The 57671-nt window shown below is 43.2% G+C and carries 56 protein-coding genes and 2 tRNA genes (1 of these 58 only partly in view); 47 read left to right on the top strand and 11 right to left on the bottom strand.

Annotated elements, in window-relative coordinates; translation table 11 throughout:
- From tsf to kdsA, 23 genes are all read left to right on the top strand, one after another.
- On the top strand, positions 1-625 hold the 3' portion of the coding sequence (tsf, locus tag HII16_RS10735) for a translation elongation factor Ts (RefSeq protein WP_135439808.1). Its footprint begins 227 nt before the window's first position; 625 of the gene's 852 nt are visible here — the last part of the coding sequence; the start codon falls outside the window, past its left edge; the stop codon is at positions 623-625.
- Positions 626-796: 171 nt separating this feature from the next.
- Positions 797-1186: a hypothetical protein gene (locus HII16_RS10730; protein ID WP_169130027.1), complete on the top strand. Its 390-nt coding sequence runs from the start codon at positions 797-799 to the stop codon at positions 1184-1186.
- Positions 1187-1334: 148 nt separating this feature from the next.
- A complete protein-coding gene (pyrH, locus tag HII16_RS10725) occupies positions 1335-2078 on the top strand; it encodes a UMP kinase (protein WP_169130026.1) in 744 nt (247 codons plus the stop codon).
- A gap of 51 nt (positions 2079-2129) precedes the next feature.
- The gene (gene frr / locus HII16_RS10720) at positions 2130-2687 is read left to right on the top strand and encodes a ribosome recycling factor (RefSeq protein WP_169130025.1); all 558 of its coding nucleotides are present in this window, start codon (positions 2130-2132) and stop codon (positions 2685-2687) included.
- Positions 2688-2771: 84 nt separating this feature from the next.
- Complete coding sequence (locus HII16_RS10715) at positions 2772-3539, top strand: isoprenyl transferase (RefSeq protein WP_169130024.1); 768 nt, start codon at positions 2772-2774, stop codon at positions 3537-3539.
- A gap of 3 nt (positions 3540-3542) precedes the next feature.
- Positions 3543-4409, top strand: a complete 867-nt coding sequence (locus HII16_RS10710; protein ID WP_169130023.1) for a CDP-archaeol synthase — start codon at positions 3543-3545, stop codon at positions 4407-4409.
- Between the two features lie 7 nt (positions 4410-4416).
- Positions 4417-5622 (top strand): 1-deoxy-D-xylulose-5-phosphate reductoisomerase, encoded by a 1206-nt coding sequence (gene ispC / locus HII16_RS10705; RefSeq protein ID WP_169130022.1) that lies wholly within the window; start codon positions 4417-4419, stop codon positions 5620-5622.
- Positions 5622-6980 carry a sigma E protease regulator RseP gene (gene rseP, locus HII16_RS10700; RefSeq protein WP_169130021.1) on the top strand — a complete coding sequence of 453 codons (1359 nt, stop codon included), beginning with the start codon at positions 5622-5624 and terminating at the stop codon, positions 6978-6980. The genes ispC and rseP overlap by 1 nt, the downstream gene beginning before the upstream one ends.
- A gap of 44 nt (positions 6981-7024) precedes the next feature.
- Positions 7025-9490 carry an outer membrane protein assembly factor BamA gene (bamA, locus tag HII16_RS10695; RefSeq protein ID WP_135439816.1) on the top strand — a complete coding sequence of 822 codons (2466 nt, stop codon included), beginning with the start codon at positions 7025-7027 and terminating at the stop codon, positions 9488-9490.
- A 75-nt stretch (positions 9491-9565) separates the two neighbouring features.
- Complete coding sequence (locus tag HII16_RS10690; RefSeq protein ID WP_348981412.1) at positions 9566-10087, top strand: OmpH family outer membrane protein; 522 nt, start codon at positions 9566-9568, stop codon at positions 10085-10087.
- 8 nt (positions 10088-10095) lie between these two features.
- Entirely contained in the window at positions 10096-11127 is a 1032-nt protein-coding gene (gene lpxD, locus HII16_RS10685) for a UDP-3-O-(3-hydroxymyristoyl)glucosamine N-acyltransferase (protein WP_169130019.1), read from the top strand.
- A gap of 39 nt (positions 11128-11166) precedes the next feature.
- Positions 11167-11616, top strand: a complete 450-nt coding sequence (gene fabZ, locus HII16_RS10680; RefSeq protein WP_135439818.1) for a 3-hydroxyacyl-ACP dehydratase FabZ — start codon at positions 11167-11169, stop codon at positions 11614-11616.
- 4 nt (positions 11617-11620) lie between these two features.
- Positions 11621-12391 (top strand): acyl-ACP--UDP-N-acetylglucosamine O-acyltransferase, encoded by a 771-nt coding sequence (gene lpxA, locus HII16_RS10675; protein WP_169130017.1) that lies wholly within the window; start codon positions 11621-11623, stop codon positions 12389-12391.
- 23 nt (positions 12392-12414) lie between these two features.
- Entirely contained in the window at positions 12415-13560 is a 1146-nt protein-coding gene (lpxB, locus tag HII16_RS10670) for a lipid-A-disaccharide synthase (protein WP_169130015.1), read from the top strand.
- A gap of 60 nt (positions 13561-13620) precedes the next feature.
- Positions 13621-14232 carry a ribonuclease HII gene (rnhB, locus tag HII16_RS10665; protein WP_169130013.1) on the top strand — a complete coding sequence of 204 codons (612 nt, stop codon included), beginning with the start codon at positions 13621-13623 and terminating at the stop codon, positions 14230-14232.
- Positions 14232-17711, top strand: coding sequence for a DNA polymerase III subunit alpha (gene dnaE, locus HII16_RS10660; RefSeq protein ID WP_169130011.1), 3480 nt, complete (start codon positions 14232-14234; stop codon positions 17709-17711). The genes rnhB and dnaE overlap by 1 nt, the downstream gene beginning before the upstream one ends.
- A gap of 109 nt (positions 17712-17820) precedes the next feature.
- Positions 17821-18777: an acetyl-CoA carboxylase carboxyl transferase subunit alpha gene (accA, locus tag HII16_RS10655; protein ID WP_169130009.1), complete on the top strand. Its 957-nt coding sequence runs from the start codon at positions 17821-17823 to the stop codon at positions 18775-18777.
- Positions 18778-18866: 89 nt separating this feature from the next.
- Entirely contained in the window at positions 18867-20261 is a 1395-nt protein-coding gene (tilS, locus tag HII16_RS10650; RefSeq protein ID WP_169130007.1) for a tRNA lysidine(34) synthetase TilS, read from the top strand.
- A 17-nt stretch (positions 20262-20278) separates the two neighbouring features.
- Positions 20279-21490, top strand: coding sequence for a serine/threonine transporter SstT (gene sstT, locus HII16_RS10645; RefSeq protein WP_169130005.1), 1212 nt, complete (start codon positions 20279-20281; stop codon positions 21488-21490).
- Between the two features lie 395 nt (positions 21491-21885).
- Positions 21886-22248, top strand: a complete 363-nt coding sequence (locus HII16_RS10640) for a SirB2 family protein (protein ID WP_169130003.1) — start codon at positions 21886-21888, stop codon at positions 22246-22248.
- Between the two features lie 61 nt (positions 22249-22309).
- A complete protein-coding gene (locus HII16_RS10635) occupies positions 22310-23122 on the top strand; it encodes a tetratricopeptide repeat protein (protein ID WP_135439827.1) in 813 nt (270 codons plus the stop codon).
- Positions 23123-23210: 88 nt separating this feature from the next.
- On the top strand, positions 23211-24455 hold the full coding sequence (locus HII16_RS10630) for a DUF819 family protein (protein WP_169130001.1): 1245 nt from the start codon (positions 23211-23213) through the stop codon (positions 24453-24455).
- 15 nt (positions 24456-24470) lie between these two features.
- On the top strand, positions 24471-25313 hold the full coding sequence (gene kdsA / locus HII16_RS10625) for a 3-deoxy-8-phosphooctulonate synthase (RefSeq protein ID WP_135439829.1): 843 nt from the start codon (positions 24471-24473) through the stop codon (positions 25311-25313).
- An 84-nt stretch (positions 25314-25397) separates the two neighbouring features.
- On the opposite strand, the gene HII16_RS10620 is transcribed toward kdsA, so the two are convergent.
- The 3 genes from HII16_RS10620 to HII16_RS10610 all read right to left on the bottom strand — a co-directional run bounded on the left by HII16_RS10620 (position 25398) and on the right by HII16_RS10610 (position 27001).
- Positions 25398-25655: a hypothetical protein gene (locus HII16_RS10620; protein ID WP_135439830.1), complete on the bottom strand. Its 258-nt coding sequence runs from the start codon at positions 25653-25655 to the stop codon at positions 25398-25400.
- An 18-nt stretch (positions 25656-25673) separates the two neighbouring features.
- Positions 25674-26129, bottom strand: a complete 456-nt coding sequence (locus tag HII16_RS10615) for a methylglyoxal synthase (RefSeq protein ID WP_169129999.1) — start codon at positions 26127-26129, stop codon at positions 25674-25676.
- A 77-nt stretch (positions 26130-26206) separates the two neighbouring features.
- A complete protein-coding gene (locus HII16_RS10610; protein ID WP_169129997.1) occupies positions 26207-27001 on the bottom strand; it encodes a hypothetical protein in 795 nt (264 codons plus the stop codon).
- A gap of 243 nt (positions 27002-27244) precedes the next feature.
- Here HII16_RS10610 and HII16_RS10605 point away from each other — a divergent pair, with 243 nt between their 5' ends.
- Both HII16_RS10605 and HII16_RS10600 read left to right on the top strand, forming a co-directional pair.
- A complete protein-coding gene (locus HII16_RS10605) occupies positions 27245-28426 on the top strand; it encodes an exonuclease SbcCD subunit D (RefSeq protein WP_169129995.1) in 1182 nt (393 codons plus the stop codon).
- Positions 28426-31497 (top strand): SMC family ATPase, encoded by a 3072-nt coding sequence (locus HII16_RS10600; RefSeq protein ID WP_169129993.1) that lies wholly within the window; start codon positions 28426-28428, stop codon positions 31495-31497. The genes HII16_RS10605 and HII16_RS10600 overlap by 1 nt, the downstream gene beginning before the upstream one ends.
- 70 nt (positions 31498-31567) lie before the next feature.
- Here HII16_RS10600 and dsbB read toward each other — a convergent pair whose 3' ends face one another.
- The gene (dsbB, locus tag HII16_RS10595) at positions 31568-32089 is read right to left on the bottom strand and encodes a disulfide bond formation protein DsbB (RefSeq protein WP_169129991.1); all 522 of its coding nucleotides are present in this window, start codon (positions 32087-32089) and stop codon (positions 31568-31570) included.
- A 151-nt stretch (positions 32090-32240) separates the two neighbouring features.
- On the bottom strand, positions 32241-33827 hold the full coding sequence (gene nhaB / locus HII16_RS10590; RefSeq protein ID WP_169129989.1) for a sodium/proton antiporter NhaB: 1587 nt from the start codon (positions 33825-33827) through the stop codon (positions 32241-32243).
- A 307-nt stretch (positions 33828-34134) separates the two neighbouring features.
- Between nhaB and fadR the strand changes: the two genes are divergently transcribed.
- The 4 genes from fadR to HII16_RS10570 all read left to right on the top strand — a co-directional run bounded on the left by fadR (position 34135) and on the right by HII16_RS10570 (position 36626).
- Entirely contained in the window at positions 34135-34845 is a 711-nt protein-coding gene (gene fadR, locus HII16_RS10585) for a fatty acid metabolism transcriptional regulator FadR (protein WP_135439837.1), read from the top strand.
- A gap of 157 nt (positions 34846-35002) precedes the next feature.
- A complete protein-coding gene (locus HII16_RS10580; RefSeq protein WP_135439838.1) occupies positions 35003-35335 on the top strand; it encodes a Grx4 family monothiol glutaredoxin in 333 nt (110 codons plus the stop codon).
- 131 nt (positions 35336-35466) lie between these two features.
- The gene (locus HII16_RS10575) at positions 35467-36072 is read left to right on the top strand and encodes a peroxiredoxin C (protein WP_169129987.1); all 606 of its coding nucleotides are present in this window, start codon (positions 35467-35469) and stop codon (positions 36070-36072) included.
- Positions 36073-36236: 164 nt separating this feature from the next.
- On the top strand, positions 36237-36626 hold the full coding sequence (locus HII16_RS10570; RefSeq protein WP_169129985.1) for a hypothetical protein: 390 nt from the start codon (positions 36237-36239) through the stop codon (positions 36624-36626).
- Positions 36627-36763: 137 nt separating this feature from the next.
- Here HII16_RS10570 and rnt read toward each other — a convergent pair whose 3' ends face one another.
- Positions 36764-37447, bottom strand: a complete 684-nt coding sequence (rnt, locus tag HII16_RS10565) for a ribonuclease T (RefSeq protein ID WP_169129983.1) — start codon at positions 37445-37447, stop codon at positions 36764-36766.
- Between the two features lie 217 nt (positions 37448-37664).
- Between rnt and HII16_RS10560 the strand changes: the two genes are divergently transcribed.
- Positions 37665-39515, top strand: a complete 1851-nt coding sequence (locus HII16_RS10560) for a M1 family metallopeptidase (protein ID WP_169130150.1) — start codon at positions 37665-37667, stop codon at positions 39513-39515.
- A gap of 274 nt (positions 39516-39789) precedes the next feature.
- Positions 39790-40326, top strand: coding sequence for a redoxin domain-containing protein (locus HII16_RS10555; protein WP_248289593.1), 537 nt, complete (start codon positions 39790-39792; stop codon positions 40324-40326).
- Positions 40327-40401: 75 nt separating this feature from the next.
- Here the strand turns inward: HII16_RS10555 and HII16_RS10550 are convergent, their stop codons facing one another.
- Positions 40402-40791: a hypothetical protein gene (locus HII16_RS10550; RefSeq protein ID WP_169129979.1), complete on the bottom strand. Its 390-nt coding sequence runs from the start codon at positions 40789-40791 to the stop codon at positions 40402-40404.
- 154 nt (positions 40792-40945) lie between these two features.
- On the opposite strand from HII16_RS10550, the gene HII16_RS10545 reads away from it, so the two are divergent.
- From HII16_RS10545 to HII16_RS10535, 3 genes are all read left to right on the top strand, one after another.
- A complete protein-coding gene (locus HII16_RS10545; protein WP_169129977.1) occupies positions 40946-41833 on the top strand; it encodes a hypothetical protein in 888 nt (295 codons plus the stop codon).
- Positions 41834-41961: 128 nt separating this feature from the next.
- Positions 41962-42759: an enhanced serine sensitivity protein SseB C-terminal domain-containing protein gene (locus tag HII16_RS10540; protein WP_169129975.1), complete on the top strand. Its 798-nt coding sequence runs from the start codon at positions 41962-41964 to the stop codon at positions 42757-42759.
- Between the two features lie 53 nt (positions 42760-42812).
- Positions 42813-43259: a hypothetical protein gene (locus tag HII16_RS10535; RefSeq protein WP_169129973.1), complete on the top strand. Its 447-nt coding sequence runs from the start codon at positions 42813-42815 to the stop codon at positions 43257-43259.
- A 140-nt stretch (positions 43260-43399) separates the two neighbouring features.
- On the opposite strand, the gene cmoB is transcribed toward HII16_RS10535, so the two are convergent.
- On the bottom strand, positions 43400-44368 hold the full coding sequence (gene cmoB, locus HII16_RS10530) for a tRNA 5-methoxyuridine(34)/uridine 5-oxyacetic acid(34) synthase CmoB (protein WP_169129971.1): 969 nt from the start codon (positions 44366-44368) through the stop codon (positions 43400-43402).
- Positions 44368-45102, bottom strand: coding sequence for a carboxy-S-adenosyl-L-methionine synthase CmoA (gene cmoA / locus HII16_RS10525; RefSeq protein ID WP_135439847.1), 735 nt, complete (start codon positions 45100-45102; stop codon positions 44368-44370). The genes cmoB and cmoA overlap by 1 nt, the downstream gene beginning before the upstream one ends.
- Before the next feature lie 416 nt (positions 45103-45518).
- Between cmoA and aspS the strand changes: the two genes are divergently transcribed.
- The 4 genes from aspS to ruvB all read left to right on the top strand — a co-directional run bounded on the left by aspS (position 45519) and on the right by ruvB (position 49753).
- Positions 45519-47291 (top strand): aspartate--tRNA ligase, encoded by a 1773-nt coding sequence (aspS, locus tag HII16_RS10520; protein WP_169129969.1) that lies wholly within the window; start codon positions 45519-45521, stop codon positions 47289-47291.
- A 174-nt stretch (positions 47292-47465) separates the two neighbouring features.
- Positions 47466-47993 carry a crossover junction endodeoxyribonuclease RuvC gene (ruvC, locus tag HII16_RS10515; RefSeq protein WP_135439849.1) on the top strand — a complete coding sequence of 176 codons (528 nt, stop codon included), beginning with the start codon at positions 47466-47468 and terminating at the stop codon, positions 47991-47993.
- Positions 47994-48107: 114 nt separating this feature from the next.
- The gene (gene ruvA, locus HII16_RS10510) at positions 48108-48734 is read left to right on the top strand and encodes a Holliday junction branch migration protein RuvA (RefSeq protein ID WP_169129967.1); all 627 of its coding nucleotides are present in this window, start codon (positions 48108-48110) and stop codon (positions 48732-48734) included.
- Between the two features lie 11 nt (positions 48735-48745).
- A complete protein-coding gene (gene ruvB, locus HII16_RS10505; protein ID WP_135439851.1) occupies positions 48746-49753 on the top strand; it encodes a Holliday junction branch migration DNA helicase RuvB in 1008 nt (335 codons plus the stop codon).
- Between the two features lie 63 nt (positions 49754-49816).
- Here the strand turns inward: ruvB and HII16_RS10500 are convergent, their stop codons facing one another.
- Complete coding sequence (locus tag HII16_RS10500) at positions 49817-50398, bottom strand: nucleotidyltransferase family protein (protein WP_169129965.1); 582 nt, start codon at positions 50396-50398, stop codon at positions 49817-49819.
- Positions 50395-51390: an XdhC family protein gene (locus tag HII16_RS10495; RefSeq protein ID WP_248289592.1), complete on the bottom strand. Its 996-nt coding sequence runs from the start codon at positions 51388-51390 to the stop codon at positions 50395-50397. The genes HII16_RS10500 and HII16_RS10495 overlap by 4 nt, the downstream gene beginning before the upstream one ends.
- Before the next feature lie 511 nt (positions 51391-51901).
- Between HII16_RS10495 and ybgC the strand changes: the two genes are divergently transcribed.
- The 9 genes from ybgC (at position 51902) to HII16_RS10450 (ending at position 57658) form a co-directional block, all read left to right on the top strand.
- Complete coding sequence (gene ybgC / locus HII16_RS10490) at positions 51902-52315, top strand: tol-pal system-associated acyl-CoA thioesterase (protein WP_135439854.1); 414 nt, start codon at positions 51902-51904, stop codon at positions 52313-52315.
- Positions 52305-53006, top strand: coding sequence for a protein TolQ (gene tolQ / locus HII16_RS10485; protein ID WP_169129963.1), 702 nt, complete (start codon positions 52305-52307; stop codon positions 53004-53006). Before ybgC ends, tolQ begins: the two co-directional genes overlap by 11 nt.
- 15 nt (positions 53007-53021) lie before the next feature.
- The gene (gene tolR / locus HII16_RS10480; protein ID WP_169129961.1) at positions 53022-53444 is read left to right on the top strand and encodes a protein TolR; all 423 of its coding nucleotides are present in this window, start codon (positions 53022-53024) and stop codon (positions 53442-53444) included.
- A 4-nt stretch (positions 53445-53448) separates the two neighbouring features.
- Positions 53449-54441, top strand: coding sequence for a cell envelope integrity protein TolA (gene tolA / locus HII16_RS10475; RefSeq protein WP_169129959.1), 993 nt, complete (start codon positions 53449-53451; stop codon positions 54439-54441).
- 8 nt (positions 54442-54449) lie between these two features.
- Complete coding sequence (gene tolB, locus HII16_RS10470; RefSeq protein ID WP_169129957.1) at positions 54450-55805, top strand: Tol-Pal system beta propeller repeat protein TolB; 1356 nt, start codon at positions 54450-54452, stop codon at positions 55803-55805.
- 48 nt (positions 55806-55853) lie between these two features.
- Positions 55854-56396, top strand: coding sequence for a peptidoglycan-associated lipoprotein Pal (gene pal, locus HII16_RS10465; RefSeq protein WP_135439859.1), 543 nt, complete (start codon positions 55854-55856; stop codon positions 56394-56396).
- A gap of 17 nt (positions 56397-56413) precedes the next feature.
- Positions 56414-57178, top strand: a complete 765-nt coding sequence (ybgF, locus tag HII16_RS10460) for a tol-pal system protein YbgF (RefSeq protein WP_169129955.1) — start codon at positions 56414-56416, stop codon at positions 57176-57178.
- Between the two features lie 254 nt (positions 57179-57432).
- Positions 57433-57508, top strand: a tRNA-Lys gene (locus tag HII16_RS10455).
- Between the two features lie 74 nt (positions 57509-57582).
- Positions 57583-57658 (top strand) — tRNA-Lys (locus HII16_RS10450).
- The last annotated feature ends 13 nt before the right edge of the window (positions 57659-57671 follow it).

The following is a 57671-nucleotide window of genomic DNA, read 5'->3' as shown; positions in this document are numbered from 1 at the left end:
CTGTCAAACTGACTTCGTTGCTAAAGATTCTAACTTCCTTGGTTTTGCTAACGAAGTTGCTGATTACGCGATCGCTAACAAGCCATCTATCGATGCGCTTAAAGCACACTTTGAAGAAACTCGTGTTGCTCTAGTTGCTAAAATCGGTGAAAACATGAACGTTCGTCGTGTTGAGTACATCGAAGGTGCAGCTCTAGCGTCTTACATCCACGGTGGCACTATCGGTGTTGTTGTGTCTGGTGAAGGTGACGCAGAAAGCTTGAAGCACGTTGCAATGCACGTTGCTGCTTCAAAGCCTGAGTACGTTAACCCTGAAGACGTTCCAGCTGACGTAGTTGAAAAAGAGAAATCTATCCAAATCGACATCGCGATGAACGAAGGCAAGCCTGCTGAAATCGCTGAGAAGATGGTTACTGGCCGTATGAAGAAATTCACTGGCGAGATCTCTTTGACTGGTCAAGCATTCATCATGGAACCTAAGCGCACTGTTGGTGACGTTCTTAAAGAGAAAGGTGTTTCTGTTTCGAATTTCGTTCGCCTAGAAGTTGGTGAAGGTATCGAGAAGAAAGAAGAAGATTTCGCAGCTGAAGTAGAAGCGCAAATCGCTGCTGCTAAAGGTGAGTAATTTTATTGGTTGATTACAACCGATAACGTCATCTTCTGACTTTTTAAAACCCCGCTAAAGCGGGGTTTTTTATTGCCTGAAATTGTTGTCAGATTGCGCATTGATGATGCCTGTCAGCGCTGTTATGATGGCTCTATAAATGAATATAATAGCAATGCATATGGAACGAATGTGTTTACTGGCAAGTATTTACGAGAAATAATATCGCTAGGTTTTGGTGGTATCATCACCGGTTTTTTTTATTTTCTTGTCGAATATCAACCGTTTTTGTACGTCCCTGAGTATGTCGGTTTTGATCAAGCGCTGAGTTATGATGAGTATTCCATTTCTTTGATTGTCGCGATCAGTATTACTGTGACGGTATTTTTTCTTGGCCTTGGGCGTTATCTTTATGATGTTAAGGGCGTCAAGTACCTGTTGATGGTGATGGCACCGACTCTGATCCACGTCACCATCCGTATAGACCTATATACCTTTCAAGTACCTCTTACCGCAGCGGTAGCCATCCCTGCGCTGCTGGTGGCCTGTATTATCATGCTCCCTAAGAGCCGCATGCCATAAAGCAGTGGATAATTGTGATAATAGGTATTAAAATAGCGCAGATTTAATTATGCAATTGAATTGTGTATAAATTTTATACTAATCATGCTGGTTTGGGGCATTTACCCATAGCAAACCGCCAGACACCATAGAAATAGGATTAGCAAGTATGAGCCTAACACCAAAACCAACGTATCGTCGTATTTTACTTAAACTTAGTGGTGAAGCCTTAATGGGTGATGAAGGCTTTGGAATCGATCCAAAGATTCTAGATCGCATGGCACAAGAAATTAAAGAATTAGTCGAAATGGGCGTGCAAGTTGGTCTTGTCATCGGTGGCGGTAATCTATTCCGCGGTGCTGGATTGGCGGCGGCAGGTATGAACCGAGTTGTTGGCGACCAAATGGGTATGCTAGCAACGGTAATGAATGGTTTAGCCATGCGCGATGCACTGCACCGTGCGTTTGTTAACGCACGTTTGATGTCAGCCATTGACTTAAAAGGTGTATGTGATGGATACAACTGGGCAGAAGCCATCAGTTTGTTAAAATCAGGCCGAGTGGTGATTTTCTCTGCAGGTACAGGTAATCCATTTTTTACGACAGACTCAGCAGCGTGTTTGCGCGGTATCGAAATTGAAGCCGATGCGGTATTTAAAGGTACCAAAGTAGACGGTATTTACTCTGCAGACCCTGTAACCAATCCTGACGCTGAACTATACTCTCAGCTAACCTATAACGAAGTTTTAGATCAAGAATTAAAAGTCATGGATTTAGCAGCCTTTACCTTGGCTCGTGACCACTCCATGCCAGTTCGTGTATTTAACATGAACAAACAAGGTGCTTTAAAATCCATTATCTTGGGTAGCGAAGAAGGCACTTTGATCGATCACGCTGAAAATATTAATAAATAATACTTTGTAAGTATTAGCAAAACCAAAGTTTAAAGAGAAAAGGAAACTGTTTTGATTAACGATATTAAACAAGATGCTCGTAGCCGTATGGGCAAAAGCATTGACGCGTTAAAAGTAAACCTTAACAAAATTCGTACTGGCCGTGCTCACGCATCTTTGCTAGATAACATCAGCCTTGAGTACTATGGTGTGGATACGCCATTGAATCAGGTTGGCTCTATTTCTACGCCTGATGCACGTACTATCGCTATTACAGTATTTGATAAGTCAATGATCAGTGCTGTTGAAAAAGCTATCATGGCGTCAGATTTGGGATTAAACCCATCGTCTCAGGGCACCTTGATTCGCATCCCATTGCCACCGTTAACAGAAGAGCGTCGTCGCGATTTGGTTAAAGTTGTTGGTGGTGAAATCGAGAATGGTAAAATTGCCATTCGTAATATTCGCCGTGATGCTAACTCAGACATCAAGTCATTAAATAAAGATAAAGACATCAGTGATGATGAAGCGCGTCAAGCTGAAGATGAAATTCAAAAGATTACCGATGAATTCGTTAAGCAAGCAGACGAACTTGCAGCAGCAAAAGAAAAAGAACTGATGGAAATCTAATCCTTCATGTTCAAGTAAAAGCCGTAAACTTAGCGTCTGTATGACAGATAATGAGTTTGCGGCATTTTGTTAAATGGATGAGATGTGACAATAAGTAACAATAACAATATTGAGCATGCGTCACTGCCACAACATGTGGCTATTATCATGGATGGTAATGGTCGTTGGGCACAGCAGCAGGGTAAGGTTCGTGTCGCAGGCCATAAGGCTGGCGTAGAATCGGTACGTGCCTGTGTAACAAAGGCAAGAAAAATGGGAGTTAAAGCACTTACCTTGTTCGCCTTCAGTTCTGAAAACTGGATGCGACCAAAAGATGAAGTAAGTGTATTAATGGATTTGTTTATGTTTGTGTTGACCAGAGAAGTCAAACGATTACATAACAACAATATTCGTTTCCAATTGATAGGCGATAAACGTCGTTTCTCAGAAAAATTACAAAAAAAGATCGTTGATGCTGAGCAGCTAACGAAAAATAATGATGCAATGGTGTTGTCCATCGCGGCCAATTATGGCGGGCGTTGGGACATAGCCAAGGCAACGCAAAAAATTGCTCAACATGCTCTGGCGGGAGACATCGACGTAAACGACATTGATGAGCATTTGCTTAATCAGTACATTAATTTAGCGGATTTACCTGAACTCGATATGTTGATCAGGACTGGGGGAGACTATCGCATAAGCAACTTCTTGCTTTGGCAAGCGGCCTATGCGGAGTTTTATTTTACCGAAACATTATGGCCCGACTTCAAGGAACAAGCGTTTGAAACAGCGCTGCTATCATATTCCGATCGGGAGCGACGCTTCGGTAAAACCGGTGATCAGGTAAAGGCCGAGAAAACTGAAAAGGATTAACGTTTGTTAAAGCAACGTATTATTACAGCTGCAGTATTGGCGCCTCTGGCGATAGCGGCTATTTTCTTCTTATCTTTGCAAAACCTTGCCGCCATTCTCATGGCCGTATTGGCAATTGGTGCATGGGAGTGGGGGCCATTAATGGGCTTCGATACCAAGCCACGTCGCATTGGTTTTGTCAGTGCTTTGATTATCAGTATCTTAGCGATGTGGTACATTATACCACCGCAAGACGTGTGGAGCTTGGTTGGCAATATTAACCCTTGGGTTGTGTTTGTTTTATCAATCTCTTGTTGTTGGTGGGCGATTAGCGCCATCATGATTTTTAAATACCCAAGACATTCTGATTTTTGGAGCAGCCATCGCAGTGTGCGTGGTGTGTTTGGTATGCTCACCCTAGCGCCAACCTGGTTAGCGTTTTTAACATTGCGCGCCAACAACTACACATTGGATGAATATCACGGTACCTATTTAATATTGTTATTGTTTGCCATGGTGTGGAGTGCGGACATCGGTGCTTATTTTGCCGGCAAGCGATTTGGTAAAAATAAACTTATGCCAAATGTTAGCCCAGGTAAAACCATTGAAGGTTTTATCGGTGGTGTGTTAAGTGCAGCACTGGTCGCGATTATAGCTGGTCTAGTGTTTGGTTGGAGCGGTATACAAATCGCTAAAGTCGTCGCATTGGCCTTACTTATTAGTACGGTGTCCGTGGTTGGCGATCTTACCGAAAGCATGCTTAAGCGCCAAGCGGGCGTAAAAGACAGTGGCAGCATATTGCCAGGTCATGGCGGTGTGCTCGACCGTATCGATAGTCTAACGGCAACAGCGCCAGTCTTTGCACTTTGCTTGATTTTATTTGGTTGGTAGTCGGTTAATGCAAGGCTTATCCGTCCTTGGAGCCACCGGCTCCATTGGTTTCAATACTCTTGATATTGTGCGTCGTCACCCCGACAAGTACCGCGTGATCAGTCTGAGTGCTAATCAACGCGTCGCACAAATGCATCAATTGTGTCTTGAGTTTAAGCCACAAACCGTGGTCATGGTCGATTCGCAAGCGGCTGAGCAATTAAAGCTTAAGTTAATGGAAAGTGGCGACCACCAGATTCAAGTGTTACAAGGTCAACAGGCACTAATTGCCTTGGTTAGAGAGCCGCAGGTCGATATCGTAATGGCCGCCATTGTCGGTGCGAGTGGTTTATTGCCGACTCTTGAAGCGGTTAAAGCCGATAAAAAAGTGTTACTGGCTAACAAAGAAGCCTTGGTCACATCAGGGCAGATTTTTATCGATGCTCTGCATGATTCTAATGCCACGCTATTACCGATTGATAGCGAGCATAACGCCATATTTCAGTGTCTACCAAAGCCAATGCAAAAAGGCATAGGCAGTGCACATATCAAAGATAACGGCATCAGTAAGGTCTTATTGACCGGCTCTGGTGGTCCATTTAGAACATTGCCGTTAGAACAGTTTAATGCCATAACCCCTGCTCAGGCTTGCGCTCACCCTAACTGGGATATGGGCCGAAAAATATCTGTCGACTCTGCGACCATGATGAACAAAGGTTTAGAGTTCATTGAAGCAAAATGGCTATTTAATCTGAGTCCCGATGATATTCAAGTCGTATTGCACCCACAATCGACGATTCATTCGATGGTGCAATACAAAGATGGCTCAGTAATCGCGCAAATGGGTAACCCTGATATGCGCACACCGATTGCTCATGCCATGGCTTATCCACAACGTATTGACGCTGGCGTCGAACCTTTTGACTTTTTCCGTTGTCAAAACTTTGAATTCGGTGAAGCCGATTTTGAGCGCTACCCGAATTTAAAATTGGCCATAGAAGCCTGTCGCGCCGGTCAGGGCGCGTGTACCGCCTTGAATGCTGCGAATGAAGTTGCGGTAGAGGCTTTTTTACAAGAACAAATAAAATTTACTGATATCGCTTGTATTAACGCTGACGTAATGCAGCAATTTAAGGATACCGATATCGATTGTATTGATGGTGTGCTGCAATTGGACAGTCAGGCAAGACATGCGGCAGTGGTATTAGTTGAGACCATAAAGGAACGTATTTGATGTTTGAATTTCTCTGGAACCTCGGTTCATTTGTTGTTGCTTTAGGTCTATTAGTGACCGTGCATGAATATGGCCATTTTTGGGTTGCACGAAAATGTGGTGTTCGAGTAGAGAGATTTTCCGTTGGTTTTGGTAAAACCTTGTGGCGTCGTTTCGACAAGCAGGGGACCGAATATGTTGTCGCCTTAATTCCCCTAGGTGGCTATGTCAAAATGCTTGACGGTCGTGTTGATGATGTTAGCGAGGCAGATAAGCCTTACGCATTTGATGGTAAATCAGTCTATCAACGTATCGCTATTGTCGCCGCCGGACCAATTGCAAACTTCTTATTTGCTATCGTGGCGTTCTATATAATGTTTTTGATTGGCATGACCAATCTTAAACCTATCGTTGGTGAGGTCGAAGCGAATTCAATCGCAGCTCAAGCTGGCATTACCTCAGAAAGTGAAATCATCAGCATCGCCGATAAACGCACATTAGATTGGCAAGCGGTGAATATGGGCTTAGTTGGTCATATCGGCGATCCTAAGATAGAAATAGAGACCCGTGCAAGCGATACAACTTACGTGCAAAAACATACGCTTGACACCCGAGATTGGCAGTTTGAACCGAGCGAAACCACCGCTATGCAGAGCCTTGGTTTTAGCCCTTTTATGCCAGAAATAATGCCGATTGTTGCGCGTGTTGTTGAAAATCAAGCAGCCGCAAATGCTGGAATTTTACTCGAAGATGAAATAATCGCAGTCAATGGTCAGAAAATAGATGGTAATTGGCAGCGATTTGTGGATACTATTGTGCAAAATCCAAATCGTTCAGTGGCAATTACTGTGGTTCGCGCAGGACAAGAGCAAACAATTAATGTTCTTGTGGGAACTCAGACCGATAACGAGGGTCGTAGTCTAGGTTATGTTGGATTATCGCCAACATTATCGCCTTGGCCAGAGAGCCACAAAGTTGAGATTGCCTACGGGCCAATCGAAGCCGCAGGGAAGGCTGTTGATAGTACTTGGAATCTAATCGTTCTCAGTTTTGATATGATTGGTAAATTATTTACCGGTCAGGTCAGTGTCAATAACTTAAGTGGTCCAATAGCCATAGCCCAGGGGGCGGGTAGCAGCGCCGGGGTAGGTTTAGTATACTTTCTTAGCTTTCTCGCTCTGATAAGTGTCAATCTAGGGATTATTAACCTGTTACCGTTACCTATATTGGATGGCGGACATTTGCTTTACTATTCCATTGAACTGGTAACCGGCAAGCCGGTTTCCGAAAAAGTGCAGGAAATAGGATTTAAAATTGGAGCGCTGGTATTGTTGACCTTGATGAGCATCGCTATCGTCAATGACGTATCCAGACTCTGACAAGACGGCTTTAGCCGCATAACATGAAAAGTTGATTAAAACCCATGATAATAAAAAAACTCGCCTTAGCAGTATTATTGGGCAGCGTTGGTAGCCAAGCATTTGGTGCCAATGAGTTTGTCGTAGAAGATATCGAAGTAAAAGGGCTACAGAGAGTTGCCTTAGGGGCTGCTTTGACTCATATTCCGCTCAGTGTCGGTGACGAACTGAACGAATTTCGTATCGCCCAGTCGATCAAGTCTCTGTATGCATCTGGTCACTTTCATGACATTAAAGTCTTGCGTGACGGTAAAAAACTGATCTTTAGAGTGAAAGAGCGTGAAACCATCTCAGAAATTATTTTCGATGGTAATGACGACATCAAAGACGAACAATTGCAAGAAAGTCTAGATGGTTCGGATATTCGCGTTGGTGAAACTCTAGACCGTTCAGTTTTAACTGGCATTGAAACCGGACTTGAAGACTTCTATCACAGTGTTGGTAAATACAACGCTAAAGTAACGACGAAAATTGCCCACTTACCGCGCAACCGTATTAACCTGACCTTCGAGTTTGATGAAGGTGATGCGGCAGAAATTGAACAAATCAATATCGTTGGTAACGAATTATTCTCAGACGCCGAATTGTTAGACAAGGTTGAGTTAACTTATGACTCGCCTTGGTGGAACTTTATGGCGCAAGATCGCTATCAGAAGCAAACGCTGCAAGGCGATATGGAGACCATCGAAAGTCATTACCTTGACCGTGGTTACCTGCGCTTCAATATCGATTCCACACAAGTATCCATGACCCCAGATAAAGAAGGTGTTTATATCACCATGAATATATCTGAGGGTGAAAAGTACATGGTCAGCGAAATTGAATTTATCGGCGATATGGCGGGTTATGAAAAAACCATTAAAGCCATTTCTCCGTTACGTGCTGATGAACTGTATAATGGCGCTGAAGTTACCTATACCGAAGAGTTGATTTCAAAATTCCTAGGCCGTTTCGGTTATGCTTATCCGAAAGTGCAAACAGGTACTGAAATTAATGACGAAGATAAGACAGTAAAACTTATCGTCTCCGTTGACCCTGGTAAGCGTATTTACGTTAATCGACTTAACTTCACTGGTAACGATGTTACCGCGGAACAAGTCTTACGCCGTGAAATGCGTCAAATGGAAGGCTCATGGTTGTCAAACAACTGGTTAGAAGCCTCTAAGATGCGTGTCCAGCGTCTACCTTATTTTGAATCGGTTGAGTTTGAATCAACACCAGTTCCTGGTGAAGAAGATTTAGTCGATGTTGACTTTACCGTTAAAGAGCAACCGTCAGGATCATTTACCGCAGGTATTGGTTATGGCTCCTACTCAGGTTTGAGTTTGAATGCAGGTATTCAGCAGAATAACTTTTTAGGTACTGGTAATCGTTTAGGCTTCCAAGTTAATACCATGCGTTATTCTCAAAGCGCGACGATTTCATATACCGATCCATATTTCACCATTGATGGTATTTCACTTGGTGGTAATATCTTCTACAGTGAATTCGATGCCGGTGAAGCAAACCTTGTAGCCTATAACAATACCTCATATGGTGTTGGTGCCAATATTGGTTACCCGGTAAATGAATATGTTCGTTTGAATTTTGGTATTGGTTATAAAAACTCAGACATATCTAACTTGCAGACTTACGAGCAAATTAAAGAGTTTTATGACATTTTTAAGGATCCAAATGATCCGGATGCCAAACTAAACTTCGAAACTTACGATTTTAATGCGTCTATTTCACGTATTACCCTTAACCGTGGTACATTCCCTACAGCGGGTTCATCGCAAATACTATCTGGTAAGATTACTATTCCGGATGTGTCTGATGTGGAATACTTTAAACTTAAGTACGATGCCAAGTATTACTTCCCGCTTAGCCGCGATCACAGCTGGACTGTGTTAGCACGCTTTGAAGCAGGTTACGGTAACGGTTATGGTTCAATCAACGGCAACGATCAATTATTGCCATTCTGGGAGAACTTCCGTGCTGGTGGTGCAACCACGTTACGTGGTTTTGAAAACAACACCGTAGGTCCTCGAGCGATTTATCGCTATCCAAGCCAATCGCCAGGCTTACCAGGTGAAGGTGGTGAGGTAAGCCCTCCAGATCAAGATGCTATTGTTATCTCTGATCGAAGTGTGGGTGGTAACGCTATGGCCATTGCCGGTGTCGAGCTAATAGTGCCAACGCCGTTCCTTGATGAAAGTTATTCAAATTCAGTACGAACCAGTGTGTTTGTCGATGCGGGTAACGTATGGGATACTGAGTTCAGTTTATCTGATTACAGTGCGCTTAATCCGATAGAGTTTCAGAAAATTGCCGATTTCTCAGATCCAGGTCGTATTCGTACGTCAGCGGGTTTGTCAATTCAGTGGTTATCACCAATGGGTCCAATGATCTTTAACTTTGCAAAACGCTTGCGTAGTGAAGATGGTGATGATACCGAATTCTTCAGTTTCAACATTGGTAAAACATTTTAATTTACCAAGTAAACAAATTACTTTAAGGCGGCCGAGATCGCCAGTAAACAAGATTAAATTTAATAGGAGATATGTGTGAAAAATTTACTTAAATCTGCGGCGCTTACGGCCGTTGCCTCAACCATGATGATGGCGTCTTCTGTTGCAATGGCAGCAGATCAGAAAATCGGTACCGTAAACGTGCAACAAGTGATTTCACAATTGCCACAAATGGCAGATATTCAGCAAACAATTACTGCTGAATTCAAGGATCAAGTAGACGCATTGAAGAAGCTTGAAGGTGACATCAAATACAAGATGGAAAAACGTCAACGTGACGAAGCCATCATGAGCAAAAAAGAAATCGAAGCATTAGAAGGTGAAATCATTGAATTACGCCAAAACTATGCTGCTCAAGCGCAACCATTACAGCAGAACTTGAAGCGTCGTGAGCAAGAAGAACAACAAAAAATTTTTCAGCTAGTGAAAAAAGCCGTTGACGCGGTTGCTTCAAAAGAAGGTTATGACCTAGTCATTCAACAATCAGCTGTTGCATTTTCTAAGCCAGATTTGGATATCTCAGCTAAAGTTGTAGAACAAGCCTCTAAAACCCAATAAGGTCTTATATGGTAACTTTAGGTGAACTAGCCAGACAGCTTGGTGGTTCAGTACAAGGGGATGAATCTACCCAGATTCATTCCCTTGGCACATTAACAGATGCCAAATCTGGGCAAATAGCCTTTTTAGCTAATGCCAAATACCGTCAGTATCTAGAAGATACCCAAGCCAGTGCGGTTATTGTTTCAAAAGCACATGCGAAATATTGCAGCACCAATGCATTGGTTCTAGATAATCCGTATCTTGGCTTTGCCAAAGTCGCGCAATTACTCGATACCACACCAAAAGCAGCAAGCGATATTGCGCCGACGGCGGTTATCTCTGACGATGCTCGCCTAGGTGAAGGTGTCTGTATCGGCGCAAATTCCGTTATCGAAAGTGGCGTTACCCTTGGTGATAATGTCATCATCGGTGCTAATTGCTTTATCGGTAAAGACGCTAAAATTGGCCGTAATAGTCAACTTTGGTCGAACGTCAGTATTTATCATCGAGTCGAACTCGGCAGTGACTGCTTAGTTCAAGCCAATACGGCCATAGGTAGCGATGGTTTTGGCTACGCTAACGATAAAGGCATCTGGGAAAAAATTCCACAATTGGGTACCGTACTGATCGGCAACAATGTTGAAATCGGCGCATGTACTACAATTGATAGGGGCGCGCTGGAAAACACTGAAATTGATGATAATTGTATTATCGATAATCAGGTGCAGATAGCCCATAACGTTAAAATAGGTTATGGCACCGCTATCGCTGGTTGTACCGTTGTTGCCGGCAGCACCAAAGTTGGCAAACATTGTATTATTGCCGGCATGGTGGCGATTACAGGGCATGTTGAAATTGCCGACGGCACCTCATTTACCGGTATGAGTATGGTAACCAAAGGCATTAAAGAGCCTGGTTTGTATTCCTCAGGTATACCGGCTTTGACCAATAAAGAATGGCGTCGTAACGCCAGTCGTTATAAGCATCTCAATGAAATGTATAAACGTTTGCAAGAGTTGGAAAAACAGGTCGAAGAACTGAACAATAAAGAATCTTAACATCAGCCTAGTGCTGATGCTTGTTACAAGGAATTGGTTTTGGAAAATACTAACAACGTCATTGACATAGAAGAAATTCAGACCCTGATACCACATCGTTTTCCGTTTTTATTGGTCGATAAAGTACTGGATTACGTACCGGGTCAATCGATCCACGCCATCAAAAACGTTTCCGTTAATGAACCTGTATTTCAGGGCCATTTCCCGGAATATAAAATTTTCCCTGGAGTTATGATCCTTGAAGCTATGGCACAGGCCAGTGGTATTCTAGGATTTAAATCGGTTGAAGGCGAAGAAGGCGAAATGTTCTTGTTCGCGTCGATTGATAACGCCCGTTTTAAAAGTCCGGTAACACCGGGTGATACCATGCACTTGCATGTCGAATTTGTTAAAGAACGACGTGGTATGTGGAAATTTGCTGGTACAGCAAAAGTTGATGGCAAAGTGGTTTGTTCTGCCGACCTTATGTGTGCAAGAAAAGGTGTTTAATTAAGTGATTCATCCGCAAGCGATTATAGAGCCTGGTGCGAAACTAGGTAACAACGTCAGTATTGGACCATTCAGCTACATCGGTAACGACGTCACCATTGGTGATAACTGCGTTATCCATTCCCATGTGGTGATTAAAGGCGAAAGCCATATTGGCGATGGCAATGTGTTTTTCCAGTTTGCCTCTATTGGTGAAGATTGTCAGGATAAAAAATACGCTGGCGAACCTACTCGTTTGCAAATTGGCGATCGCAATGTGTTTCGTGAAGGTTGTACCGTACACCGTGGTACAGTGCAGGATAATGCCATTACCATCATTGGTGATGACAACTTGTTTATGGCCGGAGCACACGTCGCTCATGACGTTATCATTGGCAATAACGGTATTTTTGCCAATCATTGTAACTTAGCCGGACACTGTAAAATTGGCGATTGGGTCATTTTTGGCGGCATGTCCGGTGCGCATCAATTTACCCAAGTCGGATCCCATTCATTCGTTGGTGGTGGCGGTATTGTACTGCGAGATATTCCTCCATACGTAATGGTTTCTGGTCATCCAGCCAAACCGTTTGGTTTAAACTCTGAAGGTTTAAAGCGTCGTGGTTTTGATAAGGACGTGATCCTTAAAGTCAAACGCGCTTATAAAGAAGTGTACCGCAAAGGGCAAACCATCGCCGAAGCAAGTGCTGCTTTAGCTGAGGTTGCCAGCGAAACCCCTGAAGTGAAGACGTTTGTCGATTTCATTGAAAACTCACAGCGCGGTATCGTTCGCTAACGGTTGTTCGGAGTAGTCTGTCCATGTCGAATAAACCGGCGCCAGTTTTTGCCATTATCGTAGGCGAGCATTCAGGTGATACCTTGGGTGCTGGCTTAATGCAATCCTTACTTAACCGTTTTCCTGACGCCAAGTTTGTTGGTATCGGTGGTCCTAAAATGGAAAAATTGGGCTTTGAAAGCCTGTTTGCCATGGAAGAGCTCGCGGTTATGGGGATCGTTGAAGTATTAGGCCGTTTGCGCCGTTTATTGCAGGTTCGCAAAGAGCTGGTGCATTATTTTGTCAATAATCGCCCCGATGTTTTTATTGGTATTGATGCCCCAGACTTTAACCTTGGCCTCGAGCTTAGGCTAAAACAACAGGGTATCAAAACGGTTCATTATGTCAGCCCCAGTGTCTGGGCTTGGCGCGAAAAACGTATTTTTAAAATCGATAAAGCCACCGATATGGTTTTGTCGTTATTGCCGTTTGAAAAAGAGTTCTACGATAAGCATCAGGTGGCATGTACCTTTGTTGGCCACCCTTTAGCAGACCAAATCCCTATGCACAGCTCACGCAGTGACGCCAGAGCAGAACTTGGTCTTGATCAACAAGCGACCTATTTAGCCATCATGCCCGGCTCTCGTGGCAGTGAGCTGAATATGTTGCTCGCAGACTTTCTTGATACCGCACGCATATTAAAAGCTAAGTACCCCGAGTTAAAGTTTGTTGCGCCCGTTATTAACGATATTCGTGAACAACAATTTAACGAAATTTGGCAACAGCATGCGCCGGAATTAGATATTTCCGTGGTGGTTAATCAAACCGACACCGTAATGGCCAGCGCCAATTGTTTATTGACCGCGTCTGGCACAGTCACCTTAGAAGGTGCGTTAATTAAAAGGCCAATGGTCGTTGCCTATAAGTTTAATTGGCTAACCGCTATTATTGGTCGAATTATGGTCAAATTAGAGTGGTTTTCGTTACCAAATCTATTGGCGAAGAAATCATTATTGCCAGAACTCTTGCAAGAGCAAGTGACCCCTGATAATTTGGCTAAAGAAGTTGAACCCTTGCTGTTTGAAGAACAGCAAACGCTGATTGATGAATTTACTAATATTCATCAAACACTGAAGCAAAATGCCAGTGAAAAAGCCGCCGATGCGGTGGTTGCGTTAATGGGCGCTTAATAGTCAGTTCTGCTGGCAAACGATTACCATAAATTCCCCTGTTTCTGGAGTAGGCTGTAAATGAGCGAAGAGTTTATTCGCCCCGATGTTGCTGTAATTGCTGGCGTCGATGAAGTGGGCCGTGGCCCGTTAGTAGGTGCTGTGGTTACCGCCGCGGTCATTCTTGATCCCAACAACCCTATTGAAGGCTTAACCGACTCGAAAAAATTGTCGGAAAAAAAGCGTAATGCCCTAGCCATAGAGATTCGTGAAAAGTCACTGGCTTACTGCATTGGCCGCGCGGAACCTGAAGAAATAGATCAAATTAATATATTGCAAGCGACCATGGTTGCCATGCAACGTGCCGTTGCTGGTTTGCCGATAACGCCACAGCACGTGTTGGTTGATGGTAATCGCTGTCCTGACTTTGGTCTACCGGCGACATCGGTAATTAAAGGCGATTTGAAGGTTGCGGAAATATCTGCAGCGTCAATTTTAGCGAAAGTGACGCGCGATCAGGAAATGTTAGACTTACACCAGCAGTATCCGGAGTATGGTTTTGCCAGTCACAAAGGGTATCCAACCAAAGCACACTTTGAGAAGTTGGCAGAATTAGGCGTGCTTGATTGTTATCGCAAGAGTTTTAAACCTGTCGCCAATATACTGGCTAACAGTTCGGTCGTGGGGCGCTAATGCAAGACCCAAAATTTGTGCACCTACGCCTGCACAGCGATTACTCCATGAGTGATGGCCTAAATAAGGTCAAACCGATCATCGCCAAGGCTAATGATTTGCAGATGCCTGCCATTGCCTTGACCGATCAAATGAACCTGTGTGGCTTAGTTAAATACTACGGAGCGGCGCAAGGAGCGGGTATAAAGCCTTTAATTGGTTGTGATTTCTGGTTAAATACCCCTGAATTTGCAAACGATATATGCCGTATCACCATCTTAGCTAGCAATAACACGGGCTATAAAAACCTTACTGAGTTGATTTCAAAATCCTATCTACGCGGTGAATTACACGGTAAAACCGTACTCGATCGCGACTGGTTGGTCGAGTATAAAGAAGGGTTAATATTATTATCTGGCGCGAAAGACGGCGATGTCGGTAAAGCATTACTCAAAGGTAACGACGAAACCGTTCGACAATGTCTTAGCTTTTATCAACTACACTTCGCAGATAATTATTTCTTAGAGTTGATTCGTACCGCTCGTCCACAAGAAGAAGAATACTTGCACATGGCTGTGGCACTGGCTGCAGAAACCGGTGTGCCCGTTGTCGCTACCAATGAAGTGGTATTTTTGGAACCGGAAAATTTTGATGCTCATGAAATTCGAGTATCAATCCATGATGGTTTCACACTTGATGACAAGCGCCGCCCACGCAATTATTCCAATCAGCAATATTTGCGCAGCGAAGACGAGATGTGCGAGTTATTCAGTGATATCCCGGAAGCGTTACAAAACTCAGTAGAAATAGCCAAACGTTGTAATGTCACAGTGCGTCTTGGCGAATACTTCTTGCCAGATTTCCCGACCGGTGATCTGGATATCAAAGACTTTTTAGTCAAAGTGTCTGAAGACGGTTTACAAGAGCGTTTAGAGTTTCTATTTGATAAAGACGCTGACGATTTTGCACAGAAGCGTAAAGAGTATGACGAGCGTTTAAAAATCGAGTTGGAAGTTATCAATAACATGGGGTTCCCAGGTTACTTCCTAATCGTAATGGAATTTATTCAATGGTCCAAAGATAACAATATTCCTGTAGGACCCGGACGTGGTTCAGGTGCTGGTTCATTGGTCGCATACGCACTGAAAATCACCGACCTAGATCCGCTCGAATTCGATCTACTATTTGAGCGTTTTCTTAACCCTGAACGTATTTCAATGCCGGATTTCGACGTCGACTTTTGTATGGATCGTCGTGATGAAGTCATTGATCACGTTGCCGACTTGTACGGCCGTGATGCGGTATCGCAAATTATTACCTTTGGTACCATGGCCGCAAAAGCGGTAATACGAGATGTTGGTCGCGTATTGGGCCATCCCTATGGTTTTGTTGACCGCATATCAAAATTAATACCTGGCGACCCAGGTATGACGTTGGCGAAAGCCTTTGAAATTGAACCTCGCTTGCCTGAGGTATACAGCCAAGACAATGAGGTTAAAGACCTTATTGATATGTGTCGTATTTTGGAAGGTACCACACGTAATGCCGGTAAACATGCCGGTGGTGTTGTTATTTCACCGACCACGATTACCGATTTTGCACCGTTGTATTGCGATAGCGAAGGGCTTAACCCGGTTACTCAATTCGATAAGAATGACGTCGAAGAAGCGGGTCTGGTTAAGTTTGACTTTTTGGGTCTTAGAACCTTAACCATTTTGCAGTGGGCCATTGAAATGGCCGATGAAAAGCAGCTCAAGCAAGGCAAAGAGCCAATCGATATTGCTGCCATTCCGCTTGAAGATAAGAAAAGCTATGAGCTCTTATTGAGAGCTGAAACAACAGCCGTATTCCAGTTGGAATCACGGGGTATGAAAGATCTGATTAAACGTCTAAAACCTGACTGTTTTGAAGATATGATCGCTTTGGTAGCGTTATTCCGTCCGGGTCCATTGCAATCCGGTATGGTAGATAACTTTATCGATCGTAAGCTCGGTCGAGAAGAAATCAGTTACCCTGACGAAACCTGGCAACATGAATCGTTACAACCAATCCTAGAGCCAACATACGGTATCATTCTATATCAAGAGCAGGTTATGCAAATCGCTCAGGTTTTGGCAGGTTATACCCTAGGTGGCGCGGATATGTTGCGTCGTGCAATGGGTAAAAAGAAACCGGAAGAAATGGCCAAGCAGCGTTCTGGTTTCGAACAGGGTGCGATTGACTTGGGCATTGACGGTCAGTTGGCGATGAAAATCTTTGACTTGGTTGAGAAGTTCGCCGGTTATGGTTTTAACAAATCGCACTCTGCAGCTTACGCTTTGGTTTCCTATCAAACCTTATGGATGAAAGCTCACTTTCCTGCGCCATTTATGGCCGCGGTTATGTCTGCGGATATGGACAACACCGACAAAATCGTCACTTTAGTCGATGAATGTGAAAACATGGGCATAGATTTATTACCGCCTGATGTGAACAGTGGCTTATATAAATTTACCGTCAACGATGACGAGCAAATTGTTTACGGCATCGGCGCAATTAAAGGCGTTGGTGAAGGTCCAATTGAAGCGATAATTGAAGCTCGTAAAAGTGGTGGGCCGTTTAGGGACTTATTTGATTTTTGTGCTCGTATTGATCTGAAAAAAATTAATAAACGCGTGTTAGAGCGTTTGATTAGATCAGGAGCCATGGATAACCTTGGTCCACATCGTGCTGCAATGGCAGCAACCTTGACCGAAGCCATTAAGGCGGCTGATCAACACGCCAAAGCACAAGCTATTGGTCAGGATGACTTATTTGGTCTGATCAACGAAGAAGTCGATGATAACATTCAATCATTCCAGGAAGTTCCACATTGGGAAGAAGCGGTTTGGCTAGACGGTGAACGGGAAACATTAGGTCTATACTTGACCGGTCACCCAATAAATCGTTATTTGGATGAAATTAAAAAATACGGTTCGCCTCGATTGGTGAATTTGCAACCTGGCGGCAAAGATAAAATTTCTACTGCGTCAGGCTTAGTCATTGGTGTAAGGGTGTTGATCAATAAAAAAGGCCGACGTTGGGCTTTGGTTACCCTTGACGATAAAAGTGCCCGTATAGATTTACGACTGTTTCCAGATGATTTTGAGCGCTTTGAAGAAATCATAAAAAATGACTCAATTTTGGTCTGTAAGGGACAGGTCAGCTTTGATGATTTCTCCGGAGGCCTTACAATGACCGCCCGAGAAGTAATGACAATTGCTCAGGCACGTGAAAATTTCATTAAGTCAATTGACTTAAACGTTGTAAAACAAACACTTGAACCAGATTTCGCAGAGAAATTGGTCACCACACTGTCACCATACAAAGAGGGGACATGTCCACTAAGAGTGTTTTATCAACGACCTGAAGCATCGGCAGTACTTGAATTAGGGACACAATGGCGAGTAACGCCTAGTGATACCTTAATACATGAGTTAAAACTGTTATTAGGCGAGAATAATATCGCTTTACAGTTTTAAAAGTTAAAGAATTTTAGTAAAATCGCCCACTTGAGCGGTTCGAATGACCTCCTTTGTCATGCAAATAAATGCGACAAAGGCAATAGACAACATATTAGGTAACGAATTTATGTCACTCAATTTTTTGGATTTTGAGCAACCAATTGCAGAATTAGAAGCAAAAATAGAAGAGCTGCAATTAGTAAACCAGGGGCAAGAACTTGACCTGGATCTTGAAGCTGAGATTGCGCAATTGCGTAAGAAAAGCGAAGAGCTGACCAAGAAAGTCTTTGCTGACCTTGACCCTTGGCAGGTATCTCGCATTGCCCGTCACCCAGGACGTCCTTATACTCAGGATTACATCGATCGTATTTTTACTGATTTTGATGAGTTGGCCGGTGATCGTGCTTATGCAAATGATGCTGCGATTATTTCTGGTACAGCACGATTAGATGGCCGTCCTGTTGTGGTTATTGGTCATCAGAAAGGCCGTGCAACAGCTGAGAAGGTTCGTCGTAACTTTGCCATGCCTCGACCTGAAGGTTATCGTAAAGCATTGCGTATCATGGAAATGGCTGAGCGTTTTAACATGCCAATCATTACCTTTATTGATACCCCAGGTGCATACCCTGGTATCGGTGCTGAAGAGCGCGGACAGTCAGAAGCGATTGCTCGTAACTTAAAAGTAATGTCGCGTTTGAATGTACCTATCATTTGTAGTGTTATCGGTGAAGGTGGTTCAGGTGGTGCATTAGCGATTGGTGTGGGTGACCGTGTCAACATGTTGCAGTATTCAACGTACTCGGTTATTTCACCAGAAGGTTGTGCCTCTATTTTGTGGAAAACCGCAGAAAAAGCACCGTTAGCTGCTGAAGCCATGGGTGTTACTGCCGATCGTATTAAAGAGTTAGGCTTGATTGATAACATTATTGCCGAGCCATTAGGTGGCGCACACCGTGATTACGACTTAATGGCCAATCAATTAAAACAAGCGCTTAAGAAAGACTTAAGTGATATTGATGATCAAGACGCGGATAAATTGATTGAGAACCGTTATCAACGTTTGATGAATTACGGTTACTGCTAAACACAGCATATTGAAAGGGAAGCATCAGCTTCCCTTTTTTAGCTAAAGACTTTCCTTATAAGTCATGCATGTGCTAATTTAAACTCCTAATGAACACCTCAAATTCCCTTTGCCAACAGTTACTTGAATTTTTAAACCAGCATCATTTACTGGGCAGACCTTTGACGCTTGCCTATAGCGGAGGTTGTGACTCACAAGTGTTGTTGCACCTGCTTGCCAGCTTAAAAATTCAAAATCAATTAACGACCCAGTTACAAGCCATACATGTGCATCATGGTTTAAGCGAGAATGCCGATGATTGGCTTCGTTTTACTAAACAACAGGCGCAACGGTTAGGCATCCCATATCAAGCGATTAATGTCGATTTACAAGCGCAAAAACGTCAGAGCTTGGAAGCCCTCGCCAGAGACGCACGCTATCAAGCATTGAGCGAGCATAGCGCAGATGACGCCGTGATCATTACCGCACACCATCAAGATGACCAATTAGAGACCATGTTAATGGCACTTAAGCGTGGTTCAGGCGTGTCGGGCTTAGCGGCGATGTCCGATATTCGAGCACATAACAAGCAGCAGTTATTGGCTAGACCTTTATTGAGTTCATCGAGAATGGATATCGAGCATTATGCAGAGCAGCATAATCTTGATTGGGTTGAGGATGAGTCCAATGTAGATGAACGTTTTGATCGCAATTTTCTGCGCCGACGAATTATCCCCAGCTTGCTGGAGCGATGGCCACATATGCTTAGCAGCAGCAGTCGCAGCGCCAAACATTTTTCCGAAGCGCAGCAATTATTAGAGCACTATGCAAAAGATGATATAAACACCATCAGCAATACCGACAAGCAACTGTTAATTGAGCCGTTAAAAGCCTTATCTGCTGCCAGACAGCGCAACGTTATTCGGTTTTATTGCAAACAGCATGGCGTATTGATGCCAAGTGAAGCGCAGCTCGAGCAAATCATACACACCTGTGTATATGCCAAAGTCGACGCCAACCCTCAGGTAAAGCTGGCAAACGCAATGGTCCGTCGTTATAAACAACAACTGTTGATAACGCCTATTTATCAAGATCTCAGTAATTGGGTACAAACCATAGATATCAATGACTTGCCACAGCAAGTATCATTGCCTGATGATATGGGAGTATTGCAGCTTGATATGGTTAATAATCAACACGACCTTGAGCTGAAAGGGTCACAGCAGTTGTTGCCAATCAGCAATGACTGCCGGCAACTAATACTCGATTTTAATTATCAGAATGTTAAGGTATGGCCTGATTTTAGAGACAAACGCCGAGAATTGAAAAAAGTGTATCAAGAGCTCGCCTTACCAAATTGGCAACGAGGTCGACAAATCAACGTGCGTATTGAGCAAACCCTCGCCGCCGTTGTTGATCGTTTTATCAATAAAGATTATTTACAGTCGCTTGCAAAGACAAGTGACAAACACCAAAAACTACTGCGAATTCGCAGGTGTGATTAACAAGAGATGTAACTTCTATGTCAGAACTATTAAGAAAACTCACTTCAGGAAGTCTGGTTGTACAGATCATCATTGCCATTATTATTGGTTGTGTTGTCGCAGCAGTGGCACCAGAAACGGCTAAAAACTTTGCGATTTTAGGTGGTCTATTTGTCAATGGTCTTAAAGCCGTTGCTCCGGTATTGGTTTTTGTTTTGGTCATCGCCTCAATAGCGAACCAAAAACTCGATAGTGACGCGGAGTTACGACCAATCATCATACTGTACTTTATCGGTACTCTTTGTGCGGCATTTACCGCGGTGATGATGAGTTTTATGTTTCCGACCACCTTATCGCTTGATTTAGCGGGTGCGACGGCCAATCCACCTCAAGGCTTGAATGAAGTATTGACCACCTTAGTGTATAAATTGGTTGATAATCCGTTCAATGCCATTGTCACCGGTAACTTTATTGGTATTTTGGCTTGGGGCTTAGGCTTAGGTTTTGCATTCAAGGGGGCCAGTGATAACACCAAAAGTATGATTCAAGATGTTGCCGATGCCATCACTATGGTGGTGCGTGTGGTGATTCGTTTAGCGCCTATTGGTATCTTTGGTCTGGTGGCCAATACCATAGCCACGACCGGATTTTCTGCGTTATTAGAATACGCTGAGTTATTGATGGTGTTAGTCGGTTCTATGTTGTTTATCGCCTTGGTTGTTAACCCAATTATTGTCTATGTGATCACCCGTCAAAACCCATACCCATTGGTGTTCACTTGCCTGGTTAAATCAGGTATAACCGCGTTCTTCACCCGCAGTTCAGCCGCTAACATTCCTGTCAATATGCGGCTTTGTAAGCAACTTGATTTACACGAAGATACCTATTCGGTGTCTATTCCACTTGGCGCAACCATTAATATGGCCGGTGCAGCGATCACCATTACCGTGTTATCGCTTGCTGCGGCGCACACCTTAGGTATCAACATCGATCTAGGTACCGCATTGCTACTGAGCGTTGTCGCATCGATATCGGCTTGTGGTGCATCTGGTGTTGCCGGCGGCTCATTATTATTGATTCCTCTGGCGTGTGGTTTGTTTGGTATTAGTAACGATATTGCCATGCAGGTTGTCGCTATTGGCTTTATCATTGGCGTCATTCAAGACTCAGCCGAAACAGCACTAAACAGCTCGACCGACGTGGTATTTACCGCTGCTGCATCGCACCATATCACTAACAAATTAGATTAATAGATAGCGTGGTTAAAAAAGGCGGCGTTAGCCGCCTTTTTTATCGGCAAAATTCGAGTAAACTTTAGCAGTTTATACTGCACAAATAATGCACCATTAAGTTTTCCACACAAGTTGTGGATAACGTTGTGCATTAACCTTTTACAACAGAACTAAGCCCTAATAAATCCTAGCCTCAGCGGTTGTGTTCGTTATTTAGACACTCCGTTTGATTGCTCACTTTTAATATCAACAGTGCGGTAATTCTGTGCGCTTTACATTATGTTAACGGTTATTTTTCGATTCATTATTGTTTGAAAGCCAAGCATTAACCTGTTAGAGCGCAAAACATTACAAAACCCTTTAATTATGCTATTCTAGCCGCCAATTTTTGCAAAATATCTTGGATGTTTTAGATGTTGCATTTGCATATGACACTCGCGGCGTTGAGTATCGCTTTGTTTACTTTTCGCTTTGCACTGAAAATGACCAAACCAGAGAAGTTACAAGCGCGTTGGTTAAAGATAACCCCGCATGTCATCGACACGTTATTATTTGTGGTGGGCATTATCATGATGGTGCAATACGCCTTATACCCAGGCCAAGTGCCGTGGATGACGGAAAAGTTACTGGCCGTAGTCGCTTACATCTTTACCGGTTATTACACCTTAAAGCTTGCGCGTAACAATACCATGCGAATTATCGGTTACCTAGGCGCAATGGGCTGGGTGATTTTAGTGGCCAGATTGGCCATGACCAAACAAAATTTTCTACTTTAAACGAACAAAGTAGCGACAACTTATTGTGGTACCCCTGAGTGGGTAATGAGTATTCAAATTAATGAAAGATTTATTATTGGCAGAACTGAAAGCCAAACAAGTCGACTTAGCTCAAGCTCTGTGTTTGATTGAGCAGCATGTCCTTTTGAATGATCATGCGGACTCACAGATGAATATGGAAGACATCAATGGTTTTATTGATTACTTTGCTGACAAGCTAACCGATATAGATGATCCATTAGATAGAGCAGAACGCCTATTGCGTCTGATTTTTGTTGAACAATTATTTGTCAGCGAACACAAAGAAAACTGGACCATCGCCGAACATCAATTAAACCATGGTATGGCGTATCGTTCATTGGCTCCAGCGGCAAAAAACTTGATGATTTTGCATATTCTGCGTGCCTGTGGTTTTCATGCTGAAGCCGTTTATGTGCCAGACCAGGTGATGTTACGCATCATTTGTGACGATGAATATGCGATAATTTTCCACAGCATTGATGGTAAACCAATCAGCTGGATGGAATTAGATCAGCGTTTAAACGATGATGACAATGAAGACGAACATGCGTCGTTAGAACCAATCAGCGATAACAAGTTATTGGTGCAATACTTACTCAGTGTTAAGAATGCCTTAATACGTGAAAATCGTTATTTTGATGCACTGACTCTGGTTGAGTTGGTTTTAGCGTTAGAGCCTCACGACCCGTATCATCATCGTGATCGCGGTTTCTTATTGCAGCAACTCGATTGCTACAAAGTGGCATTTGATGATTATAAGTACTATCTGGACAAATGTCCGGATGAGCCGGAAGCTCAATTATTGAAAATGCAGTTGGAAAATATCCACCTTGCCGATAGCAAGGTTCACTAGCACACTAGATAAATTAAAGCGGCAGCCGGACTGCCGCAACAATAATAATAAAAAAGTAGCCTGCGTCGTGGCTAAATAGGGAGATTTTATGGAAACAACCACAATGTTCACTAACGATGCGTCAGTATTGGGCTTACTGGCCATCATGCTTGGTTTGGTATTTTATACCGCGAATTCCACCAACCGACATTGGCAGCGTTTTTACTCTATCGTGCCAGCAGTATTACTGTGTTATTTCTTACCATCATTATTAAACACCTTTGGAATCATCAGTGGTAAAGAATCTAATCTTTATTACGTTGCGTCGCGATTCTTATTGCCGACTTGCTTGGTGTTGCTCACCCTGAGTGTTGATTTAAAAGCCATCGCCGGACTTGGCAAAAAAGCCATTATTCTGTTTTTTACTGGCATGGTGGGCATCATTATTGGTGGTCCAATCGCTTTGCTTATTGTCTCCTCGTTTACACCAGAGTTATTGGGTGTCGATGGGCCTGAGGCCGTATGGAGAGGCTTAACGACTGTTGCTGGCTCATGGATAGGCGGTGGTGCAAACCAAGCAGCAATGAAAGAGATATATGGCGTCGGTGATCAAATATTTTCGGCTATGATCACCGTTGATGTGATTGTTGCCAATTTATGGATGGCCGTGGTGCTTATTTTGGCGGCAAATGCCAAACAAATAGACGCAAAATCTGGTGCGGATACCAGCGCAATTACCCGTTTACAAGAAAAGGTCGAAAACTTCCAACAACAACACGCCCGTATGCCAACCTTAAATGATCTGATGATTATTCTGGCGATTGGTTTTGGTGTGACAGGTTTCGCCCATATCTTTGCCGACCTGATAACGCCGTTCATGGTCGATAATTACCCGACTCTTGACCGTTTATCTTTCCATAGCAAGTTTTTCTGGATGATCGTGTTTGCCACGGTTGTCGGAATTGGCCTATCATTTACTCGTTTTCGCAAGCTCGAAGGGGTCGGTGCCTCACGAGTAGGTTCGGCAATGTTGTATATATTGATTGCTTCTATCGGCATGAAGATGGACGTAACCATGATTGCCGACGCACCAATTTATTTTGTTATTGGTATCATTTGGATGGCGATTCACGCCTCATTGATGCTGTTCGTTGCTAAAATGATTAAAGCACCGTTGTTTTATATGGCGGTCGGCAGTCAGGCAAATGTTGGCGGCGCAGCGTCAGCACCTGTGGTCGCCTCAGCATTCCATCCATCACTCGCTCCTGTGGGCGTGTTATTGGCGGTACTGGGTTATACTTTGGGTACGTTTGCCGCCTGGTTTTGTGGTCAAATTTTACAAACTATCTCGTAATTATTAAGGATTATCATGGGTTTACAAACTATCGATTTTGCCAATGTCAGTGTTGCTAACGACAAGCCATTTGTCTTGTTTGGCGGTATGAATGTACTTGAATCAAGAGATTTGGCATTAAAGATCACTGAACATTATGTTGAAGTGACCAACAAACTGGGCATTCCTTATGTGTTTAAGGCATCGTTCGATAAAGCCAACCGCTCGTCGGTACATTCATTCCGAGGTCCAGGTATGGAAGAAGGGTTGAAAATTTTTGAAGAAATCAAATCAACGTTTAACGTACCTATCATTACCGATGTGCATGAAACCCATCAAGCACAACCGGTGGCAGAAGTGGTTGATGTGATTCAATTACCAGCGTTCTTGGCTCGTCAAACCGATTTGGTGGTTGCGATGGCACAAACCGGAGCGGTGATTAACGTGAAAAAGCCACAATTTTTAGCGGCTCATGAAATGCGTCACATCATTAAAAAGTTCAGTGAAGCGGGCAACGAAAATATTATCTTGTGTGAGCGTGGTAGCTGCCACGGTTACAATAACCTTGTTGTTGATATGTTAGCCATGGATGAGATGAGATCTATGGCGCCGGTTATATTTGATGCCACGCACGCGTTGCAAAAGCCTGGTGGTCGTGAAGATTCAGCAGGTGGTCGACGTGCTCAAGCGGCACAATTGGCTCGTTCTGGTATGGCGCTTGGTATTGCTGGCTTGTTTATTGAAGCTCACCCTGATCCTGACCAAGCAAAATGTGACGGACCGAGTGCGTTACCATTACATGCATTAGAAGCGTATTTAGCGCAAATGAAAGCCGTTGATGACTTGGTTAAATCATTCCCACCATTAGTTACTGGTTAATGATATTGTCATAACGAAAAAGGAACGCTAAAGCGTTCCTTTTTTTGTTTGTACTGTTTTATTTTTGCGTTTTTGTTGTTGCGTTTACGCCATTAAATTAATCATAGCGATAAAACCTGTCAACATGATCAACAGGCACACAGTGACGGCTAATGGCAGCAATTTGTTACTGCAAACTTGTTGTACCTTGTCGGTACCGTAACGGTTCACCCAATATTTGGCTTTAGGGTTGCAGCTGATGTAGCTCATGAGCTTTTGCTTGTCCCTAAGTGCCAAGGTGTGTTTTAAACAAAAAAGACCTGAGGCGATGAGAATAAATGGAACAAGCAGGGCGGCTAACATAATATTTCCTCTTTTCGTCTACGTACGCGTAGTAAGATAAGCGTCGTAATCGGGAATTTGTTTTTGCATTGGCGCATTAAACAGCTGTGATGTAATCAACATATCTGCTGTTGATATGTTACAGGCGACAGGAATATTCCATACAGCAGCAAGTCGCAGTAGTGCTTTGACATCAGGGTCGTGTGGCTGTGCTTCGAGTGGATCCCAGAAAAAAATCATCATATCGATTTCTTGCTCGGTAATTAGTGCACCGATCTGCTGATCACCACCAAGAGGGCCTGAAATTAGCTTATTGATATCCAACCCTGCTTGTTGTTCTAATTGCGCGCCCGTTGTACCGGTGGCAAAAAGCCTGTGTTTAATCAATTGTTGTTTGTGTTGTTTACACCAATCAATCAATGCTGCTTTCATATTGTCATGGGCAACCAAGGCAATATTTTTGTTGGCAGCGGTGGTAACCTGTTTATAGTTCATTTGCCTGTCCTATATGTGTCTTACTCTGTTGTAAGCCTTTTTCACGCTCAGGGCAAGTGTTAACTGACTATGAAACATTACCGATGCAGTTTCATACTGGCTAAATCGTTAATCCCATCCTTTGATAACTCTTTGATGGCTTTCTTATAATGGCCACGTAAATGTGATTTTAGGTGAGGAACAACGTGTTTTTTATCTATACCTTTGGCCACGCAATACAGCGCTAACGTGAATACCGTATCCGCTTCCGGTAAACTGGCTTGTCGATTCGCCATTTTGTTATAGCAACTGCCACAGCCACCTTTAAATTGATACGCAGTATTAGCAAATATAACACCAAAGCCCATTACACTAGCAACAACATCGACCGCTTGAGGTGCGAGTTTTTCTGAACCTGGGATCGGCGATTTTCGATACTGTATTAACGCCGCTGACAACTGTTGCACCATAGTAGCAACTAGGTCTTGCGGTTGATTTATTTGTTGTGGGTTAAAGCTCAGCGGGATACGCATAGCGGAGCCTTGCTGGTAGTCATTATGACTGACCTGAATATCATTACCGCGCAGTGCGTCTGTAAAACCAAGTTGTGGCATGATGTTCGGTAATTGCGCGAATTGCTCTGGTGAATAGAGGCTGATTGGCCAATCCTGCATACCGGCATAATCTAGAGTATTACGAAACACCAATTGCGTCATTTCTTCAATGCTACTGACTTTACCCGGATAGAAAGTGTTCGTTGGTAATATCAGCTGGCTTTGTTCTTTGAAATAGGATTCGCCAAAGTTTTCGACGGCCCAAATAAAGGTATCGATTAGCCACTGTTTTGAGTCTGCATCGAGAAGAGGAGATGGTTTAAATAATGATGCTAGCATTGCGAGTTGAATCAGTATTAAAAAAGGCAATGTAGCATGTAACTATCTCGTCAACAAGGACAACAACGAGCATCACAGCAAGCTGGGCATTAAGCACTGCGTTAGCACTAAAATACGCGCCAGCATCAATCAACAGCAAAACTTGGCATTGGCCGTTTTTTTCCTCTATTAATTATGTGCACTCATCTTTATCTCTGGCATAATCTTGTTATCAATATTGTCGTTTAAATAAAAAGACACAGGATGCGCTTTCTTCATACCTCTGACTGGCACATTGGCCGGTTGTTTCAAAACCAATCTCTTCTTGATGATCAGCAATACGTGTTGGCACAAATAAAGCGCTATTTAGTCGAATATCAGGTCGATGCGTTAATTATCGCTGGCGATGTCTTCGATCGTTCTGTGCCGCCAGCCGAAGCGGTGCAAATCCTTGATGATTTTATTAATGAAATTCAGCAGCTTAACGTGATCACTATAATGATCAGCGGTAATCACGATAGTGCCAAACGTCTGCGTTTTGGTGCTAAGCAAATGCAGCACGCTGGCGTGCATATTCTTGCCGACTTAGCGGACATCGAACAACCTGTTATCGTCGAAAATGCCGGTCAGAAAGTGGCTTTTTATGGGGTGCCATATCATGATCCAAGTGAAGTTAGATTGACCTTTACTGACGATGATAACGCACAAACAATTCGCAGTTACGATCAGGCTCACAGTTATTGTGCGCAGCAAATATTGGCCCATAAAAATTTGCACCATAGTGATATGGCGGCGGTATTGATATCACATTGTTTTCTTGATGGCGCCAGCGAGTCCGATTCAGAGCGACCGTTATCGATCGGTGGAGCAGACAGAGTGAGCTGGCAGCCTTTGGAGCCATTTGATTATGTCGCCCTTGGTCATTTACATGGACCACAATATAAGGGTAAACCACATATTCGCTACTCTGGCTCGTTATTAAAGTATTCATTTTCCGAATGTAAACAACAAAAAGCGGTCACCTTGGTTGAACTAGAATCCGGCAAAGACATCGTCTTGACCTCACTACCATTAATCGCGAAACGCGACGTCAAAGTGCTCGAAGGCACCTTGCAACAATTAATAGAGCAAGGCCAGAATCATATAAAAGAGCATGGTAAAGCGAGCGATGATTATTATCTTGCCAAACTAACCGATACTGAAATCATGCTTGATCCTATGGGGCAATTACGCTCGGTTTACCCAAATGTCTTGCAACTCGAACGGGTTAATTTCGCTCAAAGTGAGCAGCAACATCAGCCAATTGCCTTTGATAATCAAAAATCCGAAGCCGATGTGTTTGCTGAATTTTATCAACAAGTGATGGGCATGGATTTAAGCCAATCGCAACGTGATTTGCTACACAGCTGTATTGATCAAGCGAAACAACATAAGGAGGGCGAATAATGAAACTGATTAATTTAACCATCAGCGCATTCGGCCCTTTTGCAAAAACGCAGACAGTTGATTTTACCTGCCTAGGTGATAACCCACTGTTTTTAATAGATGGCCCAACCGGCGCGGGAAAGTCTTCGGTGTTACATGCCATATGTTACGCCTTATATGGCGAAACGACCGACGAAGCGCGCAAAGAGCAGGGCATTCGCAGTGATCATGCTAGCGATGATACCTTGACCTCAGTTGGTCTAGAATTTGCCATTAAAGACAAGCGCTATCGAATAACCCGAACACCTTCGCAAATGCGAGCGGGTAAACGCGGCGATAAATTGGTCAAACACAACGCCACCGCAGAATTATTGCAGTTGCTTGACGATGGCACAGAACAGCTGCTCGTCGCCAAAAAGAAAAAGGATGCCGACGAATACATTTTACAAATTGTCGGATTAAGCGCGGATCAGTTTCGCCAAGTCATGGTATTACCACAGGGCAAATTTCGCGAATTGCTACTGGCCAACTCAAGCGACCGTCAAGCGATTTTGTCGACGCTATTTGCCACCGATATTTATCAAAAAATTGAAACGCAAATTAAAGAGCGTGCCCTGCAAATTGAGCGCCAATACAGTCAATTTAAAAGTAAGATTGATGAAACATTGAGCGAAGTGTTGGTCGACAGTAATGAACAACTGCAGGACAAAATTGTACAGCAACAACAATTGTGCGAGCAGCAACAGCAAGCCAAACATATTGAAGACGCTAATCGTCAATTATGCTTAGGCCAATATAAAGATGGCGAAAGCTTAAGTAAGCAGTTTCAGTTGCATGCCATAGCGACTGAAAAACTCACCGCAATAGAAAGCCAACGTGAGGCTATGCAGGCTTTAGCGCAGAAAATTGAACTGGCGTTAACAGCACAAAAAATTAAGCCGCAATTACAAGCGTTAGCCCAGCTAAAGGCTGACGTTCAACAAATTGAAACGCAGCAAAAGGTGTGGCAAAACGAGCAACTTGAGCTTAACAAACAACATCAACATGCCACACAGCAATGGCAATCGGCCAAACAACAACTGCAACAACGGGATGAGGTATTACATCGTATTGCTGGGTTAAAGTCCTTGTTACCAGTGCAGCAAAGTTTTGCCCATACTCAGCAGTATTATCAAGACCACGATAAGGCATTGCAAGACGCGCAATTATTACTGCAAAGCAAACAACAAGAGCATAAATCCATTGCCGAGCGCAGTGAAAAAGGCCGTCTGTTAATTGAACAAAGCCAACAACAACTGGGCCAGCAAAACGAGTTAATGCTTGAATTGAAAAATTTACAGCAGCAAGCAATATTATTGGACGAACGAGATCAGCTCAATCAAAAGCTGGCACGCACTCAAAACGATTTAAAGCAAGCGCAACAGGCTTACCAGCAACAATATCGACTATGGCAACAAGCTGAGCAGCATTATCATCAACAAGCGAGTCATTATCATGCCAATCAAGCGGCAGTATTGGCCGCTCAACTTGAGATAAACCAGCCATGTCCAGTGTGCGGTTCCTCTGTGCATCCTGCGCCATGTCAGGCAAATGGCGATAACAACGTTGATCAAGCAACGTTGGAGCAAGCGCAAACAGCTTGGCAACAGCAGCAACAACGATTAGCAAAATCGGATACCAATCAACAGCAACAACAATTACTAAGTCACCAATTCGAACAACGTATTGCACAAATTAATCAACAGCTTAAAGAACAATTTGTTGATAAACCCTCCGCCGATAGCGTTGAGGTAAGGCAGCATGTTAGTCGACTTGAGCTGCGTATTCAGGAGTTGACTACGGTTGCCGATAACATCAAAAAATGGCAAATAAACCAGCAAAAAATGAGCAAATCATTAGCGCCGCTTGCACATAATATTGAGCAATTAAACCAACAATTGCCTACGCTGGTTGCTGCCAAAGCCAGTGCTCAACAAGCACTGCAACAAGCCAGTGAGACGCTTGCTGAGAAATACCGTAAAGCGGGCGTATTAGAGGCCGAAATAGCCGAATTGACTGCACAAATATCTCAGTTAGAACAAACTCATAACGAGACTGAAAAGGCGGTGCAGGCATTGTTGCAACAAGTCACCGCAATCAATGCAAATATTGATCAGGGCAAGCAGAATATAACGACAGTATCCGCTCGTCTTAATACACAACAGCAAGTATGGTTAGCGGCGCTAGAGCAACATGGTTTTGCTAATGAACAGGCGTTTAAAGAGGTCGAACTCGATGAACAGCAGGTTGCTGCCTTGCAGCAACAACTTACCCAGCACAAAGAGCAACGCGAGCAAATAAAAGGGCAAATTAGTGCTCTTGCGCAACAGCTTGAGCAAAAGCAACAACCCAATCTTGACGCTTTGCAACAAAAACTCGACCTTGCCCAGCAGAACTTAATTGCCGCAGAACAGCTGCTTTCACAAACCACAATGCAGCATAACCGATTACTTGATGCGCAACGCAAAATCAGCGCCATTGAAAATCAACAAAGTGACAATAAGCGTCAATATGAGGTGATAGGAAATCTGGCTTTGGCGGCGTCTGGTCGTGGCAACGTAAGGGTGTCATTAGAACGCTTCGTTCTCGCCGACTTACTCGACAGTGTGTTAGCCATTGCCTCGAAACGATTGCATCTGATGAGTCGTGGCCAATATCAATTACTACGTCAAGACGAAAGTGCGCAGAAGCGCAATGTCACAGCGGGCTTAGATTTGGCGGTATTTGATAGTTACAGTAGCAAAGCAAGGCCGGTTGCAACCTTATCTGGTGGCGAATCGTTTATGGCGTCTTTGGCGCTGGCGTTGGCGCTAAGTGACGTGGTTCAGCAGCGCTCAGGAGGAATCGTGCTCGATACCTTGTTTATTGACGAAGGTTTTGGCAGCTTAGATCAAGACTCACTGCAGTTGGCCATTCAAACCTTAGTTGACTTACAGGCAACGGGTCGCACTATCGGCATCATATCCCATGTCAGTGAGCTAAAAGAACAAATGGCTAAGCGAATCGATGTTAAGAGTCAGCGTGATGGCAGTGCTATTAGCATGACGGTGTAACCCATAAGCATTTACGTCAGCAAGTAATAAAAAAGGGGCCTCCTGGCCCCTTTGTCGTAATATATGACCATTATTTTTTAAATAATTGTGACACTCTACTGATAAAGAAAATCGCAAACAATACGGTGTAAACACCATAAACAACGACCATCCATTGCGGCATAGAGTAGCCGATGAATTGCCAGCTTATTTCACCACAGTCACCAGTGGCTTCGAATAATGATGGTATCCATTCGTGCAGTGGCATCCAGCTTGGGAAATTAGGCACCAGATCACAGGTGTAAAACAGCGAGCCTGCATTGGCTTGAATGTCAACGTGCTCAACCGCCAGAGCTAAACCCCAAATGGCGCCAACCGCCCAGATTGCAAAGCCGATTAATCGTAGTAAGGTATATTTGTTGCCAACGGCACCAATGACACCGGCCACCATGATCGCCAAAATGGCAACGCGTTGATAAATACACATGATGCATGGTTCTAGCTTCATGCCATATTGAAAGTAAAGAGCGCTAAGCTCGAGTCCAAGCGCCGATAACGCTAATAGCCACCAAGAAAGCGGGTTGAGAACAAAGTCGTTTAATTTTTTAAGCATTAACTTCCTGCCTGTTAAGTATTTTTTTATAACGATTATGTTAGAAAATTATCTCAGCAAACAATACGGTGATTGCTGATCTTAATCAACAATTTAACGGCATTTTAGCCATAAAAAAAGCGCCAATTAGGCGCTTTTCTGTAAGCAATGATTAATGGCCCAAATCGCCACTGCCATCTACGATCGAATGATGCTCAATAATGCCCATCTCATAAAACAGGTCGGTATATTCAACCAACATCCCTGATTGAATGGTAATCAAGCCAACTATCGTTAAGACAATGGTATACGGTAAAGCCATGTAAACCATTCGGCCATATGACAAGCGAATCAACGGCGCTAAGGCAGAGGTTAACAAGAATAAGAATGCCGCTTGACCGTTTGGTGTTGCAACCGATGGCAAGTTTGTACCTGTATTAATGGCAACCGCTAACATATCAAATTGGTCTCGAGTAATTTGACCTTCAATTAAGGCTTTCTTCACTTCGGTAATATAAACCGTACCGACAAATACATTATCGCTGACCATCGACAAGAAGCCATTGGCGAGATAAAACATAACCAACTGCATATCGCCCTCAAAGGTTAGCACCCAAGCAATCACAGGCGTGAACAATTGCTGGTCAATAATAACCGCAACCACCGCAAAAAATACCGCTAATAGCGCGGTAAACGGCAACGCCTCTTCAAAAGCGTGGCCGATTTGATGCTCTTCTATGACACCAGTAAATGCCGTGGCAAGAATAATGACCGTTAGACCAATCAGACCGACGGACGCCAAATGCAGCGCCAAAGCGATAACCAACCAAAGCGCAATGACACCTTGGGCAACTAACTTCATATTATCCGCTCGGGTACGCGATGCCGTTTCATCTGCATCAAAATCTACCAGAATCTTGCGTACATTGTCTGGCAAATGGACACCGTATGAGAACCATTTTAACTTCTCAAGCAAAACACACGTGAGCAAACCGGCAATCAATACAGGGATGGTCACAGGCGACATACGAATCGCAAATTCGATAAATTCCCAGCCGGACTGCTCAGCAATAATCAAGTTTTGTGGCTCACCAACCTTGGTCATTACCCCACCTAACGCTGTACCAACACCGGCATGCATTAATAGGTTTCTTAGGTAGGCGCGAAATTGTTCTAGATCTTGACGAGAATAATCCGGCAATTCGTCATCGGTGGTTGAATCGTGATTATGGGTATGGTGTTTGCCTGAGGCGACTTTGTGATAGACCGAGTAAAAGCCTACGGCAACACTGATGATAACTGCTATAACGGTTAATGCGTCCAAGAAAGCCGACAAAAATGCACTGGCGAAACAGAACATAAATGACACCACAATCTTAGAGCGAATTTTGGTTATGATTTTAGTAAACATCACCAGCAGCAAGTTTTTCATAAAATAAATGCCGGCAACCATAAAGATCAGTAGCAACAGTACTTCAAGATTCACTTCAATTTCATGCAACACCTGACTGCTCGTCGTCATGCCAATTGCAACAGCTTGAATAGCTAACAAACCACCAGGTTGCAACGGATAACATTTTAGAGCCATGGCCAAGGTAAAGATAAACTCAAGTACCAATGCCCAACCTGCGATATAAGGTGAGATAAAGAAAAATAGGATAGGGTTGAGGATTAAAAAACCGACAATCGTCAGTTTATACCATTGTGGTGCTTGCCCCAGAAAGTTCTTAAACAGAGCTTGTGAGTAGGATTGTTGCATGCCGCAGCCTCTAGTTACTCGGTAATAAATACATTTTGTACGATATTTAACCACTGATTACAGTGTTTTACAGACATTTGTACAAATGTAGGTGGTATTTTTTTAAAGCGCCCGTATTTTAAAGTACTGATAGCATTCGGTAAACTGCTAATTAGCTTTTATTAACGAAATTTAACGAGATTTAACGAGTATTTTACCTTGACAGAGTCTGGTACAATCAGTTTATATAAGCACTAACATATCAACAGTTTTTGGGTCCAAGCAACATCCGTTGTTATTAAAATAGGACCTAGCGATGGAATAATAAATGATTATAAAAGCGCAAAGTCCAGCAGGGTTTGCAGAACAATATATTGTTGAATCTATCTGGAACGGTGGCTTCCCACCGGGATCTATATTGCCTGCCGAGAGAGAGTTATCTGAGCTGATCGGCGTTACTCGTACCACCTTGCGAGAAGTCCTACAGCGACTCGCTCGCGATGGTTGGTTAACGATTCAGCATGGTAAACCAACTAAAGTAAACAATTTTTGGGAAACATGTGGTCTAAATATCCTTGGTCGATTAGCCGAGCTGGACCAAGAAGGCATTCCTGATTTGGTTGAAAACTTATTGTCGGCTCGTACCAATATCAGTGCAATCTATATTCGTGGTGCGATAAAAAACAACCCTGATAAAGTGATTGAGTTGTTAGAAAATGCCATCGATGCATCCGATGACGGTGAAACATTCGCGGAAAAAGATTACCAATTGCATCATGACTTAGCGCTGGCATCGAATAATCCAATCTATGTTTTGGTTCTTAATGGTTTTAAAAATCTATACTCGCGCTTGGGTGGTATTTATTTTGCCAACCAAAATGCACGACAAATCAGTATTGATTTTTATAAGCGTTTGATTGAACTCGCTAAGCAAGGTGAATTTACCGAATCAGTGTATGCGGTTCGTGAACACGGTTTAATGCAAATTCCAGTTTGGAATGAAATTAAAGATCAGGTATTAACTGAGCTAGCCCAATAAGTAGTTATTCAACTCTTATAGACAAAAGTGATCTAAAAAATAACGACAATCGTTGAAAAGCGGTTGTCGTTTTACCTTAAACCCTAGTAAACTAGTCAGACTTTTAATTGGTGCGCTTTCCTTGTGCCTGGCGCAGGCAAGATTGTTAGAGGAATCTATGGAAACTATCGAAAAAATCAAACAGCAAATTGCTGAAAATCCTATTTTAATTTTTATGAAAGGTTCACCTAAGCTACCGAGTTGTGGTTTTTCATCGCAAGCCTCTCAGGCATTGATGTCATGTGGTGAGAAATTTGCTTATGTTGATATTCTTCAAAACCCAGATATTCGCGCAGAACTGCCAAAATATGCAAACTGGCCGACTTTCCCACAATTATGGGTAGATGGTGAGCTTGTAGGCGGTTGTGACATTATTTTAGAAATGTTTCAACAAGGTGAACTACAGCCTTTGATCAAAGAAACCGCAGAAAAATATAAAGACGCAGAATAATTCAATAAAGAGCTTGTAATTGCGATAATCATCGCCATATTTAATTACAGGTTTATCGTGCAATATATTGTTGCGCCAAATAATAATTTTATTTAGCTAAATCATTAGCGTTAACGAAAATGGAGAAAACCATGAGTGTATTAGTAGGTCGTTCAGCACCTGACTTTACTGCTGCAGCTGTACTAGGAAGCGGTGAAATTGTTGATAGCTTTAACTTAAGCGAAGCCATCAAAGGTAAAAAAGCAGTTATCTTTTTCTATCCACTAGACTTCACCTTTGTATGTCCTTCAGAGTTGATCGCATTCGATCACCGTATGGATGATTTCAAGAGCCGTGGCGTTGAAGTAATCGGTGTTTCTATCGATTCTCAATTCTCTCACAATGCATGGCGTAACACGCCAGTTAACGAAGGTGGTATTGGTCCAGTTCAATACACTCTAGTTGCTGACGTTAAACACGAAATCTGTCAAGCATACGACGTTGAGCACCCAGAAGCTGGTGTAGCTTTCCGTGGTTCTTTCCTAATCGATGAAGAAGGTAATGTTCGCCACCAAGTGGTTAACGATCTGCCATTAGGTCGTAACGTTGACGAAATGTTGCGTATGATTGATGCACTTTCTTTCCACCAAGAGCACGGCGAAGTATGTCCAGCGGGTTGGAACAAAGGTGACAAGGGTATGACAGCCTCTCCAGAAGGTGTTGCATCTTACCTTTCTGATAATGCTGACGAATTATAAGCATTAATTTAAACATTTTTGCAAAAGCTGCTTTTTTAAGCAGCTTTTTTTTTGTAGACTAGACTAAGGAAGTAGGGAGTAACAACCTTCCTGCGCGTTTATTTACCTGACATTAGTTTCAATGTCGTAAGGGGTAAAATAATAACGGATCATGGAATGACAATATGAGACTAAGTAAACCTATCTATGAAAAGCTACCGCTGATTTATTTCGGAGCCAGCGTTGCGCTTTTTTTTCGCTTCGATGATATCATCGCGCATACCTCGGCTTTATTGTTATATGTCGCATCAGCAATGGTGTCGGTTATGCGTTCGGACTATCGACGTCAAACCCGTATAAGTAAAACTGTGCCTGGCTTGCGTTTGCCACAATTCGTCTATGAGTATTATCCTTGGGCTTTTATTGCGGTATCGATTGTCTTGGTAAAATATAAGGCTGACGCCATTGGTATTGGCATCGCTTTACCATTGGCATTGTTTGCATTAAAAATTATGTATGTACGACGTCAGTCTAGACGGATAAACTTGATGCGTTACGGCGCGAAAAGCTCGTAACCAAATACTGTTAATCACATATATAGAAGTGTATACCTATGCATTGTTGTGCCCAATTTGTGCCCAGTTATGCATAGGTGCATGATAAGTAAGGATTTGGTTGCGTATGAGTCGTTATATCGGTTAAATAGATAACTCTAACTCGCGTCAGAACCGTCTTCAGGTTTCGTCTCTTGCGCTTGTTCTGCTTCTTCAGCAATCGGCCAACCACCAAGTTGTTGCCATTTATTGACGATAAAACAAAATAGCTCAGCGGTTTTCTCGGTATCGTATAACGCGCTATGTGCCTCTTTGTTATCAAAGCCCAGGCCGGCACTTTCACATGCTTTGGCTAATACTGTTTGGCCTAGCGCCAATCCTGATAGACTTGCTGTATCAAAGCTAACAAATGGGTGGAACGGGCTGCGCTTGATATTACAACGTTCCGTTGCGGCATTGACAAAGCCCAGATCAAAAGCGGCATTATGAGCGACCATAATCGCGCGCTTGCAACCATAGCCTTTCATTTCTTTGCGAATACGTTTAAAGATAGTTTTTAATACTTCCGCTTCATCGATGGCTGCACGTAACGCACAGTGTGGGTCGATACCTGTAAATTCAAGCGCCGCTGGCTCTAAGTTGGCACCTTCAAATGGCTTAACATTAAAACATAAGGTTTCTTTTATCGACATCAAACCGGTAACTTCATCCATGTGCAAGATACTGGCGGCGATCTCAAGCAAAGCATCGGTTTTGGCATTAAAGCCTGCGGTTTCAACGTCGATTACGACGGGGTAGTAGCCGCGAAAACGGCGGGCAAAAAGTGATTTTTCAGAATCCATAACAGCGAATGCAGTGCAAGCCTTGATTTAATTGAAGTATTTTTACTCAGGATGCAAAATTATCGCAAATCTCCCGCAAAAATTCATCTGTTGTTTTCATTTCCAGCAAGGTTTTTACCACTATTATCAATTTATCTAGGCATTATCATGATTCGCCTTGCAAACAGTGGCTTGCCAAGTAGACTATCAGCGGTGATATAAATTATAACGATGGAAAATTATGATAAAGCTTTTCAATTCTTTGCTTTGTAGCATGTTGCTGGTGTCTTTTGCCTCAGTTGCCGAAGTTAAAGACAATTTAACCTATGCCAATTACGATCAAGTTAATGTAACTCACGCCTATCTTGACCTTGAAATAGATTTTCAACAAAAAGCGGTCAAAGGGTTTACTGACCTGACATTAAATTGGTTGCAGGATGAACCGACCTCAGTGGTGCTTGATACCCGTGACCTTATTATCGACCGTGCGATGGCACAAGATGAGCAGGGCAAGTGGCATAACGTCGCACATCAATTAGCGTCTCGAGATGACGTTATGGGCTCAAAATTAACCATAGACCCTAAGTTTCAAGCGAAAACAGTTAGAATTTACTATCAATCAACCGAAAAAGCATCGGGTCTGCAGTGGTTAGGTAAAGAACAAACCCAAGGTAAAAAATACCCGTTTATGTTCAGCCAGAACCAAGCAATACATGCGCGAAGCTGGATCCCGATTCAAGATACCCCGGCGGTGCGTATGACCTATACGGCTCGCATTAAAACCGATCCGTCGTTACTCGCGGTAATGAGTGCCAATAATGAACCAAATGCCACAAAAGATGGTGATTATTTCTTTTCTATGCCACAAGCCATACCGGCCTATTTAATTGCTATCGGTGTGGGTGACCTACAGTTTAAAGCAATGAGTGAGCAAACCGGCGTTTATGCGGAGTCGTATATTCTTGAACGTGCGGTTGCTGAATTCAACGATACCCAAGATATGATTGACGTATCTGAAGCCATGTATGGCGAATATCGCTGGGGACGTTATGACTTGTTAATATTACCACCAAGCTTTCCTTTTGGCGGTATGGAGAACCCTAGACTTTCATTTATTACGCCAACCGTAGTCGCCGGCGACAAATCATTAGTTAACTTGATTGCCCATGAACTCGCACATTCTTGGTCTGGCAACTTAGTCACTAACGAAAGCTGGCGTGACCTTTGGTTGAACGAAGGTTTCACTTCTTATGTTGAAAACCGCATTATGGAGCGCGTATTTGGCAATGACAGAGCCATTATGGAGCAAGCATTAGGCGTTGCAGACTTGCACACGGACCTAGCCGATTTGCCAGCCAGTGATTCGATACTGTACCTCGACTTACAAGGTCGAGACCCAGATGCGGCGTTCAGTGATGTGCCCTATGTTAAAGGCCAATTATTTCTGATGTTTTTAGAGCAGCGATTTGGTCGCGAGAAATTTGACCCATTCGTGTTGGATTATTTTAATCACTTTGCGTTTAAATCAATCGGCACTAAAGAGTTTATCAGCTATTTAAATACGCATTTAATTCATAAATATCCGGGTATTGTTGCCGATAAAGAAGTGAATGAGTGGATTTTTGGAACCGGATTACCCGCTGATGCACCACAGCCACAATCCGATGTGTTTGTAAAAGTCGAACAGCAAAAGCGTCAATGGCAGGCGGGCGAGTTAACACTAAGCCAGTTGCCAACCGCTAATTGGACCGTGCATGAATGGCTTTATTTCATTAATGGTTTGGATCGTGATTTAAATGAAGAGAAGATGGCAGAATTAGACAAAGCGTTTAATTTAACCAAGAGTCAAAACGCTGAAATTGCACATGCATGGTATTTATTGGCGTTGCACTCTGGCTATGATGTCATTATGCCTGAACTAGAGCAGTATTTAATTGCCATTGGTCGCCGTAAGCTGATTGTGCCTTTGTATAAAAAGCTTGCTGAGTCAGAGCAAGGTCATGCCTTCGCTAAACGTGTATTTGCCATCGCTCGCCCAGGCTATCACCCATTAGCGCAAGGTACTGTTGACGACATCCTCAGCAAATAAAATGTATTTACCTTAATCAAAGCCCAAGTGAGTTGCTGACTTGGGCTTTTTTTATGAAGTTTCTCGGTTGGCATAGTTTTTACTACACTTTGACGAGAGCTTCAAAATGAATATCGCTATAAATACTGTAACAAAGGCGTCACTGTACAATGGATTAACTGCACTGATAAACAAGTTGTTGAGTCTAGTAAGCGTCGATTTTGATTCATTTTAAACTCGATAAACCATTACTCTGATGTTGAATAGAGCGACTTTGAATATGACGGATACGACTATGAGCCTTAAATTAAGCGCAGGTAACCACTTTCCTGCAATAGATGTTGTGCTAGAGAGTGGTGATACGGTGCGACTAGGTCAATCGAGACAAGCTAACACTGATTGGCAATTGGTGTTGGTTTATCGCGGTCGGCACTGCCCATTATGTACAAAATATTTGAATAATCTGCAAAACTACCAACAAGCATTGCTTGATGTTGGCGTAGATATTATTGCGGTATCGGCGGATAGTTTAGAACAACTGCAGCAACACAAAACGCAGTTGTCAGTCAATTTCCCTTTTGCTTACGGCTTGAGCATTGCTCAAATGCAAACCCTAGGCTTGTATTTATCTGACCCACGCTCACCACAAGAAACCGACCATGTATTTGCTGAGCCTGGCTTGTTTGTGGTCAATGAACAAGGCAATTTGCACGTGGTTGATATCTCAAATAACCCATTTGTACGTCCTGAATTAGAGGCACTGGTCAATGGTATTGGTTGGATACGCAACCCAGACAATAACTACCCTATACGTGGTATGCATGCGCCGTAGGGCGGTCAATCGCTAAACCCTTACAAGAAAAAAGCCTGCAATTGCAGGCTTTTTTTTGTCTAAAAGGTGCTGATGTTATTGCTTAACAACCATGATCACATCGACTTCATGATGACTTTGTTGTTCGTCAACAATAACTCGTACGTCATTGCCTAAGTGATCAAAATGCAACTCTAAGCGACCGTACTGGATTCTATCTGAACTTGGCGCGCCAAATTGCTCACTGTAAAACTGTCGTACTTGGTCAAAGTCTGACTTGGTAAAATAGGTCACCATCGCTGGCAATTCATCATTGAATTGAGAAAAAATATGAGCATCATCTAATACCGGAATATTTATGGTGGACTCACTGCCAACTTGCTCGCTATCAGACGGTGTAGCAAGTGGTTGAGATTGCTCGGCAATCGCAGTGTTGATACCGAAACACAGTAAACTTAGCGCGGTCAATGTTGTTATTTTTTTCATGAACAGGTCCTGCTGTTATTATCTTTTGTTAATTTACGTGGTTTCGGTTGTTGCGGTCAACTAAAACAGGTTAAACTCTGCCAACAATTTTACCTACCGTGTTATTTTACGGTGATAAAAAACACTTTTAATTCAATTTATAAGGGGATGTCTGTTGAAACATTGCGCTATTTTAACCATGGATTGCCTAGATGATTTTGAGGCATACGATCATTTATTCGATCAGCCATTGCTAGAACTTGGCTGGCAAACCCATATGGTGTCATGGCGCCAGAGCAACGTTGATTGGAACCAATATGACGTTGTGCTAATTCGCACCCCTTGGGATTATCAAGATGATGCACCATTGTTCATGCAAGTACTTACTGATATTGAACAATCCAGTGCCGTACTTGAGAACTCAATCAACATTGTCCAATGGAACATCAACAAAAAGTACCTGCGAGAGTTAGAGCAATATTCGGTCAACATTGTCCCGACTATCTGGGAAGAGCAATACAATGAAGCCTTGGTTGGTGAATACTTTGCGCGCTTTGATACCCAACAAATTGTCATTAAGCCTTGTGTCAGTGCCAATGCGGACAACACCTTTTGGCTAACCACGCAAAACTGGCAAGAGTATAAACAAGATTTAGCTAACGCATTTGGGTCACGTGATTTTATGGTGCAGCCATTTGTTGAAAGCGTCATCAATGAAGGTGAATATTCGTGTTTTTACTTTGATGGTCAATACAGCCACAGTATTTTAAAGACACCAAAAGAAAATGATTTTCGCGTTCAAGAAGAGCACGGTGGTCGACTTAAATTGGTTGATGCTGAACCTGTATTGCGCGAGCAAGCAGAGCATGCCATGGCAAAACTTGCTCAGATTGATGAAATGCCAATGTACGCGCGCGTTGATTTTGTTCGAATCGGCGATAGATTTGCGATGATGGAAGCTGAACTCATTGAGCCATCATTGTATTTTAATATGGATGAAAATTCTGCGCCTTTATTTGCCAAGTTATTTGCAGAGCGCATGACACGTAAACACGGTTTGTAATCGTCTGTATTTTCAATTAAAAAGGACAACTTAGGTTGTCCTTTTTTTGTTCTTTTGTGCTCCAAAAATTGACAAGTTTCGTCTGTGCATTACATTAGAAATAGAGCGCATTAAAGAAAGGGGGTGCCATGAAGTCAGTGGAAGAAAACAAACTTGAAGAGTGTTTACGACTCGCCGCCAATGAACCTGTAAACCGTCTACAGTTTTGCGACGTGCTATTAGAATCCGAGATATTCTTGCTTGGCACGGCGGGAGAGCCCGACGAACAAGGTACAGTCGAAGCGGCAGCCGACAGTAAAATTCAAATTCAACAATGGCAAATGCCAGACGGTTCACCGGTAATCCCATTTTTTTCATCACTTGAGGTACTGCAGAAATCTATTGACCAGGATGAATCTTATCTGGCGTTACCTGCGCGTTCTTTATTCGAATTAACTCAAGGCGCGACTTTGTTTTTAAATCCTAAATCTGACTATGGCAAAGAGTTTTTGCCTGACGAGGTGAACAACCTATTAACGGATGGTGTCAGTCAATCACCACAGCAAAGAGTGGTTGAGGAAGAAACCAAAGTGTTACTTGGGCAACCATCTATTTATCCGGCAGAAATGGTGGATGCGTTAACTCAGTTATTTTGCCAGCATCGCAACGTTAAAAAGGCTTACCTAGCATTGATGCATGACACGTCCATTGATGAGCACCCACATTTATTGATAGGTATCGAAGTCACTGGCCTGGCACATAAAGTGATGACCGAAGCGGGCAGCGTTGCCAGCGATACCGTACCCGAAGGCGAGTTTGTTGATGTGGTTCGCGTTGAGGAAAACGACCAAGGCGTTAGCCAGTATTTAAAAGAACACACCCAGCCATTTTATGAGAGAAAATGGGGCCGTCGATTATTCTCTTGGTTGGGGTCGGGGCATGCGTAGCAAAATTTTTAGCAGTATGAAAAGAGTTGTCCTGTTTTTTTCTGCTAATCAACTTGAGTTTATATATACTGCTCGAAGACTTTTCTTCGTTAGATGACAAAACGTTAGTTGCTGAATACAAGGCCGCAGAATCCGTATTCAGCGACGTTACTGATTTGGCATGTGCAATGTTATATGAAGGTCGTTGGTATGCCTCGAAAACAAAAGATGTTGATTATGGAGATCTCAAGCAACGCCTTGATGATATCAATATCGATTATCTAATGATCAGACACGACAATAATCAATGCCAAATTAGTTTAAGCAGGCATGTTACTGGATTTGCAGGCAAAGGGTATTCTTATAAGTTCCATTACAATCGTCAATCACCGCAGCTATTCGATCCTGTTGTTCATGACAAAGAAAACTGGAAGGCAGTGATTGCCTCTCGCGGTGAGGACGTATTCGCGTACGATATACCGTTATCAAACAATTGGTATCTCACTTTTACCCAATCTTAATTCCTGAATGAATAGAAGATCCCGAATCGAGTTCGGGATGACGTTTTTTGAAACGGTATGACGGTGTTAGTTCGAGATGAAGTTAGGTGTATGGATTGTCATATTCTCGATACGACAATCCATTAAAGCGTCGTCGCTAATTAAGTATTCGCGACAATAATGGCACGCAGTGGTGCAGGGTAACCTTCAATGGTTTTCTTCGGGTCGTTAGGATCAAGAAAATCTTGCAATGACTCGGTATCCATCCAATCGGTCTTACGTTGTTCTTCAAAGGCGGTTTGGTCAGTGTTAACCACGCGCACATTCTTAAAGCCCAAACGTTCCATCCAGAATACTAACGCCTCTGCACTCGGAATAAACCAAACGTTACGCATTTTTGCGTAGCGATCGCCTGGCACCAATACCGTGTTTTTATCACCTTCGATAACTAAGGTTTCAAGCACTAACTCACCGCCTTTTACTAACTGTGCTTTCAGTTGCTGTAAAAAGTCGATTGGTGATTTGCGATGATATAAAACACCCATTGCAAAAACGGTATCAAAGGCTTTTAACTCGGGCAGGTGCTCAACGCCTAGTGGTAATAGGTTAACTGCAGGGTCTTTAATGAAATGCTGCATCGACAAAAACTGCATCATAAACAGTTGTGTTGGGTCGACACCGACAACAAATTTGGCACCGGCACCACGCATACGCCATAAGTGATAACCACTGCCACAACCAATATCCAATATGTATCTGTCTTTTAAATCGCTGATATGTGGTTCTAGGCGATCCCATTTAAAGTCGCTGCGCCATTCGGTATCAATGTGAACACCATGCACATGATAAGGGCCTTTGCGCCATGGCTTGAAGTTTTTCAACAGAGCTTCAATGCGCTTTTGCTGGCCCGCAGGGATATCATCGGCACTACCAATGGTGACGCCATTGCTAATATCAATGCTTGAAGGTTCGGTTTGTGGTAACACATCAAGGGTTTTCTGCCACTGTTTAAACTCGCCATGCAGCTCATTTTTTTGCCAGTTTTCCAATTGCGCAGGCAAATGGGTAAGCCAATGAGCCAGACGGTTACCGGCGATTTGTTGATAAAATTGATTGAATACGTTTTTCATTATTTTATGGCGATTAGTGAGAAAAAGTTAAAGCATTGAAACCAGCTTGTGGCATGACTAAAGCCGGCTTGGCGTAAACGCTGATAATGGGTTTCCAGAACATCTGGTCGCATGACGTTTTCAATGGCCGCACGTTTTTGTGCGATTTCTAAGTCGCTGTAACCATTCGCTCGTTTAAAATCATGATGCAAATCGTTGAGTAACTCACGGCAGGTTTCATCGCCATCATAAATTTTTTCCGACAGGATCAATATACCGCCAGGCAATAACGACTCCGCGATTTTATCCATCAATTGTTGTCGTTTATCTTGTTCAATAAACTGTAGGGTGAAATTGAGTACCACGACCGAGGCATTCTCCATTGGGAACTCTAATATATCACCTTCATGAACCTCGCATGGGGTTGCTGCTTTAAAAGCATTAACGTGCATTTGACAGCGCTGCACCATATCTTTTGAGCTATCGATGGCGATAATTTTACAGTTGTTGGCATCTATGTTTTGACGCATCACTAAACTTGCGGCACCAAGAGAACAGCCTAAATCATATATGTTACTGTTGCTCTGTGCGTAGCGCTTACTCAGCTGGCCTATGGTTTCAATGATGTTTGAGTAGCCAGGAACAGATCGTTTGATCATATCCGGGAATACTTCAACGACCTGTGCATCGAAACGGAAATCGCCTACCTTTGCTTGCGGCTTTGAATAAATTATATCGGTCTGTTTATCTGTCATTAACTGTTTGTTGAATCTTTAATTGATTGGCTGCGCTATACACTTTGCATGAAACCACACGGATGATATCGCAATCTTTTATTGAGCCTAGGCAAATTATACCAGATAAACAAAAGCTTAAACGAGTATTAACGACGTCTTTTTATTCGTTTTATCAGCTTTGCGACCCAAAAAGCCTGAATTTTTATATTTGTGGCTTAACAGCAAGCACGTTGTGTCGATTTATTCTCGTAAAATATCGAGCCAATAGGTGACATTGCACCGCTATTCGCTATAATATCCGCCTTTGATTTTTGTCTTGTTCCTTATGGCGTTATACGCGAGGAGCTGAGCTTGAGAAAAGGCTTAGCAAAGCAGTGTAATAATAACACTGCAAAGGATCAGACCAGTAATAGACATGAGCAGGATAAATTATAATGCGTAGCGTATTTTGTGGTGAGGTTAATGAGTCTCACATCGGTGAAGAAGTTACATTATGTGGTTGGGTTAATCGTCGTCGTGATTTGGGCGCGGTAATCTTTCTTGATATGCGAGACCGTGAAGGTATTGTACAAGTAGTTTTCGATCCGGATTTGCCAGAAGTTTTGGAAGTGGCGAACACGTTACGTAATGAATTTTGCGTACAAGTTAAAGGTAAAGTTCGCGCTCGTCCTGAGTCGCAAGTAAACAAAGATATGGCAACAGGTGCGATTGAGGTATTAGGTTTAGAGCTTAATATCCTTAACAAAGCAGCGCCATTGCCAATCGACTTTAACCAAGAAAACAGCGAAGAGAATCGTTTGAAATATCGTTACTTAGATCTTCGCCGCCCAGAAATGACTGAGCGTTTACGTTTTCGTGCCCAAGTTACATCAGCCGTGCGTCGTTCATTGGAAAGCCAAGGTTTCATGGATATTGAAACACCAATCTTAACCGCCGCAACACCTGAAGGTGCGCGTGATTACCTTGTACCAAGCCGCACGCACAAGGGTAATTTCTTTGCCTTACCGCAATCGCCACAGCTGTTTAAACAATTGCTTATGATGTCTGGTCAAGAGCGTTATTACCAAATCGTAAAATGTTTCCGTGATGAAGATTTGCGTGCTGACCGTCAGCCTGAATTTACCCAAATCGATATCGAAACATCATTCATGACCGCCGACCAAGTCATGCAAGTAACTGAAACCATGATCAGCGAATTGTTCAAAGACTTATTAAATGTTGATCTGGGCACATTCCCGCACATGAGTTACCAAGAAGCGATGACCCGTTTTGGTTCAGATAAGCCTGATTTGCGTAACCCATTAGAGATGATTGATGTTGCGGATATTTTGAAAGACGTTGAATTTAAAGTATTCAATGGCCCTGCAAATGATCCTAAAGGCCGCGTGGCGGTAATTTGTGTGCCAGGTGCGGCAGCGACGTTCTCTCGTAAAAACATCGATGAATACGGCAAGTTTGTCGGTATTTATGGTGCCAAAGGTTTGGCTTGGATGAAGGTTAATGACATCGATGCTGGCATGGACGGCATCCAGTCGCCAATCTTAAAGTTCTTGCCTGAAACCGCAGTAGCGGCGCTACTTGAACGTACCAATGCAAAATCTGGTGACGTCATTTTCTTTGGTGCCGATGACTACACCGTCGTAACGGAGGCGCTTGGCGCATTGCGTTTGAAGCTTGGTGAAGACCTTGGCATCGTTAGCGATGAATGGAAGCCACTATGGGTCGTTGATTTCCCAATGTTTGAAGAGGCCGATGGTCACTTGCATGCATTGCACCACCCATTTACTGCACCAACCAAATTAACCGCACAAGAGCTAGAAGCAAACCCAATTGGCGCGCTATCTAATGCGTACGACATGGTTCTAAACGGTGTCGAATTAGGTGGTGGTTCAGTACGTATCCATAACCAAGAAATGCAAGCTGCGGTATTTAGAATTTTGGGCATCTCTGATGAAGAAGCGCAAGAGAAATTTGGTTTCTTATTAGAAGCGTTACGCTACGGTACGCCGCCACATGCCGGTTTGGCATTCGGTCTGGATCGTTTGGTTATGCTAATGACGGGTGCGACATCAATTCGCGACGTTATGGCGTTCCCTAAAACAACAACCGCGGCGTGTCCATTGACTAACGCACCAGGTCAAGCAAACCCAGAGCAGTTGAAAGAACTGGGTATCGCATCTGTTGTTGAGCCTAAAGCAGAGCAGTAACCTTTAGTCACTAAAGCGAGTTAATAAGCCTCGAGCATTCGAGGCTTTTTTATGTTCGAGCATAAGTCGCGGTCAACCGCAGCACTTAATGCTGCGATACATTGGTTGGCATCACACCAATTTGCGTTTATGCTAACTCTAACCGTCGTCATTCATCGGTAAAATAATAACAGTATGAGCATCATTCTTGGCATCGACCCCGGTTCTCGCATCACCGGATACGGTGTGATCTATAAACAGGGCCGTAAGTTTCAATACCTTGGCAGCGGTTGCATCAAAACCTTGTCTGCCGGCGATGATATCGCGTCGCGTTTGCAAGTCATTTTTGCGGGGGTGAGTGAGCTCATTACCCAGTTTAAGCCAGATATGTTTGCCATTGAGCAAGTCTTTATGGGCTTGAATCCTGCCGGCGCTTTGAAATTAGGCCAGGCGCGTGGAGCCGCTATCGTTGCGGCAACTAATGCTGAACTTGATGTTGCCGAATACTCCGCAAGACAAATTAAACAAGCCGTTGTTGGCACAGGTGCGGCTAAAAAAGAACAAGTCCAACATATGGTTACCTCTATATTGAAGTTACCGTCGATACCACAAGCGGACGCTGCTGACGCCTTAGCGGTCGCTATTTGTCACGCCCATAGTTATGACTCTTTAATAAAGATGGCCGGTCAGGCAAAGAAAACCGTACGCGGACGATTGCGATAGTTTTCGAAAACGCAGGTCTGTATAGACTTGCCGAATAGGGAAAATAGTTTACTATATATTTATACAGTGTTACTGTATGACCCATAGCAATAAAGAATAACATCAGGATACAAAGTGATAGGAAGATTGCGCGGCTTGCTTGTTGATAAACAGGCACCGGAAATATTATTGGAATGTGCCGGCGTTGGTTATGAAGTCACCTTACCAATGACCAGCTTTTATCATTTACCTCAGCTCGGTCAAGAAGCGATTATCTATACCCATTTTGCGGTTCGCGAAGACGCGCAGCAATTATATGGTTTTGCCAATCAAACAGAGCGTAAGCTTTTTCGTTTACTGATTAAGGTCAATGGCGTCGGGCCAAAGTTGGCGTTAGCTATATTATCTAACATGTCGGCAAATCAGTTTGTTCATTGCGTAAATCTTGATGACGTCACCACCATAGTAAAAATTCCTGGGGTAGGTAAGAAAACCGCAGAGCGCCTATTAATTGAAATGCGCGATAAATTAAAAGACTGGGGACTCGATATTGACACACCGGTCACCGATGCCATTAGTCTAGATATGGTGGACGGCGAAGTGGCTATTACGACAGTAACAACAGCGAAAGAAGATGCCATTACCGCATTGGTGTCATTGGGCTACAAAGCGGCGCAGGCAGATAAAGCGGTTACAGCGGTATATCAGCAAGAAATGAGTTCGGAAGAACTTATTCGTGATGCCTTGAAATCGATGTTATAAGTTAAAGAATTATGATTGAAGCGGATCGTTTAATACAACCTACATTAAGTAAAGAAGAAGAAACCATCGATAGGGCAATACGCCCGAAAATGCTTGCCGATTACACCGGCCAAGACCATGTAAAAGAGCAGATGGAAATCTTTATTCAAGCAGCGAAAAAGCGCGAAGAGCCGCTTGATCATTTGCTGATCTTTGGGCCTCCAGGCTTAGGTAAAACAACGCTTGCCAATATTGTTGCCAATGAAATGGGCGTTAATATACGTACCACCTCGGGCCCGGTATTAGAAAAGGCCGGTGACTTAGCGGCATTGTTAACCAACCTTGAAGAGAACGATGTTCTTTTTATTGATGAAATTCACCGTTTAAGCCCAATGGTGGAAGAAATTCTTTATCCAGCGATGGAAGATTATCAACTCGACATCATGATTGGTGAAGGTCCGGCAGCACGTTCGATTAAACTTGATTTGCCACCGTTTACATTGATTGGCGCGACAACCCGTGCCGGCGCATTAACGTCGCCATTGCGAGACCGTTTTGGTATCGTGCAGCGTTTAGAATTTTATAAAGTAAGTGACTTAAAGCACATCATTTCCCGTAGCGCGCATTTCTTAAATGTAGAAATGGATGACGATGGTGCATTAGAAGTTGCCAAACGCTCTCGCGGCACCCCTCGAATTGCGAACCGATTGTTACGTCGTGTGCGTGATTATGCCGAAGTCAAAGCCGATGGTGTTGCCAATCAAGACGTTTCAGCTAGAGCGTTAAATATGCTTGAGGTTGACTCGGAAGGTTTTGATTTAATGGATCGCAAGTTATTGCTGGCCATTATGGAGAAATTTGATGGTGGACCGGTAGGGCTCGATAATATCGCTGCGGCAATTGGTGAAGAACGAGAAACCATTGAAGACGTTATTGAACCTTTCTTGATTCAACAAGGCTTTTTGCAACGCACCCCAAGAGGTCGTATTGTTACGTCCAAGGCGTATTTGCATTTTGGTCTTGATATGCCGGAACGCTAATTGGTTTTTACACGTTAGCGAAAAACTTGTTAAGCGACTCTTTTATTAAGCTTGTTTAGATACTTATTTTGAGAGTTGCTCAGGGTGATCATAGTCGGTTATGGTGCCCTTATCGTCGACTTCCACAGTGATCAACTTTGCGCTATTGGCTTTTATAATATGTGCTGCGCCACTATCTCCACATAGCTTAGTCAACTGCTGAAAATACGGTTTAGAAAACCCCACTGGGTGACCATGTTGTGCCTGATAGGTTGGCCGAATGATATGCTCAGGCAACACAGCCTGTTTTAATAAAATAACGCTTTGCCCATTAATGTCTGGCATATCCGCGAGAAACACCCATACCCAACCAACCGCCGGTTGCTGAGTGATGCGCAACATCGCCGCAGCTAGACTGCTTCCCAAACCTATATCGACCGCCGGTGCTGAGATTAATTGAATTGCCTTATCGTCTATTAAATCAATAAGTTTTGCATCCTCATGACGATGCACTAAATAGACAATGTCAAAGTGGCATTTTACTGTTGCCAGTGTTTGCAACAACAGTGGTGGTTCACCACTAAATCGTTTATCTGCGCCAAATCGTCTGGAATAACCGGCGGCTAAAATGATCGCAACATGTTGCTCTGGCATGTCTGTCATCATAACTCTTGTTTACTTACACCATGTCGCACACGAATAATATCAGCCATCGTCGCAATGGCAATTTCTACCGGTGTTTTACTGCCGATGTGCAAACCAATTGGCGCATTAAGTCGGCTTAATTGCTGGTCATTAAAACCGCATATACGCTTTAATCGTTCTAAGCGTTTCTCTGTGGTGCGCACTGAACCCATAGCTCCGATATAAAATGCTTTGCTTTCAAATACCGTCATCAATGCGACATCATCTAATCTTGGATCGTGGGCTAAGGCCAGTACGGCACTATTGGACGTAGTGTATTGACTGACAAAGTCGTCTGGGGACATCCAGGTAATATCTACACCACCGTGTTTCTTGTCGAACTGCCAGGTGTTGCTGAGTTCTTTGCGCATGTCACACACCTTGACGTCAAAACCACTTAATAACCCGAGGCGAGCGATTTGTTCGCTAACCAAGCCTATACCAATTAACAATAACTGAAATATCTCCTGATAATGCAGTTTAATTTCATCGCCAATCTGTTCAATACTGTGCAAAGGCGGAGCATTAGAATCGATAGCGCACAGTTGCCGTGATTGAGAATCTAAGTGTACCGTTCTTTGATAGGGGCGCTGGTCATGTGCTAAGTCTAACCATTGTTGAAAGTAATCACGCTCAATTTGGTTGGCATCGATGTATTCAATAAGCAATTGGATCCGTCCACCACACGGCAATTCAGCATAACTGGCGGCTTGTTGGCCATGTTCGCCGTAAACAAAGACTTGATTACATTTGTTAAAATAGTCGTCATTTAGCATATCAACAAATGCGTCTTCTAGGCAGCCACCAGATATGGAACCAAACCGTTGTACACCGTCAGTGATAAATAGTGAGCCTATAGGGCGGGGCGCTGAACCATAAGTATTAGTAATCGTGCACAACCAAAAGCTGTGATTATTGCTTAATAAGGTATTGGCATGTTCTAAAACGGCTATATCGGTAAGTTGCATGAGCATATTAAGTTGAAAGCATTGCTTATAACTTACTGATTAATTGTTTATTTGGCAAAAAAAAAGCCCACTTGAATTCAAGTGGGCACAACAATAAGAGTTGATAGTAGGAAGTTAAATAAATCCAGGAACAATAAATAACAAGAGATGTTTCTGAGATGCGTGCATTCTATAGAGATTTTTTTTTAGCAACAAACAAGATTTTTTTGGTTTTCGCATAAAAAAAACTAATGCGACATAAGTGAGGTGAAAGAAATGACTAAATATGCAATTGTTGCCGTGATGTATGCGTATAAAGCGTAAATGTTAAATATTTATTAACGTTGTTGGTCACCCAAAATGACCTGTTATGGATAATAAAAATTTGCGTTAATTCTTGCCTTCGCATTTTTTCGCCAATTTTTTTGCTATGTTGCTTATAATTTCTGCAAAAAATAACCGCCTGCACTTGAGGCCAAGGCCAGATATGACGTAAGATAGGGCCTTATAGTTGTGGTAGCCACTCAAAGAACCATTCATGGATAAAAATAATAATTTTACCTATCAGCTCCGAGTTTATTACGAAGACACCGATGCCGGTGGCATAGTTTATTATGCAAACTATTTAAAGTTTGCTGAACGTGCGCGCACAGAATGGTTACGAGCCTTGGGTATTAACCAATCTTTTTTTCTTGAACAAAAACTTGGCTTCGTGGTCAGAAAAGTAGAAATGGATAACAAAGCATCTGCAAAACTGGATGACTTACTAACCATAACAACAACAATTTCGAATTTAAAAAAGGCAAGTTTGCAATTTAAGCAAGATATACACAACCAAGACGGTGTACTGTTATGCAGTATCTCTGTGTTAGTTGCCAGTGTGAATTTAGAAAAAGCCCGACCTTGCCCAATTCCTCAAGTCATATTAGGAGCATTAACCAGTGCACGCTGAACTATCGTTTTTTGATTTATTTTTGCAAGCCAGTTTACTCGTAAAAGCAGTTATGTTGACCTTACTGGGTTTCTCTATTGCTTCATGGACCATGATCATTCAGCGTTCAAAAGTATTAAATAATGCCAAACTTCATGCCCAATCATTTGAAGATAAATTCTGGTCAGGCGCCGACCTAAGTAAGTTATATAAAGAAATTAATTCTCGAGGCCATTTTGTCGGCCTAGAAAGTCTATTTGTTGCCGGGTTTAAAGAGTTTGCCCGCATTCGTAAAAACCCAGGCGCTTCATCGCAGGAAGTCGTTGATGGTACTCACCGCGCTATGCGCGTCGCCTTATCTCGCGAGGTTGACGAATTAGAAACCCACCTATCATTTTTAGCGACGGTTGGTTCAATCAGTCCATATATCGGTTTGTTTGGTACGGTTTGGGGGATCATGAATTCATTTATTGCCTTAGGCGCTGTACAACAAGCAACCTTAGCCATGGTTGCTCCTGGTATTGCTGAAGCTTTGATCGCCACGGCGATGGGGTTATTTGCTGCGATTCCTGCAGTAATGGCATTTAACCGTTTCTCACACAGTGTCGAAAAACTGGAGAACAGTTACGGTAACTTTACGGAAGAGTTTTCCAGTATTTTACAACGTCAGTCGGTGGCTATGTCACAACAATCTCAGCAATCTGCTCAGTAATTCGGGAGAGCGACTATGTATGTTCGTTCCAAACGCAAACGCGTAGCTGAAATCAACGTTGTTCCTTATATTGACGTGATGCTGGTCTTGCTGATTATTTTTATGGTAACAGCACCATTGATCACTCAAGGGGTGAAAGTCGACTTACCAAAAGCGGATTCAGAGGCGCTATCAGAAGATTCTAAAACACCTTTGGTAGCCAGTGTTGATGCTAATGGTCGTTTTTATCTTAACGTCGGTGACAGCAAAAGTGAGCCACTAGAGCCAGATGAGCTCGCGACCTTGGTAAAAGCACGACTCACCGTAGACCCTGAAACCCCTGTGGTGGTCAATGGTGATGGTAATGTTAATTACAATTCCGTTATTCAGCTGATGGTGTTGTTGCAAAATGCCGGTGTGCCATCGGTTGGTTTGATGACTGAGTCACCGGAGAGTTAATCGCGTGAACGTTATCAAGAAGATGATTGCTAATTTAGTCGATAGATGTATGGGGATATTTACCTATCTACCCGACGGCAAAACAATCAAGCAAAATTATCTAATCGCCCTTGGCGCTGCGGTAGTTGTGCATGCGGTATTTGCGATTATTTTGATGGCAAATACTGATTTTTCGCCAAAGCAAAAGCCGACACCGAAACCGCAAATGCAGGTTATCGATGCGGTGGTCGTTGATCAATCTAAGTTGCAACAACAGGTGGACAAGCTTAAACGCGAACAAGCTAGAGCGAAAGAGCGTGAGCAAAAGCGTATTAAGGATCTTGAACGCCGTGCCGACGATGCGCGCAAGAAGCGTCAAGCCGAAGCGGATCGCATTAAAAAGTTAGAAAGCGATCGCAAGAAAAAAGAAGTCGAACGCAAAAAAGCTGAAGACGCAGCGAGAACGGCGAAAGCCAAAGCAGCGGCTGAAGAAAAAGCGCGACAAAAGAAAGTTGCTGAGCGCAAACAGGCTGAAAAAGCGGCAGCAGAAGCAAAAGCGAAACGTGAACGTGAAGAAGAAGCGGCACGTCAAGCAGAAGCGGAGCGACGTCGCAAGAAAGCCGAGCAAGAGCGCAAGCAAAAAGAAGCGGCAGAACGAGCAGAGCAAGAACGTTTGTTAGAACAACAAATGTTAGAAGAAATGGCGGCGCGTCAAAGTGCTCGTAGCCAGCAGGTGATGAGTGAAGTCGATAAATACAGTGCCTTGATTGTGCAATCAATTGAGCGCAACTTTATTCAGGACGAGGCCACAATGCGTGGTAAATCCTGTAAAGTACGTATTAAATTGGCTTCTAGCGGCTTTGTTATCAGCGCCTCAGCGGTAGAAGGCGATAGAGCAGTTTGCCAAGAAGCGGTTAAAGCGGTCAATAAGGCCGGAACTTTGCCTGTATCGAAAGATCCGTTAGTGTTTGAACAATTAGAAAACATCATCATTACTTACGCACCAGAGTTTAATTAAAGAAGACTATGCTAAAAAAATTATTATTAACCTTATCTTTATGTTGCTTGGCTTTAACGAAAGCCCATGCTGAACTGGAGTTGGTGATCACCGGCGGTGTTAATACCGCAAGACCGATTGCCGTATTACCTTTTTCATATGATGGCGCAGAACCATTGCCACAAGACATTGCTAAAATTATCAGCGAAGATTTATTGCGCAGTGGTAAGTTTAACCCTGTAGCCACGATGAACATGCCGCAGGCACCATCGAAGGTTGAAGACATCGACTACCAAGCGTGGGCGTCTATGGGTGTAGAAGCCTTGGTGATGGGCGAGATTGAAAAAACCGAGGATGGTCGTTTTTTGGTTTCATTCAAACTGATCGACATTATTCGTGGTCAAATGACCGGCGGCGAAGGGCAAGCATTACAAAATGGCCAGTTGGTGCAAGGTAATTCCCATGTATTAGTTAATTCTCGTCCAACGCAGTACATCACCGCGAATTTATTGCGCCCTAAAGCGCACCAAATTTCTGATGTGGTTTATGAAAAATTGACTGGTACACGCGGTGCCTTCTTAACCAAAATAGCGTACATTGTCGTGCGCGATAGCGGCGCTAAACCATATCAGTTAGTTATGGCTGATTACGACGGTTATAACGAACAAGTCTTGTTAAGTTCGTCTGAGCCTCTGATGTCACCAACTTGGTCTCCAGACGGCACAAAGTTGGCTTACGTGACCTTTGAAAAGCGTCAAGCACAAATATATATCCAGAATATTTACACCGCTGAACGCGAGGTCCTCTCTAGCTTTAAAGGCATCAATGGTGCACCTCGTTGGTCACCCGATGGCAAAAACATGGCTCTGGTATTGTCTAAAGATGGTAATCCAGAAGTTTATGTCATGGCTTTGGAAACTAAAAAGTTACGTCGTATAACCCGCCACAGAGCCATTGATACTGAACCAAATTGGTCGCCTGATGGAAAATCTTTGATTTTTACATCAGAACGGGGTGGAAAACCGCAACTATATCGCGTAAATTTAGCTGATGGTAAAGTGAGACGTCTGACGTTTGATGGTGAGATGAATCTAGGCGGTTCAATCACTCCAGATGGCAGTCAGCTGGTTATGGTGAACAGAACACAAGGACAATACCATCTTGCCAAACAAGAGCTAAGCTCGTACGCGCAAGTTCAGGTGCTAACCAAAACGCGCCTGGATGAATCACCAAGTATTGCGCCAAATGGCGGCATGATTATTTACAGTACCTTGCACGGTAATCGTCAAGTACTGGGACTTGTGTCTGTGGACGGTCGATTTAAGGCCCGCTTACCGGCTAAAAATGGTCAGGTAAAATCACCGGCATGGTCACCGTTTTTATAAGAACAATAATTTTAAAATAATAAAATTTATATTAATTAAGGAAACATAATGCGTTTAAATAAATTAGTAAAAAGCATGGCAGTAGCTTTGCCAATGTTGGCCCTAGCAGCCTGTTCTTCAAACGATACCACTGATGAAGAAGCACAAATCGCAGCAAATAATGCAGCGGCTCAAGCACAAGCTGAGCAAGAAGCTGCTGAAGCGGCAAAAGCAGCTGAAATTGCTCGTCTAGAGCAAATCAAGCAAGAAGAAGCTGAAAAGCTTTCTGCTTCTAACACGGTTTACTTCGATTTCGATACCGCTAAATTAGACACGTCTGTAACGTCTATTTTAGATATGCATGCTACATTTTTAGTGAAAAACTCTAACACTAAAGTTGTTATTGAAGGTCACGCCGATGAGCGTGGAACGCCTGAATACAACATCGCTCTTGGGGAGCGTCGTGCACAAGCGGTACAAAAATACCTAGAAAACTCTGGTGTACTTTCTTCACAAATTGAAACTGTATCTTACGGTGAAGAAAAGCCAGCGGTTAACGATCGCTCAGAAGGTGCGTTCGCTAAAAACCGTCGCGCTGTATTGGTATACTAATTCAGGCGGAGTAATCGATGAAATCGTATAAGCTTCTTTTAGGTTTTGCGGTTGCAGCAGGTGCCAATAGTGCACTTGCTGCTGAGCCTGCCCCTGTCCTCGACATTAACGAGCAATCGGCTAATGTTAATCAATCTCAACCTACCGATGTCGAATCATTGCAGCGCATGTTGCAAGTACGAAATCGAGCGCTGATCGATATGCAACAGCAAATCGATGACTTACAAACGGAAGTCAGTGAGTTAAGGGGGGTAACCGAAGAGCAAGCCTATACGATTAATCAAATCCTGCAGCGTCAACGTGAGCTATATCAGGAGATTGATCGTCGATTGTCACAAGCACCAGCAGCAGCAGCTGCATCGAATGCAGGTGGTGCTTCTCAATCGTCAATAGATTACTCTTCCAATCTAACTGAGAATCAGTCCTATGATCGTGCCGTTAATCTGGTATTAAAAGAGAAACGCTATGATCAAGCGATTGCTGAGTTCAAAAACTTTACTCAACAGTATCCGAACTCAAGTTATTCAGCGAATGCCCATTATTGGTTAGGGCAATTGTTGTTTAATAAGGCCGATTTAAGCGGTGCAGAAGCAGAATTTAATATAGTTATCAATAACTATGAAAGTTCTACTAAGCGCAGTGATGCGATGTTGAAACTGGGTATGGTCGCGCAAAAACAAGGAAATAATGCGAAAGCAAAATCCCTGTTCGAACGTGTTGTCTCAGAATATGCCGGATCTTCGGCAGCTCAATTGGCAAAAGCACGTTTAGCCAGTCTATAATAATTTGGCAACGTAGGAATTTTTAAGGGCAATATCTAAGGATGATTGCCCTTTTCATTCTTTTAGGGGAAATAATTAATAGAGCGCTGATGACATATTTTTACAAAATGTGATTATAACTTGCTCTGTTTGCTGACTTTTTGTGCTAACAAACAGTTTTTTTCAAAAATCTAGAAATTGTTGTTGCACTAAAATTTATTATCAGTATCATATGCCCCGCGTTGAGGCGCCAAGCCTTAACACAAACCTTATGTCGGTCGTTAGCTCAGTTGGTAGAGCAGTTGGCTTTTAACCAATTTGTCGAAGGTTCAAATCCTTCACGACCGACCACTTTCTTCACCAAGGAAAGTGACTGTTAACACTACATTCTCAATAAACCAATATGAGAATGTGAAAATATATATCGGTCGTTAGCTCAGTTGGTAGAGCAGTTGGCTTTTAACCAATTTGTCGAAGGTTCAAATCCTTCACGACCGACCACTTTCTTTATTAC

The organism is Thalassotalea sp. Y01 (assembly GCF_012932945.1).
Classification (GTDB): Bacteria; Pseudomonadota; Gammaproteobacteria; order Enterobacterales; family Alteromonadaceae; genus Thalassotalea_A.
Note: the sequence above shows the minus strand (reverse complement) of the source record. Positions and strands in the feature narration are given on the sequence as shown.

Excerpts from the sequence above, each read along its gene's own strand:
- ruvB (WP_135439851.1), top strand. The coding sequence starts at position 48,746 with ATGATTGAAGCGGATCGTTTAATACAACCTACATTAAGTAAAGAAGAA.
- HII16_RS10540 (WP_169129975.1), top strand. The coding sequence starts at position 41,962 with ATGAAGTCAGTGGAAGAAAACAAACTTGAAGAGTGTTTACGACTCGCC.
- HII16_RS10500 (WP_169129965.1), bottom strand. The coding sequence starts at position 50,398 with ATGATGACAGACATGCCAGAGCAACATGTTGCGATCATTTTAGCCGCC.
- ruvC (WP_135439849.1), top strand. The coding sequence starts at position 47,466 with ATGAGCATCATTCTTGGCATCGACCCCGGTTCTCGCATCACCGGATAC.
- rnhB (WP_169130013.1), top strand. The coding sequence starts at position 13,621 with ATGAGCGAAGAGTTTATTCGCCCCGATGTTGCTGTAATTGCTGGCGTC.
- lpxB (WP_169130015.1), top strand. The coding sequence starts at position 12,415 with ATGTCGAATAAACCGGCGCCAGTTTTTGCCATTATCGTAGGCGAGCAT.
- HII16_RS10555 (WP_248289593.1), top strand. The coding sequence starts at position 39,790 with ATGAGCCTTAAATTAAGCGCAGGTAACCACTTTCCTGCAATAGATGTT.
- HII16_RS10580 (WP_135439838.1), top strand. The coding sequence starts at position 35,003 with ATGGAAACTATCGAAAAAATCAAACAGCAAATTGCTGAAAATCCTATT.
- dsbB (WP_169129991.1), bottom strand. The coding sequence starts at position 32,089 with ATGCTTAAAAAATTAAACGACTTTGTTCTCAACCCGCTTTCTTGGTGG.
- sstT (WP_169130005.1), top strand. The coding sequence starts at position 20,279 with ATGTCAGAACTATTAAGAAAACTCACTTCAGGAAGTCTGGTTGTACAG.
- dnaE (WP_169130011.1), top strand. The coding sequence starts at position 14,232 with ATGCAAGACCCAAAATTTGTGCACCTACGCCTGCACAGCGATTACTCC.
- bamA (WP_135439816.1), top strand. The coding sequence starts at position 7,025 with ATGATAATAAAAAAACTCGCCTTAGCAGTATTATTGGGCAGCGTTGGT.
- lpxD (WP_169130019.1), top strand. The coding sequence starts at position 10,096 with ATGGTAACTTTAGGTGAACTAGCCAGACAGCTTGGTGGTTCAGTACAA.
- pal (WP_135439859.1), top strand. The coding sequence starts at position 55,854 with ATGCGTTTAAATAAATTAGTAAAAAGCATGGCAGTAGCTTTGCCAATG.
- tilS (WP_169130007.1), top strand. The coding sequence starts at position 18,867 with ATGAACACCTCAAATTCCCTTTGCCAACAGTTACTTGAATTTTTAAAC.
- aspS (WP_169129969.1), top strand. The coding sequence starts at position 45,519 with ATGCGTAGCGTATTTTGTGGTGAGGTTAATGAGTCTCACATCGGTGAA.
- kdsA (WP_135439829.1), top strand. The coding sequence starts at position 24,471 with ATGGGTTTACAAACTATCGATTTTGCCAATGTCAGTGTTGCTAACGAC.
- HII16_RS10615 (WP_169129999.1), bottom strand. The coding sequence starts at position 26,129 with ATGAACTATAAACAGGTTACCACCGCTGCCAACAAAAATATTGCCTTG.
- HII16_RS10550 (WP_169129979.1), bottom strand. The coding sequence starts at position 40,791 with ATGAAAAAAATAACAACATTGACCGCGCTAAGTTTACTGTGTTTCGGT.
- HII16_RS10600 (WP_169129993.1), top strand. The coding sequence starts at position 28,426 with ATGAAACTGATTAATTTAACCATCAGCGCATTCGGCCCTTTTGCAAAA.
- ybgF (WP_169129955.1), top strand. The coding sequence starts at position 56,414 with ATGAAATCGTATAAGCTTCTTTTAGGTTTTGCGGTTGCAGCAGGTGCC.
- HII16_RS10640 (WP_169130003.1), top strand. The coding sequence starts at position 21,886 with ATGTTGCATTTGCATATGACACTCGCGGCGTTGAGTATCGCTTTGTTT.
- HII16_RS10620 (WP_135439830.1), bottom strand. The coding sequence starts at position 25,655 with ATGTTAGCCGCCCTGCTTGTTCCATTTATTCTCATCGCCTCAGGTCTT.
- HII16_RS10635 (WP_135439827.1), top strand. The coding sequence starts at position 22,310 with ATGAAAGATTTATTATTGGCAGAACTGAAAGCCAAACAAGTCGACTTA.
- fadR (WP_135439837.1), top strand. The coding sequence starts at position 34,135 with ATGATTATAAAAGCGCAAAGTCCAGCAGGGTTTGCAGAACAATATATT.
- tolB (WP_169129957.1), top strand. The coding sequence starts at position 54,450 with ATGCTAAAAAAATTATTATTAACCTTATCTTTATGTTGCTTGGCTTTA.
- rnt (WP_169129983.1), bottom strand. The coding sequence starts at position 37,447 with ATGGATTCTGAAAAATCACTTTTTGCCCGCCGTTTTCGCGGCTACTAC.
- nhaB (WP_169129989.1), bottom strand. The coding sequence starts at position 33,827 with ATGCAACAATCCTACTCACAAGCTCTGTTTAAGAACTTTCTGGGGCAA.
- pyrH (WP_169130026.1), top strand. The coding sequence starts at position 1,335 with ATGAGCCTAACACCAAAACCAACGTATCGTCGTATTTTACTTAAACTT.
- HII16_RS10570 (WP_169129985.1), top strand. The coding sequence starts at position 36,237 with ATGAGACTAAGTAAACCTATCTATGAAAAGCTACCGCTGATTTATTTC.
- ispC (WP_169130022.1), top strand. The coding sequence starts at position 4,417 with ATGCAAGGCTTATCCGTCCTTGGAGCCACCGGCTCCATTGGTTTCAAT.
- accA (WP_169130009.1), top strand. The coding sequence starts at position 17,821 with ATGTCACTCAATTTTTTGGATTTTGAGCAACCAATTGCAGAATTAGAA.
- ybgC (WP_135439854.1), top strand. The coding sequence starts at position 51,902 with ATGGATAAAAATAATAATTTTACCTATCAGCTCCGAGTTTATTACGAA.
- HII16_RS10610 (WP_169129997.1), bottom strand. The coding sequence starts at position 27,001 with ATGCTAGCATCATTATTTAAACCATCTCCTCTTCTCGATGCAGACTCA.
- HII16_RS10605 (WP_169129995.1), top strand. The coding sequence starts at position 27,245 with ATGCGCTTTCTTCATACCTCTGACTGGCACATTGGCCGGTTGTTTCAA.
- cmoB (WP_169129971.1), bottom strand. The coding sequence starts at position 44,368 with ATGAAAAACGTATTCAATCAATTTTATCAACAAATCGCCGGTAACCGT.
- cmoA (WP_135439847.1), bottom strand. The coding sequence starts at position 45,102 with ATGACAGATAAACAGACCGATATAATTTATTCAAAGCCGCAAGCAAAG.
- HII16_RS10495 (WP_248289592.1), bottom strand. The coding sequence starts at position 51,390 with ATGCTCATGCAACTTACCGATATAGCCGTTTTAGAACATGCCAATACC.
- rseP (WP_169130021.1), top strand. The coding sequence starts at position 5,622 with ATGTTTGAATTTCTCTGGAACCTCGGTTCATTTGTTGTTGCTTTAGGT.
- tolR (WP_169129961.1), top strand. The coding sequence starts at position 53,022 with ATGTATGTTCGTTCCAAACGCAAACGCGTAGCTGAAATCAACGTTGTT.
- HII16_RS10630 (WP_169130001.1), top strand. The coding sequence starts at position 23,211 with ATGGAAACAACCACAATGTTCACTAACGATGCGTCAGTATTGGGCTTA.
- HII16_RS10575 (WP_169129987.1), top strand. The coding sequence starts at position 35,467 with ATGAGTGTATTAGTAGGTCGTTCAGCACCTGACTTTACTGCTGCAGCT.